This is a genomic window from Sinomicrobium endophyticum, from assembly GCF_052983315.1.
Genome location: NZ_JBRKIS010000071.1, coordinates 1 through 46,147, shown reverse-complemented (window position 1 = coordinate 46,147; position 46,147 = coordinate 1). Strand labels below are relative to the sequence as shown.

The window sequence follows — 46,147 nt, the reverse complement described above, 5'->3', positions numbered from 1 at the left end:
CGCAGGGTGGTTACATCATTCGCGAGAGCCAGAGGGCCATACCCCAGAATAAGGATATATAGCCAGCCAGGTAAATACATACGTGTTGCCATGGGTTCAGTTTTAGGGAATGTGTGGTAAAAGCGCTGTCCAGCAGCCGTCTGAAGCTGCGATACAGTTGTGCGGCCAACAGGCCGGCCAGCAGGTGGCAGGCGGCTACGCCCAGCAGTACCAGCAGCAGCAGGCTCAGGGTGCCGGCATCTACCGTGGCTGCGGTGCTGTCCGCCAGCCGCAGCAGCGGACCGGCATACAGGAAGGCCGATAACAGCAGGAGTATAAGGACGGCTTGTTTCATCCATCTTCGCAGGTGCCGGTATCGCGGCCCCTGGGCCTGGTCGTGCAGGAAATCGACATAGTCGTCTTCCCACGTTACTTTCCGCAGCCGGAACGGTTCCGGATGCGGGGGTTTTTGGGTGTTGCTTTGTGTGTTCATCTTTTTTTGTTTTTTAAGGTTAATTTTTGGAGTCCTGGAGTTGGGGAGTTTGGGAGTCTTGGAGTGTGGGAGTATTAGAGGGTGTTACTCACAACTACCCAACTCATCAACTCCCCCGACCTGACCTTCACCATGCAAAGCTCCCGGTGAAATGTTAAGGTTTATACCCATACGGGTGGTAATTACCATAAACTTTAACATTTATACGTTTTGAGGGTATTAATAAGGTTTTGAAGCATCATTCCCTGGAATAAACCGGCAAACAGCGCTAAATTTCACGGGAAATACAGCGATTTTCTTCTTACGGATTTCTTTAGGAGTTCTTAGGAAAAAACTTATAAGGACACACCCCCGGCCCCTCTCAAGAGGGGAGCTTTAGTGCTCTTAAAAGAGATTAAGGCTTTGGTTGGTGAGTTTTAATGTAAAGAATATTATATTTTCTCCCCTTGAGGGGAGATGCCGAAGGCAGAGGGGTGACAGCCTGGTTGCCGGAATGACTCCATCTTTGCGAAACTCTGTGAGATCTCTGTGTGTCTTTGTGAAATAGCTATTACACAAAGTTGCACAGAGCATTCACAAAGAACCGCAGAGAAAAATACATCTTTGGTACGCCGGGTCCTTCGACTTTAGTTTGTCCTGAATTTATCGAAGGGCTCAGGACAGGCTAAAGTACAATGTCATTTCGTTCAGCAGATTTATTCATTTTTGATAACTTTCCCAATCTAAAGGGAGGAGCTCTTTTTTAAGGCTCCCCTCTTGTGATGAACCTGCCTGCCGGACAGGCTGGGAGGGGTGGACCGCTTTGCGGGACGGGGAGTTTTGACCAGCCCCAACTTTGGCGTATATACCCAAACATTTGCGCTGATACCAATGGTCCGGGGCTTCCCCCCCTTCGCTGCGCTCGGGTACCTCCCTCCTTCTTCGGCGGACAAGATTTATCTCAAGGGAGGAGCTTTTTGGTTTTTTCTTCCCTCTTTTACCCGTTATAACTCCACCAAGCTCCTCTTCTTCATCCCGATAATCCTGAAGCTTTCGGGATTATCGGGAGACGTGTACTTGTTGTGGTTTTAAGGGTTGGGGGGCCACACCGGGTATATTTGCCCCGAAGCTATAAAGCGTCATCCTGGTCCATCTTTTGGGTGAGATAAAAGATGAGTTCTTCCAGGAACCTTGCCCGTTGTCCTTTGCGGGCCTTGATCGAAGCATAGGTTTTATACACCTGTGGCAATCGGATATCCAAAAAAGTTTCAAACGCAGCGGTTATATCTGCAATATCAGCCTGTCCGTGGTTAAATACTTTTCCGCTATACAGGGCATAGATGAGCTCTACCAGGTCTGCTTTGGTCCCGGTCCAGGCCAGGGGATACCGGCCACGGCCATTTAAAAAAGGGGCCGGGGAACGTTGTAGCATGGCTTTTTTAACAAATTCCACCACCCGCTCCATAGCACCTACCCGGGCCCACAACAAATCGTGTGAAGTGGAAAAACCCGGGTCCCGGTAGCCTTGGAATGGAAAGGGAAAATATGCCCCGGAAGTTCTTGTAAAGTATTGGCTGTCCAGGTGCGTGTATCCCTGCTCCATATAATAGATGAATTCCCGGTGCTTTTGGAAGAACTTGTCGGTTTTTTGGAGTTGTTTTTTGTAGAACTGTTTTTGAAGGTCTTTACCTGTCCTGGGTTTGCGCAGCTGGTATGTACCGATTTCCGTAAAGTAGATCAGCCAGCTTAAAGGATGGACTTTGACTTCTTTGAAAAAGTAAATTTCATCGGCCCGGGTATGGAATCCTTCTTTCTTTACGGTTTCCTGTAGCCGGCATAAGGTTTTACGACACAAAAGCACCCCCCGGCGAATTTCGGGCATGGCATGGTGAAACGTCTTTATATCTCGTAGTTCCCGGTTAAAATTAGCAATAACAGCTTCATATACCATATCTTCAGGGTATCTCTGTTATAAATAAGGAGAATGTGGCGGTTAAGTACAGGTTGGGGCCCGGATTATAAATTGTATCCTCCATAGCATTATCCCCGGTTACCCCGGGGGTTATGATCTGTGTTAAACCGGACCCGAAACCGGTCCGAGGGGGGTAGTAACGTTTTCCGAATTTAAAAAAAATTACCGGATGCTATTTCTATGGCCATAGTTAAAATCCTTATAGAACAAAAAACACATGCATTATTGACAAGTTTCGGATGGATTGTCTTAAAATTTTAACATTTAAATCATTGTAAATGTTAAAATCACAGACAAGAGCCTGTTTTTTTTGTAGTTTTTATTCCATTACATCTATAAACCATGTATGTATCCGAAAATCATATTGAAAATGAATATACTTCGTACCGGATGGAAGGCGGCATTCTTTTCCACGTCTATAAGCCGAACACTATTATAGATTTACCCGCCGCCAGGATCATCACGGCAGACCGTATAGAATTTCAGCACCATACCGCATACCCTATTCTTTGTGATATACGCGGCGTTGTTGAGACGGACAAGGCCGGAAGGGATTATATTGCCAGAAGAGGTTTTGTCCTGGCCAAAGCCGTTGCCTTTTTGGTCCATAGACCGATAGGTATGGAACTCATGGAATATTTCCTGGAAATCCATAAACCCCGTCCCGATGTCCCCTATCTTCTGTTTACCGAAGAAAGCCGCGCTATTGACTTCCTGAAACCCTACACCGTATAAGCTTCGCTTTAAAAGATATTCCGTATACTAACCAATACTATCCCACATCATGAACACAGAAGATATTAATGAGAAAAGGATCAGAAGCATATTCCGTATGCTGGTTGCCATGTCTAAGGGAAATTTTTCCTATAAAATCAAAAGAACGGGCTGTAATGATAACCTGGAAGCCCTGATCATGTGCTTTAATATGACGGTGGAACAACTCCGGGAAACCTTGCAGCATTACAGTTATATCAACCCCCATGACTCCTACCGGCACCTGGTGCAGATGAGTTTTGTACTGGACCATCAATACCGGATCCGGTGGTTTAACGCCCCGGTGGCGAATATCCTCGGTTATGAAGAAAAAACGTTTCACCAAAAGCCTTTTAAAGATTTACTCTCCGCCGAGTCCCTGGAGACCTGGGAAGCGGCAAAAGACAAGTTAAGTCCATGGCAGCAATACGCCGTACAACTGGTTTTTTCCACCCGGCAACAGTTCCTGGTCCCTGCCTTTTGTACCATTTCCAGGCTTAGGGATAGTGAGGGAAATCCTTCGGGTATCCTGGTCACTTCTACCGAGACCGTGCTACAGGAAGACCTGTTGGACCGTACTTCTTTAAAAAACGTCGGCACGCCACACCACAACCCGGATACATTTCATGGGAAGCCCGATATACACCTGCTCCAGAAAGTATACGACCATATCCTCCATAACCCGGAAAAACCGCTACCCTCCCTGAGGCAGCTGGCCCATGATTTCGGAACCAACGAATACAAGCTGAAACAGGGGTTTAAACAGGTCTTCCAAAAGACCATCTTCCAGTTTCATCACGGGGAAAGACTCCAAAAAGCCCGGTTGCTGGTAGAACATTCCGGCATCCCCCTAACGGTAGTTGCTAAAATGGCCGGCTTTAAAGACTATCCTAACTTTTCCAAGGCGTTCAAAAAGAAATTCGGCCACTCCCCGAAGCAGCTGCAAAAGGAACTTTTACAAAAGAAGCCAAAGAAAAAATAAACCGCTCCGGACTGCAAGCCGGGGGGTAGAAAGTGGAAATAGACGTGTTATAGTAACCGGGTTAACAGGTGATTAAGTTATGTAGATGTATCCGTCCGGGCCACTCCTCAGCGGGGAAATACACTATTGCAAATGAGATGAAAACGTTGTTTATCGTTAAAATCCGTAACATAATTTGACGATTTTCGTCTTTTATATATAGAACTCGTCTTGAGTGCATCATGTCATTAAAAATAGGAAAAAAGGACATCATTATTTTATCAGGATTTATACTTCTGAAATTTTTGTTACACTATTTCTTAATAGCTCCTGAATATGATTTACAACGCGATGAATATCTTCATTTGGATCAGGCCAACCATTTGGCTTTCGGATTTGCTTCCGTTCCCCCTCTTATATCCTGGATTTCATTTCTCATTAAACTTCTCGGTAACAGCATATTTTGGATTAAATTTTTCCTTGTTTTATTCGGAGCGTTAACCATCGTTGTGGTATGGGCAACCATATCGGAGCTTAAAGGTAATTTGTATGCCAAAATACTGGGGGCTACCTGTATACTGTTTTCCGTATTGCTAAGATTAAACACACTTTATCAGCCTAATTCGTTTGATGTATTATGCTGGACTACAACTTTTTTCTTTTTAATAAAATACATCAACACAGACCATAGCAAATGGATATACTATACGGCTATTGTTTTTGCCTTAGGCTTTCTCAATAAATACAATATCATCTTTTTAGCATTGGGTATAGCGCCTGCCTTAATGATTACAAAAAGCAGACGCTTGTTTCTCAGAAAGGAAATCTACCTGGCCATAGTACTGGCATTGCTGATTGTAAGTCCGAATCTGATATGGCAATACCAAAACGGTTTCCCTGTATTTCATCACTTAAATGCATTGGCCGATTCACAACTTGTACATGTGCCGAGAACATTATTTCTGAAAAACCAGCTTTTGTTTTTTACAGGCTCCATTGTTGTCATGATCAGCGCTCTTTATGGGCTCCTGTTTTCCAGTTACTTTAAAAAGTTTCGGTTCTTATTCTGGGCGTTTCTATTCATATTAACCCTATTTACGTATCTGAAAGCAAAGGACTATTATGCTATTGGACTATACCCTGTTTACATTGCCATAGGCTCTGTTTATGTATTTCGAATTCCGGACCATACGTTCGGAAAAATTATTAAACCCATACTGTTTATAGTGCCGGTATTGGTATTCATTTTAAGTTTTAATGTAGCATTCCCAAATAAAACACCAGAATATATTATCCGCAACCAGGATACGTATAAAGCCCTGGGGTTGCTTCGATGGGAAGATGGTAAAGACCATGAAATTCCTCAAGATTTTGCAGATATGCTGGGGTGGAAAGAATTAGCCACTAAGGTGGATAAGGCCTATTTGATTTTAAATGACCCGGAACGAACTTTGGTGCTTTGTGATAATTACGGGCAAGCCGGGGCTATTAACTTTTATTTTGAAAACGGGATAAAAGCCGTTTCATTTGATGCCGATTATGTAAATTGGTTCGATCTACAAAAAGATTATACCCATCTCATACGGGTAAAAAACGGATGGGAACGAGAGCATGAACTTATGGAAACAAGTCCTTACTTTGAACATTCCATAATTTCAGATTCCGTTACCAATAAATATGCCCGGGAATTCGGTACAACAATTTTTATTTTTCAGGAATCTAAGGTCGATATAAACCAGAGGATTGAAGCAGAATTAAATCGGATAAAGAATCATAACTAACTTTTGTAAATTTTTTTCCGGCAACAGGATTCAGATAGCGCCCTCAATAACTTAATAATCCTTGAGTTCGTTAATAAGTTAATAGGTTGATGGTTATTTAGGCGGTGACCCAATAAACTTAATAACTCAGTAACTCCATAACCCAATAACTAAACAACCAATTACACTTCATGTAAGGTTTTACCTCAAAAAAATAATCCCGATGTGACAAGCCCGTTCCCGGAAGTAACAAAAATTATTACGGAACTTTATACTGTTTAAAATCAAAGGATTGTAAGCGGTATGAAATGGTATAAAAAACATAAAGGGATTATTATAGACATCATTTGCCTGTTGTTTATGATCCTCTTTGTTTATGCAGCAGCAAGCAAATGGCTGGAATTCGAAAAATTCCAGGCGCAGCTGGGGCAGTCGCCTTTGCTTACCACCCTGGCCGACGGGGTGGTATGGGCGGTACCGGCCGCGGAGCTCCTCATTTCGCTTTTGCTCTTTGTGCCTCGGTTCCGGCTCGCGGCCCTCTATGCCTCGTTGAGCCTGATGACCCTCTTTACGGCCTATATCGTGGCCGTCCTTTACTTTTCGCCCTATGTGCCCTGCTCCTGCGGGGGTATCCTGGAAAAGCTGGGATGGACGGAACACCTGGTGTTTAACCTGGTCTTCGTAGCCCTGGCCATTGCAGCGATATTGCTTTACACCAAACCCGATAAAATGAAAACTGCCCAGGTATAATATATGTATTGCGCAATACATACGGGGGAAGCCGAAAACCCGGAAGACAGAGTAGGCGTAAATCTAAATTTTTGAATCATGAAATATTCCAGAAATCTGATGATGGCTGCAGCCTTTGTAATTGCTGCCGGAGGTGCCTTTGCTTCGAGTATCCTTGCTCCCGCACAGGATGCCTGGAGGGAATCGGCAACTACTCCATGCCAGGCTGCTACGAAGCCTGCCGTATGTACTTCTACGAATCCTAATAATCCGATTTGTAATGAAGTAGAAAACGGAGAAAATTTCACTTATTACCAGGATAGTGGATGTTCTGCCGCATGGCACAGGCCTCAGCCTGATTAAACAGGGAGGATTGGTGAGCATTCACCAATCCTTTTTTTGGGCCTTAATCCTTTGGGTCCCTGATCACGATAACCTTCATTTTCTTCTTTCCTTTCTCCAGTATTAATCCTCTTTCCCGAAGCGCTTTTCTATATCCTTTAAAATCGCCCAAAAACCCTTCCAAAGAAATGTCAATGTTCCCGGTAATCCCGGTTTCATCAATAAATGGTGGTTGTAACTGATTGCTGCCCCATAAATCTATGATTAAGTGATGTACGGGCCGATTAACCAATTTTAAGCCGGAATCGCTTCTATCTCTTTCAGGCTTTCCGCCTTGGGTCTGTAATTCCCGTTTGATCTTTTCCGAAGCTAATGTCAATTTCTAGCACGGCATGGGCCGGGTTTCTACCTGTACATCATATCCGAAATAGTTTTTCAGGTCCCTGCGCATTATTTGTTGTACGTATAACGGGTCACGGCTTTTGTTTTCTGGCACCTTTAGTCGGTAGCAATACACCCCCTTTTCTGCTTCCCTGTCAAATTCGAATGCCGAGGAGTCCGTAACCTCCAGCACAGGTCTTGCCCAAAACTTTCCGTAGCTGGTATTCTTCCTGTCATAGGGTACAGACCGAACCGTATCGGTATAGGCCAACCTGTATAAACCTTCTACAGACACATTATCCATCCGAAAACCACTGTGTTTCTCAACCAGGGAGGGCACAAAACTGGATGGAAAAGCCGTATTGTATATAGCCCTGTTTACGCCTGTCAGTTCTGATCTGTACAGGACCCCGGTCGTTTCCGTATCCTCATTTTCCGCGGCGGACTCTTCTTGTCGTGCCATGTTTTCTTCCTCTTCCCGATTCGGTTTTTTGAAGAGTTTTAATTCTTTCCCGGCTATAAAATCCTGTATATTCTCCGCTTTTACCTGTGCTCCCGAGGTAATAGCTTTGACCACACCTTCTCCGTCTATCCATACCACATGAGGCACGGTTGTTACCCCGAACTTATCAAACAGTTCGGCCGTATAACTTACGGGTAAATTGAGTTTATACCTTTTCCGAAATCTCTCATACACTTCCCGGACTCCCTTATTTTTGCCATCTTCCCGGCTTACCAGCATAAACCGAACCTGGTCTCCGAACTGCTCTTGTAACCAGTTCACTTTTGGGAAACTCGCTATACAGGACCTGCAGGACCTGGTCCAGAAATCCAGGATCAAGGGTTTTCCCTTAAAATCTTCGAGGGAAGCTTGCTCTTTATGGTAATAGGTTATACTCTCAAGCGTAAAGGGAGGGCACGGTTTTCCTATTTCGGGATAACCATCCCCTTCGTTTTTCAGCCTGTCTGTGACCTCAGCCTGTTCACGGCCCTGCTTACATCCCAGCAGGATGAAGGCCAGGCCAAATACAATACTTATCCGGTATGCGATACATCTGATATTGGTCATTGAAATTACGTTTTTCGGGTGATTGTTATTCATAATTCATATCCGGGATTTGGTTCCATATTGGGATTGTTCTGAATTTCGGCATGTGGAACAGGGTACAATACATCGGTGGGCTGCCATCCCGGTTTTACTGTTCCCAGTACCGTACCGGCCCTTCCCGTACGTTTGAGGTCGAACCAGCGATGCCCCCATTCGGCAAAGAATTCCACGCGTTTTTCCCGGAACACGGCATCCAGCATTTCTGCCTGTGTAGCTGCCGTAGTATTGGCCAGACCGGCCCGGTTGCGGATAACGTTCAGATCTTTCCCGGCCCCGGAAATATTACCCTGCCGTGCCCTGGCTTCTGCACGGACCAGGTATAACTCGGCCAGCCGGAAAACCATATAGTATTCGGAAAGTTCACTCCCTGTTCTTACCTTGTATTTGTAGGGATAATAATAGGTGCTGTTCCCTGAGATAATACTCCCTGTCCATCGCGTTTTCCGGATATCTCCGGGTTCAAAGGCATCTATGACCCGGTGGCTCAGGGCAGAATTGGCGGGGGCCGCCGTGAGTATAAAACTGTATCCTTCTACCGTGTTCCTGTTGCCTGTAACGGGCCTTAGCTGCCAGATAGCCTCTGTGGAATTGGCCAGAAATACCTTGTCCGGGTCTTCTTCCAATTCATATATCCCGTGAAGGGCTATGACTTCAGTTGTCATGGTTTCGGCATTAAGCCAATCGCCCGAATATAGGTAAACCCGGGCAAGCAGCGCTGTAGCGGTATGACGATTAGGGCGAATCCTTTCCCCGGTAACATAAGCAGCTTCCAGTAATTCCCGCGCCTGTTCCAGGTCGGCTATAAGCAACGGGTAAACTTCTGCTTCGGGTAATCTCGAAGCCAAGGAATTTTCGCGGTAGTCCGTAGTGGTTATATAAGGTACTCCACCAAACCAGTTAACGAGGTAAAAATGACAAAAAGCCCGTATAAAAAGGGCTTCTCCCCTTAACTGCCGCCTGATTACCGGGGAAATCTCGTCAGCGTTTTCCAGCCCCTCCAGTACGGCATTGGCATGATAAATATAATTATACGGCTCGCTCCATAAATTCCCCACAAAATTGTTGGTCGGGGACAGTGCATTTTCATAAAATTCGACCTGGGACATATCGGTCGAAAAATTGTCCAGTTCATCGGCCGATAACCCGCCCCATAAGGTTGTCCTGTAATTGGCAAAGCCTCCGAAACCACTCATCATACGACTGTAGATCCCGGTAACAGCAGCCGTAGCCGTTTCATCCGTAGTGTATACCCGGGTTCCTATGAGTTCTGTCTTCGGCGCGCCTGTTTCGGTAAAGTTTTCACAGCAAAACACTATTCCGGCAATTGGCAAGAAGTAAAGCCAGTGTTTTATTCTTTTCAGCATGTATAATTTCATCTCTTGTCGATTTATAAAGTGAGTTGTACGCCGGCAGTAAGCATTTGCAGCGGAGGAAGTCTCATACTGGTACTGTACTCGGGGTCTAAACCCGAGTAGCCGGTGATGGTGAGCAGGTTTTGACCTTGTACATACACCCGGGCTTTCATCCCGGACAGGTAACGAGTAGGGACAGAATACGACAGGGACACGGTTTTTAAACGTATAAAGGAGGCATCCCCTATGGTGTTGTCCCCGTAAAACAGGCTTTGGTTAAAGGCAATAGTTTGTGCTGAAGAAGCACTTTGAGTAAATGGCTGCACATTAGAAACATCGTCGGGCTGCTGCCAACGCTCCATAACCTCAACCGGCTGATTGCCGGATGTACCCGGAACGGAACGGGTAGCAAACAAGGAGGTATTCCCCGTTTGCCGGACAAACTGGAAAAAGACATCCAGCTGAAGGCCCTTATAAGAAAGGCTATTATGCACGCCCCCGAAAAAATCCTGTTCTATGGCTTTAATGGCCTGCAGATCGTCGGGGTAGGACACGCGGCCATCCCCGTTTACATCCTCAAAGCGGTATATTCCGGTCTGCGGTTCGATACCGGTATACCGGAAAGTTTTCCGGATATTCAGCGATTTCCCTATGGCATAAGTGTTGGTATAGCCCGAATTTTCCAGGCCCGGATATTCGAGTAACTTATTACGGGGTATGGTGATATTGACCGAAGTGTCCCAGATGAAGTCTTCCGAGCGGATATTCTGCGTATGAAGCGCTATTTCTATACCGGTATTCTGTACAAGAGCGGGTAAATTGGCCTGTATGGAGGAAAAACCGGTCACCGGGGGTAGCGACAGCCCAACCAGCTGGTTGGACGAGCGGTTACGGAACCAGGCCGTACTGAGCGTAACACGATTGCGGGCCAAACCGAGCTCCAGCGCTACTTCCAGTTTTTTATTGACCTCCCAGCCATACCCGGGATTGAACAGGCGGGTGGGGTATAACCCGGCATGGTCCTGATAAGGGACTGTTGAGGAATAGGTATCGAGATAACCGTAGTCCCCGATCTGGTCATTCCCCGATGTGCCGTAACTGGCCCTGAGCTTGCCAAAACTGAGCAGGGAATTTTTTAAAAACCGTTCTTCCGAAAATATCCAGGCCATACCTACGGCCCCGAAACCGGCAAATCGCTTTCCCGGTCCGAACCTGCTGGAACCGTCTCGCCGCCCGGTAAGATTGAGGATATACCGGGAATCCCAGTTAAAATTCACCCGTCCGAAAACAGCATGGTAGTTATACTCGGAATACCCGGAATTGGACCGGATGGTTCCGGCAGACGCCACATCCTCCAACAGGGCATCGCTCGAAAAACCGGAAGCATACACATACAGACTTTCGTTTTTTGTTTGCTGAAAAGTGCTTCCGGCCAAAATACGGAGCTCTCCCCGGCCTATGGTTTTGGCATATTCCAGCCGCGGTTCGACAATCCAGGTTTTGGTATTCTTATTTCCAAAAGTGGAATTGGCCTCTTCATAAGACAGGGAAAGCGGGTGAATGGAGCTCCAAGGGGTAACCTGAACATCTTTGGCCCGGATACTGGTATATCCCATCCCCACTTTTGCCCGAAGCCCCGGAAGGAATTCATAATCCAACCCCACATTGCCTATGAGATTGTCCGTACCGGTAGTGTATGTCCTTCGCAGAATACTATAAGGATTATTAAACGAACCGCCTTCCGGCCCCCAGTTCAGGTTACCGTTGTTATCGTAGACCGGTGGCGCCACCGGGGGAAGAAATATAAAAGAGGTGATATCCCGGGACATCAGATTATTATCTTCTGCCGCATAGTTTACAGAAACCTCCGCCCGAAACCTGTTATCTTCCGAACGGTGTGTAAGGTTTAAAAATCCGGAGAGTTTCCGATAGCCAAAATCCCCGGGAAAAACGGTAGTCTCCTTACGGTATCCTCCTCCGAAACGAAAAGAGGTCTGTGTATTGCCCCCGGAAACCGCTCCCCGGAGATCCGTGAGGTAAGATGTTCCTCCTACCAGTTTTTTTTGCCAGTCGGTATACCGGGAGGTATCCCAAAGCAAGAGGTCGCGGGCATTTGCCGGTGTTGGTTCTACCCCGTCATTGGCAAAGGCTTCGCGGCGCATTTGCAGGTACTGCCCGGTATCTAACAAGTCCATAAAACGGCCCACGCTGCCCGTTCCGGATTGTATATTCAAATCCAGGGAAGCTTTTCCGGCATTTCCTTTTTTGGTAGTAATGAGCACCACCCCGTTAGCCCCGCGCGAACCGTAAATGGCTGTGGCATCGGCATCTTTTAATACTTCTATACTCGCTATGTTATTTACATCCAGACCGTTCAGGGAATTTCCACCGTTGGTTATAAGGTTACCGAAGGCGGAAGACGGCTCTGAAGGAAACGGCACCCCGTCTACCACATACAACGGGGCATTACCCCCGGCAATACTGTTTCTTCCACGTATTTGTATATTGAAGTCCCCGCCCGGAACTCCGGTGTTCTGCTGTATATACACCCCCGGCATCCGCCCCGGCATCGCCGCCAGCGGGTTGGACACGGGTTGTTTGCCGATGTCCTCCGCACTAATGCGCGAAATACTCCCCGTCCTTTCCCTTTCCTTTACCGTATAATACCCGGCATTGACCGTAACCTCCCCCAGGGCCATGACATCCTCTTGTAATACTACATTTAGCGTAAGCCGCTCCCCTACCCTTTCTTTCCGGGTTTTAAACCCTACGAACGAAAATACCAGGGTATCCTGCGGAATGGCCGTAAGGGTATAGGAACCGTCAAAGCCGGAGATCGTGCCCTGCCCTTTGCCGGACACGATGATGTTGACCCCGCCCAGCGGCTCGCCGTTACTGTCGGTAACCGTCCCGGTTACCTGGTGTTGGTCATCAATTTGTAAGGGGGGTAATGCCATAGCAGGCAACGGTAGGCTAAGTAAAATTAAGGCAATATATGTGGGGCACCAGCAGGACAGGCCCGCTAATGTGGTGATCTTCATAATTTTAATATTTGAGTGTTAGCTAAAAGCCCTGTGGGGTTACAGGTAATTAGGTTGCAGGTTTTCAGATTACAGGTTCCAAGTTGCAGGTTCCAAGTTGCAGGTTCCGGGTTTTTTTAATTCCTGAAACTGACCGGAGGGGTGGTTCCCGGGCCCTGCTGAAGGGTGGTTCCTGAGCTTGGTCGAAGGGCCAGTGCATCCAGTTTTTGTAAGCACTCCCGGAGTTCCCCGGTAAGGGTATCATGGGTTTTCCGTAACTGCCGGAAGGTTTCCAGCTCGGCGTTACATTCCTCTTGTAACTGTTCCAATTTTTGGTGTCGTTTTTTCATAATGTTTAGTGTTAATGTGTGGATATTATGTATTAAGAAGAGTACTAAAACACCACCAAAAAGGTGGGCGTGGAACTCAACTTATCGCATTAGAGGTACTGGTATACCCTGTGTACAGATAAGAGAGCCCACGCCCGGGTCGTGAGCAAACTTACTTATCCTCTCGTACACATAAAAATTACCAGTTTTCTAATGCGAGATTCAAAGCAATTGCTTCTAATATTTTCTATTTGAAGAATTGCAAATTTAAAGCTTAATATTCATGCATCAAACTCTTAATAAAAGCAAATATACAAAATAATCTATTTAATGTCAAAAAATTTAAATTGAAATAGATTAAAATATTGATTCAATTTGTTCAATGGAGAAGTTTATCCAAGAACAAAGAAAAAAAATAGGGCTTAGAATTCAGAAGATTATAGATATTCTGGGTTTAAAACCAACCCAATTTGCTGCTTTAACCAAACTTACTCCTAATACGATTACTCATATTTCCTCTGCTAAAGGGTTCAACAGTAATACCATACTCCATATTTCATTTTATACGGGAATGCCTTTAGATGTTTTACTTGACCTCTCTTCAAATAAAATAGACAAAAAAACACTTGTTAAAAATTTCTGGCAGAATGTTGAAACCCATAATCCTTCTGCGTACAATAAATTTAAGGAGAAACGATTTACCATTGTAGAAGCAATAAAAAAGTTAATTGAAGAAGCTTCTTTTTTTGACAAACCTAAAAAAACCGGAGAGGTTCGTGAATATTTAGAAACAGAATATTATAAAAGTGCCAGTAGTGCTACCATTAGTCAAGCATTAAACAATCTTTTTGAAGAAGGATTACTTCGAAGAAAAAAAATTGGCCTCAGGAATTATGCCTACTATAAGTAGGTCTAAAGTCCAAAGTACAATAGACGTTATGTCAAACTTGGAAAACATTTTACAAGAACCTCTTGAGAACTACCAAACAGAAAAATCGAAAAGTTTTGGGGGTAACGAACTTACTCATAAGTTTAGACATGATTATCCTGCTGCTCCTTGTATGAAAGCAAAAAAATGATAAATGAATTTCGTTAACTATTTTGAAGAAATATTTCAATTGGATTCTGGTGATATAACGATAGATCATATCATTGATTTTTTTTCCGAAGAACAGGAAGAAACATCAATTTTAGAATTCAAAACTGGTGAAGTTGAAATCATTAAACTTTATGATGAGATATCCGCTTTTCTAAATACAGAAGGTGGTTTAATAATTGTAGGCAGCCCAAGAGAAAAAGTGAAATCTATTGGCAAAAACAAGATTAAAGTTTGTCAGGGAGACTTGGAATATTCAAAATTCCGAAGTGCCGATTGGTTACAACAAAAAATTGTAACCAATATAACTCCTCCTCCTTTAAATATTGAAATCAAGGAGTTTTTAACCGAAAAGGGCAATGTATTTTTGATAAACGTCCCGCAGTCCTTAAATCCTCCACATCAAAGTTCCTCAAGCGGTAAATATTACATTAGACTAGAAAAAGAAGCTAAACCCGCTCCTCATGGCTTAGTTAAAGCCTTGTTTAATAAAAGAAGGGTACCTCAGTTAGAAGCAGAAATAGAAATTAATAGACGAACTAATTCAATGGATGAAATAATCTGCAGGGTGAGAAATGAGTCTGAGGTTCCTGCGGATAAAGTTTCTTTTTTGCTTGACATCTATAATGTTAATGATGTGGAAAGTGATGAATATTTGTTTAGGTTTTATGACGATGAATTAGGAAAAAAATATTCAACAACGCAGAATACAAATCAGGTACTTGTTCAAGTAATCCATTTTTCCATTCCGGTCTTGGTAAAGCATCGTCGGTCAAATTACCTTGTTATGATTGCTTATTGGTCCAGAGATACAAATTTTGATTGTACCTATCGGACGTATTCTCCAACAAAAAAAGAAATATTATCAGAGGGCCATTTTGAAGACCGAAATACATTGATTGAGGAACTTAAAAAATTAAACTAAGGGAAATACTAAATGTAATCTACCCTAAAATTAACTACGATTATTCATGTAGTTATATAATCTTAGGGACAATGAAAAAACAAATTTTCCTAAATGGCAGATGTACACGATAAAAAGACCCGGAGTTATAATATGAGTCGGATTCGGGGAAAGAATACAAAACCGGAAATAATAGTCCGTAAATATTTATTTTCCAAAGGTTTTCGTTATCGGCTTCATGTTAAAAACCTACCCGGTAAACCGGACCTCGTACTCCCAAAATATAAAACCGCAATCTTTGTAAATGGATGTTTCTGGCACGGGCATGAGGGGTGCCGGTACTTTGTAGTACCAAAAACCAGAACAGAATGGTGGCTGAACAAAATAAACGGAAATAGAGAGCGGGATAAAGAAAACACGGCCAGATTAAGAGACAATGGCTGGCAGGCATTAACTATCTTTGAATGTCAGTTAAAGAAAGATGTAGCTGAACAAACTATTGAAGAAATAGTCGTACTAATAAAAACAAACTCAAAATAAGCCGACATCAAAAATTGATATTGTACCTCCCAATCAATGGAAAATCACTTACATTCAGTTTTATCCACCTCTCATCAAAGCATTATAAAAAAATTAAATCATATTCTAATATATCTTACTCATAAAATAAAAAAGGCTCTTACTCCTCCTGTTTATTATACATTAAAAAGGGATAAACTTGACGCAAAAATCACAAATTATTTTTATTTTTGCAGTAAACAGATCAAATCCAATTTTGATTAAACCTGAAAAATGGCAAGCTTCGGACATTTCATAAAAACTGAAAGGGAAAAACGAGAATGGACACAAACTGAATTCGGGGCAAAAATCGGGATTAATACCAGTGCCATCAGTCGAATTGAGAATGGAAGTCAAAAGTTTAGTAGATCTAAATTAAAAAAGCTTTCTGAATTATTTGAAATTGAATTACAAAAGGTTACTGACCTGTTTTTTGCCGATAAATTTGCCAGAGAAGCGTTTAAGTATAAATGTTCTGATTCTATTTTCTCAGTCGCAGAGGATACCTCCAGGTATTTGAAAAGTATAAATTCCAAACAAGGACAATTCAATTTTGACAATGAGTAAAAAATTTACTGCAATAGACTTATTTTCAGGATGTGGCGGATTTTCTTACGGTTTTCAGCAAGCCGGATTTCATGTCATTTTAGGTGTAGATAATACTGAAATTGCTTTAAAGACTTTTGAAAAAAATCATAATGATTCCAAAGCGTTACTTCTGGACCTGCATGAAGATTCGTCAATTGACAGGATCATAAAAGAATCTAATGGAAAAAATATAGATGTAATAATTGCGGGACCACCTTGTCAGGGATTTTCTTTAACTGGCTCCAGAAAAGAAAATGATGAGCGAAACTCATTATTTTATGCAGTATTCAGATTAGCTGAAAAAATAAATCCAAAAGCAATAATTATTGAAAATGTACCCGGCTTGCTAACACTTTACGGTGGGAAAGCAAAAAAAGAAATTATCGCTCTTTGTAATAAAATGGGTTACAACTGTAACCCTAAACTTCTTTTTGCTCCGGATTATGGAGTGCCACAGATAAGAAAGCGTGTATTCTTTGTGGCATTGAGAAAAGATTTAGGTGTATTTGAATTTCCTGAACCTACACACACTCCCAAAAATTATATTGGTTGCAGAGACGCAATTGGTGATTTACCTGACTTGGTTTCAGATACAGGAAATGAAGAACTTCTATATGACAAGAATCCTTTTAGCAGTTATCAAAAAACAATGCGAAATGGTAATAAAGTATTATACAATCATTTAGGAACAAAACATACGGAGCATGTAATAAATGTCATCTCTCAGGTCCCTGAAGGAGGGAATCATAAAGATCTTCCACAGGGGGTTGGGGACTCAAGAAAATTTAATGAAGCCTGGACCCGATATCACAGTCAGAAACCTTCAAAAACAATAGATACAGGGCATAGAAATCATTTCCATTATAGGTGGAACAGGGTTCCAAGTGTTCGTGAAAATGCCAGATTACAATCCTTTCCCGATAGCTTCGTTTTTCTCGGAAACAAAACACAGCAGTACAGACAAGTTGGGAATGCTGTACCACCCATTTTAGGGGAAGTATTAGGTAAACAACTCTTAAGCTACTTTCAAAATGAAGATTAACGTTATTGACTTATTCGCAGGTTGTGGTGGTTTAACAGATGGGTTTCTACAAACTGGAAAATACAGCACCTTAGCAGCGGTTGACTGGGAGTTTCCAACGGTTGAAACACTTAAAACCCGGCTTGAAAAAAAATGGGGTTATGATTTAGCCAAGAATAATATTCTACATTTTGACATTCAAAGAACAGATGAGTTAATCAATGGATTTAATGATTCGGCCTATGGATCAAGCGTTGGACTTGATAATTTGGTTGGCAACAGCAAAGTTGATTTAATTGTTGGTGGGCCACCTTGTCAGGCTTATTCAATTGCAGGAAGAGTCAGAGATGAAAACAGAATGCAAGACGACTATCGTAATTTCTTATTTGAAAGCTATGTAAAACTTGTTAACCACTATAAACCAAAGGCATTTGTTTTTGAAAATGTTGAAGGAATTTTATCAGCAAAGCCCGGAGGTATTCCAATTGTAAAAAGAATTAAAAAAGCGTTTAATGAAATTGGCTATGAGATTACAGATAATTTAAGAAGCAATGCTCTTTTTGACACGTCTTTTTACAATGTACCCCAAAAAAGAAAAAGAGTTATAATTTTTGGAGTGCCAAAAGATAAAGAAAGTAGAAGTAAAATAAATTCATTCTACTTAAAAATGAAATCTAAAGCCAGTTCTGAACCACTAAATTCAAAATCAGCTTTTGAATATTTGCCAAAAATATTTCCAGACCCAAAAAACCCAAAGCTTTCTCACTCTGTAAAACTTAACGGTGTTCCTCTTCCAAAGAACCACGAGCCACGTATGCACAGTGAAAGAGATATTGATATTTTTAAATTACTCGCAGAAGACATTAAGAGTGGAAGAGAACAATACATATCAAGCAAAGCATTGATAGAATTGTATAAACAGAAAACCGGAAAAGATTCAAACTTTCACAAATATCACGTAATCCGGGAAGATAAACCCAGCAATACCATTCCTGCTCACTTATACAAGGATGGTTTACGTCACATTCACCCAGACCCGAATCAAGCACGCTCTATAACAGTAAGAGAAGCAGCTAGATTACAAACTTTTGACGATGATTTTGAATTTTTAGGTTCAAGAGGTGATCAATACAAAATGATTGGAAATGCAGTACCACCCGCTTTTTCAAAAATTATTGCTGAGATTGTATATAATATTTTAAGTGAAAAATCTGAAAATATAAAAGATATGGTTAATTTAGGGACATACTAATCTAATTAATCAACCATGCCAGATATTACATTATTGACTAAAAATGGGAGAATGCATAAGACAGGAGGTCTGAATTGGGGGTCAAATTTACTAAATCATACAAGACCTTATGATTCATACATTCCAATACATATAGGAACAATTAAAGCTAATCCCGGACTTTTTTATCCTAAACCTGTTGTACAACAGATAGTAAATTTTCATTGGGATGATGGCACAATCATGCAAGGTCTGTTTGAGGGAAATGGTCCTGATGGATACCCCAAACAAATATCTTCTACACCTCATAAAGATATTTTAGGAAGATATTTTAGAAATCGCCTAAATCTACCCGTCAATAGAAGAATTTTTCTTGAAGATTTAATTGCCTATGGGCGCACTACTGTCACAATTGAGAGAATAGATAATTTGAATTATAGATTAGATTTCAGCATTTAATTTCTCATACTCCCATGTTATATACCCAAAACTTAGAAGAGATAATTTTTCACAGACATGAAATTATAGATGCTGATGAGCTAATCGTTCTTTCGGGATATCTTGGTCCAAATCCAGTTGCAAGATTAGAAGAACTCCCTTTTGATTCAAGGGTTATTTATGGAATGTATGGTTCAGAGGGTATTCAAACAAATTTACACAACTCTTTGACCCGGATACAAAATTCTGTTGAAAACCTAAATATTTTTTACTCACAAATACCAATTCACTCAAAGTGTTACACCTGGAGAAGAAACGGACAAATTATTCACGCTCTAATTGGTTCAGCAAATTTCTCAACAAATGGTCTAACAACTCCATATCGTGAAATTCTAGCCGAGACAACTCGTGATACATTCAATCCTCTTAACGATTATATTGCTCATATTTTTAATAATTCTATTTCTTGCCTTGAAATAGGGTTACGCGGAATACAGGAAGTCATAAGAGAGGAGGCTATTTGTAATATGCCATTATTAATGGACAATGGGGAAACTCACAATGCAAGTGGTTTAAATTGGGGGTATATGGCAAATGGACTTCCTTCTCCAAAAAGAGGTATTGACGATGCTTGTATTCCAATAAGCATAACTCATATAAGACAGTTTCCGGATTTATTTCCGCCAAAATTAACAGAAAGAGAACTAGTTGATGTAAGAGGCAGAAGGCAACGGTCAAATGAAGCTATTGAGTTGATTTGGGATGATGGAATTACTATGGAAGGGTTACTTGAAGGAACTAATAATGTTGATGGCGTTCAATATCCTAAACAAATCAGTTCCTTTCCGGCAAAGAATCAAATGGGAGAATATTTAAGGGCAAGAATTGGAGTTCCCTTAGGTCAACCAGTAAGGAGACATCATTTAGAAAGGTATGGAAGGACTGACATCTCAGTTTCCTTAATAGGTGATGGAATTTACAGATGTGACTTTTCTGTCTAAAAAAACCTCACCCAAAGTTCAAACATATTGCAATCCCCCGCCCCGCTCTCCGAAGTGTTATATGTTATGCGAATGCATCTGACTTCGCAGCCTATATTTGTAGCCTTACCTAAAAATGTCATTCCATCAAATCCAGCGTTAGAAATGAATTGGCTTTTGGTAATGAGAACTTTCAATTCCGTTGTGTCGGATAGTACCTGATTTAAAAATTCCAGTTTGAATTCGTCTGTGATTACAATGTTTTCTTTTGTCTCCTTTTTACAGGCCAAAAGAAAAAGTCCAACCGATATGTAGAGAATTATCTTTTTCAAATTGCGAGAACGGCTATGTCTATGAGCAGTAGTGACCTACACGCACTCATTTTTCGGTTTAGCACAGACCTTTAACTCATACATTTTCTTTGGAATAAGCACTAAACCCGCTATTGCTTATATACGATGTTAGCGGTAGTTTTTCCTCGGTTCAATTTGAAATTCAAAGGATTCCAATTTTCGATTTCTGGACGTTTAATATTGTTGCTAAAAAACAAAATTTCTTTTCCATCTCTAATTTCGTAAGCTGTATGCTTAAATTCGAATTCTTTCTTTTTACATTCAGAATATAATTCCCTTATTTGGGGAACATTGTCATAAGAAACAATCCATCTGATATTTTCAATAGCCTTAATTTTCTCACTAACCATTTTGTGATTATCATCTTCGTAGTGATTCATATATAAACTGCTTGCTTTTAAATAGTAAGGTGGATCAAAATAAAAAACCACATTGTTGTTTAGAGATTCATTTTGGATTTTGTCAATTAATTTAATGGCATCCTTTTTATATAGCCTAATGCTTTTTTTCATTTTCGCAATTTTTTTAATCCGTTCTATTAAATCTGATTTATTGAACCTACAATCCATTAAATAATCTCCAGATTGGTCCAAACCGCCAATTACTCCAGCATTAATAATTCCAGAACGATTTGTTCTGTTTAAATAAAATGTTGAAAAACCAAGCGTAAGTAAATCTACTGATTTTTTATTGTTTTGAATTTCTCTTTGCTTTTTCCATTCTTCGATAGTCAACTCCGCATTTTCAATCATTTCGCAGAGTTTATTTGTCTTATTAAGCACTGAATGCCAAAATGCATAAATTGACCTATCTCTATCGTTTATAGTAATTCTTTCAACAAATCCTTCTAAAAGTAAAAATAAGGCAACTGAAGCTCCACCAGAATAGGGTTCAACGTAGTGTCCATTGACATTATTATCAATACAGATTTTAGCAATAAATGCCGAAAGCTTATTTTTTCCTCCTGGATATCTTAATGGCGAATAGTGCATTATATTTCTCTAATATCTAATAATTCTTGAAATAGGGGAAATAAGAAATCCCAAAAGCTATTCAAAAATTGTCTGTTTAAATAGTGTGTGTCGTTACTGTGAATAAAACCATTTAATACGTCAAGAGAATATTGAGCTGTAGGGTCTAATAATCTGCCAACAATATTTTGAGGTTTGCCACTCAATTTATTTGCTTTAACATACTCTAACCTTTTCTTTAAAGGAATATTCCGTAATTCATCTCGATAGCAGCGTTTTAAATCTTCTTCTATACCCTCTGTTTCTATATATTTAAAAATTGCTAAATCGACAAAAACTCTCAATGATGATGAAACTGTATTTTTATAATTTAAAGGTATCCTTTTGAATTCGTTGAAAAGCCCTAAAAGTCTATAACTATCTGTATTTAAACTATAACATTCTAAAACCATTTTGGTACGGTCAGGATTACCTTTAAGTAAACTTATGGGGTCTGGTGCAGGTGGCGACTCTGGTTCAGGTTCGCTCGATGGTGCACCATCCGAACCGTCATTATTTGGTTCTTCATCACTGGATTCATTCCCGTCGTCACTTTCACTTTCATCTTCAACGTCATCTTCTTCGGTCTCAAAAATTACCGTTGGCAACGAAGAGAGAACTTCCTCTAAATCTTCTTTCTTTAGTCTTGTGTTTATTTTGTCGTCCTCTTTATTAACAATTCGCTTTATTAATTCTGTGAAAGCCGCATAAAAACTATCTTCATTTGAAATAATATTGACATCGAGTCCATCATATTCTAAACCCCAATTTTCTTTTACATCCGCAAAACTGAAAAATCGTTCTAAAATTGTAATTGGGAAGCGATAAGAATCGGCCAGTTGAAATTCTTCATCAGTTAGATTATTTTTTACAATATCTAATTTTACAAAATCCTTTATTTTTAAAGTCCTTATAATTCCTTCAATTTCACTCTTGGTCAATTTTGTAACGGACAAAATTCTATCAAGGTCGCCATCGTGTTTTTGGTATAGAGTAACTATCCATCTCTGTTGTTGAACCCTTGACCACCTTCTTTGAAGTGTGGATGAACTGTTTCTTTGATTTATGTACCATTCTGCGTCCTCAAAAGATGGTGCAACATTGACAGGTATTTTTTCAATTGTCGTAATATCTATTTGGGAAGAAGCTTTACGAATGAAACTACGTATTGATTTTGGTGATTTTTTTGGTTCACGCAATAATTTCAATGCTACAACACGACGGTTTCCTTCTGCAACATAGTGTTTCTTATTATATTCATTTTGCCATACTACAACTGGGTCAGCTGGAACAAAACCATCTGCGACTATTGAATTTACAAGTTCAAAAAAATCATTTTTTTCGGCGTTGTCAAAGGTCAAGTCTTCTGCATATTCCTTGAGAGTTAAATGCGTTTCTTCTGGATTTAATCTTGGGTTTTCTGGCCACAATTTTAATTGGTCAACAGAACGTGGTGTTTTTTTTACAAGCCAATCGTAATTTTTATTCATAAAATTGATTTTAATACTGCCAAATTCCAAAATTAATTAATTATTCTGATAAGGTTATGGTTTTTTTAAATTACCGCTAACTCATAAATATATGCAATACTATAACCCATTTCTTGTTTTTCTCAAACGTATACTTATCATAACATATGATTAACACACAAGATGTTACATAAAATTATACCGATACACATTTTGTATTGCCAGGGGCAAACATACGGTTAATGATTTACACTTCATTACGGTAATCCGTATGTTGCCTTTAATTTTTTTTCATTTCTTTGGGTGTGTGACACATTATAAATTATAATTACGGATGTAATCTCTCTAAAAAAAGAAATGCCATACCTGAACCCGCTCTCCGAAATGTCATATGCTATGCGAATGTCTCTGACTTCGCAGACCACTGCACATTCGTGACAGGCCAATACGTTGTGCTCCTCTCTGAGGGGCCGGCCGGCTCTCATTTGAGTACAACGGAAGAATTACTCACGTCCGTGCGAAACCGAAAAATCAGTACCTTAACCCCGTAGTAACTAACGGGATGTATCCGGTATTTGACCAAACGAAACAATGAGACGACTATTAAACAAAGTAATACCGACAAACGACAATAAAAGAAAATGGGTCGCAATTGGTATAACCAGCCTGATTTCCGGGCTTTTTACTGTTTGGGGAATATACGGTTTCCAACAATATGGATTTGCACTATTCATTTTAATACCCGTTTTTATCGGTTTCGGATCGTCTGTTTTATATGGGCTAAAACACAAGCTAACGTACATCCAATCGTACCAAATCGGATTTTTAACCCTCGGGGTTTACCTGCTCGGACTTGTGGTCTTTGCCATTGAAGGCCTTATATGTATTATAATGCTCTTACCTCTCGGACTTCTTCTCACTTGGGCCGGAAGTTCCATCGGTTATGCCCTTTTGAAGAAGATCCCAAACAAAGCTCCGACGACATTAATGATCTTAACAGGGCTTATTCCTATAACAAACTTTGTGGAAAAAGATACTAAACCTGATGTATCGGAAGTCGTTTCATCCATAGAAATTCAAGCCAACATACAAACGGTTTGGAGTAATGTCATTGAGTTTCCGCAATTAGATGATCCAACCGAATTTATATTTAAAACAGGAATCGCATATCCGATAAATGCAAAAATTGACGGAACAGGGATCGGGGCGATAAGACATTGCAATTTTACAACAGGAAGTTTTATAGAACCAATAACCGTTTGGGACCAACCGGAATTATTAAAGTTCGACGTGTTGGAACAACCCGAACCCATGGAAGAATTAAGTTTTTGGAACGTTGTGCACCTCATTTACACGATTATTTTGTCTCCAGGCAAGGACAGTTTAAGCTGACCGAATTACCAAACGGAAATACACTTCTGGAAGGAACTACCTGGTATTATCATAACATCAGGCCTGAATTTTATTGGCGATTATGGAGCAATTACATCGTACATAAAATTCACAACCGGGTTTTAGAGCACATAAAGAAAAATGCAGAACACGAAACCAAATGAAGTTCATATTCCTAAAATACCCCAACTGGTCCTCGTTTGAGCACTGCGGAAACAAGAATCTATCATATAAAAGCATTTGTAACGCTTACCAACAAGCAAAAACACATACAACTGAAAGCTAAACAGACATATTTAAAGGGGAAATCAGTTTTTGTAATTTCCTTGATCGTCATCGGAATTACCATACTGACCGTTTATTTAACCGGAGTAAATTACAACCGGAGTTTGACTTCAAACCTGTATTTATCCTTAGGGATCATTGCAACCACCCTTTTCCTGTTTATGACTTACGGGCTTTATAAAGGAATGGGACTGATTGACAATTTTCCAAAATTCAGGAATTTTAGAAAAGGGGATATTATCGGACATACAGCACCCGCTTTTGACACACCGGGTATTTCTGTCGGGGATGGAATTAGCGGGTTGATCATTTCCATCTTATGTTGGATTGGGGTTACGATACTTTTTATTGTCCTGTTGGTAGTATTAGAAGCTGTATTTTGGTTTTCGATTTTTATAATCCTCGCCATGTTGTATTGGATTTTTTTCAGGGCTTTAAAGTTTGTTTTTAATAAATCAACGGAAACTAAGGGAGACATTGGAATTTCAGCAATTTATTCGCTGACTTATACTATACTCTATACAGGTTGGATTTTTGGAATAGTGTACCTGGCACAAACAATGAAATAAAGCTCGTTGACATCATCGGTTCCATCTTCATGACGTATTTGGGACCACCCCCTATAATCGTATTGTGAGTATTGATGAAAAAATTGATAATAATATTAGCTGTTCTGGTTTCTTTTCATTTTTATCCGGAGTTGCGGATTTAAGGTTGTATCGCGTTCTCTCCCTCCCGCCAGTTCCGCAACCATACCCACAAAATTTAGCAGCTATAACCTATAAGCAGAAGCCATAAATTCCCCGATTTATCAGGGACTACGGTGACAATCCGAAAAAACCAAGAAAAACACATTAAAGCCCTATATAAAACACATTCCAAACCGTTTTGCCCTTTAAATAAACAGTAATTTACTCCCCAACAAAAACCCGGGAAACAATAACTCTCATTACCAACCAAACGTTATAAATATGAAGAAAAAATTACTCATTTTGAGTTCCCTCCTCTGGGGGCTTGCCAATTATGCACAGGACGGCAATGGCACAACCTTCACAGAAGTTCCCCCGTTCACCGGTATATTCGCTACAGACCCGGACCTCTTAAAAGACTATGCCTTCGTACAGGAAAAGGCCAACCAAGGTGACATCCACTCCTTGCTTTTCCTGGGGAATATGCACCTTATGGGGATGGGAGTTGAAGTAAACGAAGACCTTGCCTTTAAATATTATATGAAGGCGGCCCGGCAGGGAAACCTAACAGCCGAATACCATATCGGGAACGCATACATGAAAGGTGCCGGATGCGAGATTGATTTTAGCAAGGCCATGCACTGGTTCAGGTTATCTGCCGAGCACGGCAACGAGCATGCCGCATACGCCATTGGCTACAATTACCTCAAGGGCTTTGGAGTGCCACAAGATTACAAAAAGGCCATCGAATGGTTTGAATCAACCCCTTACGTTATGGCAAAACACTGGTTGGGCAACTGCTACTATTTTGGTTATGGCGTGCCCAGGGACACCCAAAAAGCCGCCCGGTACTACAAAGAGAGCCATACCAAAAACAGCAAGCAGCTTTTAAAGCTCATTGCCCAAAACGCCAAAGAAACCGTAGATACCGCAATTATCAATCAGCTTGAAGAAAAGGACTCCCTGGGAAACACGGGCATTGGCAAGGAGGCCATTGAGGCATTGACCATAACCAGGGCGCAACAGGCCCAAAGCAAGGCCCTAAAACCTAAAAAGCTGAACGGCATATGGAAAGGCAAACTGGTAAGGATGGACTGGTCCGGCAAACAGATCATGCAAATAGTACCGCTAAGTTGTGAATTCTCCGTACAGGACGGCAATGTAAACTACGTATGGGAGATAAACGGCACCACCAATGAGGCCACCGCCATATGGCAGGACAATGCCTTGTACTTTGACGAATTGATCCTGGGCCTGGACCGGCCCCTTAGCGACACCTCGTATGCAACTACCTTATACCTGAAATTGCTATCGGCACAAATGGAGCTTAAGACCATTAACAAAAAGACCTATTTGGTGGGCAACCTGGAAACCTATGACCCGATTGATAGGGAGCCCGGGCCACCTATGCGTATTATTTTAAAGCACACCGAAGAAGGCGATGAGGAGCTCCTTGGCCTGAGCCGGCAAGAACCGCATTTTATCGCGCTGTATCCCAACCCATTTGTAAACGAGGTGCTCATAGCCTATGAGTTGGATACCGAAGCGCAGGTAAGTGTACATGTTTATGACCTTACCGGCAATCCCGTACCTGTAACCCTGGAGCCGGGCGCATGGCAAACCGCTGGCAAGCACCACTACACTTTGGACGGGGCCAATCTTAAAGCAGGGATCTACATAGTGCGGGTAACGATAGGCAACCGGGTATATTCAAGAAAGTTAGTAAAACAATAAGCGGCTCCCATGAAAAAAAGAATAAAACTGTATATTTATATAACTGCCATAATGGGCACCATGGTGGGATATGCACAACAAAAACTGGATTATTCATCGTGCCAGGGGTATGAACTGGGCACCGGCCAATACCATGCTTGTGTACAGGCTATAGATGAAATGAATAAGCTACTGGAAGAACTACGGGCAGCAGAAGCAATAGAAGTGGCCCAGAGTCTGCAAACCACGGGGGTTACACTGTTTGATGTACAGGCACAGATCCAAACGATAGACCTGTCCGTATTACAGGAACAAATACGGGCAAAGCAATCAGAGGCGCTGGCAGCACAGCAAGCCCTGGCCCAGGCAGAACAAGCCCTGACCCAGGCAGAACAAGCTCTGGGCCTGGCAGAACAGGAGTTCAAAAGAGCCCAGGAAACAGCAGCGGCAACCGGGCAAATGCTAGAATTATCCGGGGTGAACATGGCACAGAATGCAGCAGAAGCATACGTGGCAGATGCAGAAATGCATGCCCGGCTTGCCGCCCAACAATATGCAGCTGCCACAGGGCAGGGCGGCACACCCGGTACCGGTACAGATACTTCTACAACAACCTGGTACATGGACAACGATGGTGATGGCTGGCACAGTGCTTCCCGAGAAAGTGCTAGTGCTACCTGCCCGGGCCTGGGTTGGTGCAATAACACCACAAAAGGCCTGGACTGTGACGATACCGACCCCACAAAAACCTACGATTGCAGTGACCCGCAAGCACCTACGGTAACTTGGTTTCTGGACAAAGACGGCGACGGTTATTTTGCCGCAGGGCAGTGGGCAAGCTCTAGCCCAGGACCTGGCTGGACAACCGCTAACCCAAAAGGGCCCGATTGTGATGATACGAGCTTTAACTTGACTACTAATTGTACTGCTTGCGAGAAAGGAAAAATCCCAGATGGAAATGGAGGCTGTAAACCTGACCCATGTTTAAATAGCGATTTAAGACATAAAAAAATTATAGACCCACTGCTATCCCAGATTAATTCCAGAACTCAACCATTTGGCACCCCTAATGGAGTTGCTACTATGGTTAAGTCATTCGAAATCCAAGAAATTGAGAATGGTTATGGTAATATCAATTTAGATCGTTATTCTTTAGACATAAATAATTTGCCTGATGGCTATACTCCCCAACAATTGTTTGAAGAAATAAGAACAAACTTTTATGACTTGATTACAGGAGGAGATTTTTTTTGGGAAAAAGCAGAATTCATGCCCTATGCTGTTCAAGACATAAATTCTTGGAGTTCCTCAAACCCTATAGGATCTGCAATGGATTTTGATACTTTAATGGATACAGCAACAGTAATATGTACAGAATATAGTAATAGTGAAATGTATTGGGTATTTACTACTGTACATAGTGTAGACCACTTAGGACACCCAGTTAGTGGACATAGATGGTTTGGTATAGAAGAAAATGGCAACGGTAGTTATTCTTTTGTTGTTAGGGGAGCCGACAGATTAACTACTTGGGTTGATTCTGCTGCAAATGTAACACTTGGATTAGGTGGAGATTTTGCTTTTGATTTAGCAGACAGGACTTGGAAAAATTTAATGGAAACGATTGAAAAATATATCAACAGTAAACCAGGTGGCGATGCAAAATCTTTTGATAAGAATAAAGAATATGCTAAAAGATATGAGTATAATATAGGAGATTGTTCAGAATAGAAATTATAAGAATTATAAATTTAGATTAAGATGAAAAATATAAAAATAGTAGTTATTTCAATTTTATTTTGTGGTTGTATAACTAAATTAATTGCTGCTAATTCATCAGTAGAAGATGTGATCATGGAACAACAGACAAGTCTTGCAGAACAAATCTATAATAGACTAGTTGTGTCAACTCGAATTGTAAAATTCACAAATCGGTATATCGATTCACAAAAACAGGAAAAACCTCATGTTCCCGATAATATTTGGACTCAAATTAAAAATAGTATAAATTATAGTATCTTTAAAAATGGAGCAATCGAGGTGCTTAATAATAATTTGTCAAACCAACAAATGCAAAATTTAATTAATGATTTTTCTGATAAACCGTCAATTCCAATACCCAACCTAATAAAAAAAGAGTTATATGATTTAATGCCAAACTTTCAAGATACTATTGACCAGAAAATATCTCAAATCTTATCAGATAATGGATATTAAACCTTAATTATGAATAAATGAAACCGACATGATTAAAACATCATTAAAGCACAAATACGCATGATTGTTTTAATTGTCAAACCAGCTAACTTTTAGTTGGAGGTTCCATGTGACCATTGAAAAACAATAAAAAAGAACAGATGAAAGGAGAAAATACAATTAGGATAATTAACCTTGTTGGTATGAACGTGTGTGTTCTGTTTTTTCTACCCTATTACTTAAACTTATTCGGGTATAAAAACGATTATTGGACTGTGGCTATTTTGGGAGTTTATTTATTCCTTTTTTTCTCTGTTTGGATTTTTATTTATTTTATTATAACAGAAGTTAGATATGTTTTAAAACATAAAATTAACTTCTTAAAGCATATAATTAGTAATAAGTTGGTTTTGTGGGGTATATTACCTTTTATAGTTTATTTGATACTTTGGGTGATTGCTAGTTTTAGAAATAACTTATAACCTGTATAAGATCAACATTTTAGACAAGAAAAATCTTACTTATCCACTGATGTGCGATTGTATCACATTCCCTCTCCTTCATACTGTAAAATAAGCGCAGTACAACGGACTATGCAGGAAGAAAAGGCTGTTGGATAAGATCATTGTTTCTCAGTGTTTTGGCTGAACGAAAAGGAATATTAAGAAACCAGTCGCCGAGCAAGTATATAATAAATTACAGGTGTCTAGTAGATTACCCAGGTTCATTGAGAAGTATATTTGAGAGAATCTAAAAATCGTCCCGAAATACCTGAAAATGTATGGAACTCTTCAAAAAAACAGTATAAACTATAAGGCATTTAAAAACTCCGTAATTAATGTTCTAACAACTAATTTTAGCACCGCAGAATTGCAAAAAATGATAGATGATTATCAAAATAGTTCATATATACCTATTTTGCATTTGAAGGTAAGGAATGAAATCCAGTTAGCGCTACAAAACTTTGATAGTTCAATAATCAATCAAATAAATAATGTTTTAACTTCAAATGGTTATCAAAAACTCGATAAATAGGTTAGCTGAAAATATAAGAATTTTAAACATAATTGTTTTTATTCTCTGGCAGTTAGTAAAGTATTTTGAGGAATTGTATATTTTTATAATAATATTAGCGTACTCACATATTGTTGTTCTAATTGCTTTCATTATAGTTGAAATTGTAAATCTATTTTTAAATAAGTATCGTTTGGGTTGGCAATCACTTATTGGTTTTGCGATTGTAATCTTTACTTTATTAAAGATTTACTTAGGCAGGTAAATAATTTGACTAACCCCAGCTCCCCGCTCTACGAAGAGTTCTTTTATAAGACGATGCTCCGCAAATGTTAGGGAAGCTTACGTCTCTATGAAGGCACCCGCTCTCCGAAGTGTCATATGCCATGCGAATGTCTCTGACTTCGCAGCCCTGCTCTACGAAGTGTTGAAGGGCCAACTGGTCCTCATTTGAGCCTGGCGGAAACGAGGGCCTATCGTAAAAAAGCGTTTGTAACACGCCATAAAAGGAGGATTACAAAGGATGGAGAAAATAAGTTCTTGCACTTATGCCTTTTGATCACCGGAAAGAAGGATTATGTATATTTGGGTGTTGTAATACATTAAAATGAAACTGACATTAGAAATATTAACCAAAGCAATTAACGACTACCGAACCGAAGGTATCGAACTAATGAAAAGGTTAGGTGAGAAATTTGGTTATGATATTTCGGTAAAGCAACAGTATGAAGAATTGATTTGGAAAGGAAATCTAAATGTTCCAAGGAAAGGACAACTTTCAGAAAGAGTGGACTACGCTTTTCACGGTGGGGAGTGCCATTTTCATAAAAAGAAAACTCGGCAAAACATAGAAGTGATTTTATCGAATCCCCCTATCTTTGGAAAGTTAGATACCTGGTTTTTAAAGAGGTATTTGGACAGTACTGATGAATACAAAGAATTTAGTAAAGAATTGGACTGGCAAGAGCTTAAGCCACTAATAAATGAGCTATATCGTACTGGAATAATTGAAGAAAGAAAATAAAAAAACCCTGCTCTTCGAAGTCTTGCAGGCCTCGGTCCTCGTTTGAGCCTGGTGGAAGCAAGCCCCGGATGGTATACATTATTTTTACTGCAACACAGGGACTTCCATATAAAAGGCAGTCATTCCAATATAATTGGTGGCAGTATTCAGTTTTTTGGTAAGTATGTTCTCTATGGTGGTCACCGGGGCATCCGGGACGTTAAAGGAACAAATACATCTTACACGTTTGCCATTGTAGTTAAAAATAAGGCCTTCAGTGGGTGTGTCGGGGTATTGTTCCGTTAGATTTTCCTGGATGGTTTGAAGGGTTTGGTTAAATTTTTTGGTATATAGGTTTTGCTTATCTTCTTCGTATTTGTCAATATAGGTAATATCTAAAGGGCCGTTTCTTTTCTGAACAGGTTTTATTATATAGGCATCTTGCATTCTTCCCGATTTCGATTCGGGAGATCTACTATTTACCTGTCTGTATTTTTTATTCTCGCAATCATAATACGGAGAAGCATATACAAGAACGACATCGAAGTTTTTATCCATAAAAAGATACTCCCAAAAAGTTATTTCTTTTATTGGAATTCCTCCGGGAGTATACTCCATCGGAAGATTGTTCAAAGGAAGGTTTTTTAGCTGGTCGTCTTTTTTATTTGGTCCGTAAGAATACAGTTTGTATTCTATATACTTTGCTTTCAAGGTATCCGTATCGATCGTTACGGTATCTATATGGATGTTGTAACCGTATTTCTCTATATACAACCTGTCTGTCTGGCCATTCAAAAATTTTACCCGGTCTAAAACCGAATCCAGATCTTTTTTATTCTTTGGCCACAATTCTCCATAATGATCAAATGAAGACGTAAGAGCTGTACTTACAGATAATTCATTACCGGAATTTTTAAACTGCTTTATGAATTCCCGCAAAGAAGTAAATTGATAATATTGGTATCCTATATAGGATAATAGGGTTATGACCAATAAGGATAATATAACTTTAATGATCTTCATTTCAAACTTGTTTAGTCTCTATACTCATAACCCATTATCTCTTTATAAACTTGCTTAAAAGCCTCGCGGTCCATCTGTATATATATCATGGGCTGATTTACACCAATCGTGGGGCCCGTAAACTTAAATACGTTATATTTTGAATTTCCTTTCCTGATTTCGGTAGATTCTATGTGGCTAAGCGTATTTGGAGAATCTACTCTTGGGTCCAACGGATCGAAACTAACATTTGCAGTAAAAACAATTCCTTCATACTCCAATTTTAGAATCACTCCATTGATAGCGCCTTCTTTGATACCGAAAGCACGCCCTGTCCCATAGTATTGTCCACTTCCCCTGGTACTTAAATCAATAGGCTCGAAATTACGATTTACACTGTCAACCCTCCTTTTTACTGCATCAAAAATTTCCTCTACCAGTTTTTTTAAATCTTCATTTCGTGCACTATAAAACGAATCCTTATCCAAATCCGGAGCACCTATGTATTTACGGTACAACCTGCTTACGCCATTCGACGCACTATTTTGATAGTCTTTCCATACGTCACTTTCTCTACGCCCAATGTAGTCATAACCATGAGGGGTATTTTCTTCTGAAGTAACATCTTCTTTCCAAACGTATCGGCCAGTTTCCTTCTCCTTAGTCCAGTCGAACGGTTCTTCTCCCCTGGTATTTTTAAAGGGCATATCAATTAGTGAATCTTCGCCAGGAATATCGGGGCTTCGTTTTACATGAAAATGAAGATCTATATCCATACCCGTTGTTCGGTGCATCTCTAACCAGCTTTCAATGTCCTTTATGGAGTGTACAGTAAATTCCATAATTCTTTTAGATTTACAAGGGGTAGTATCAGCTCATAAATATAAAGATTTTTCTGATATGAAGTGGGAATTCCCGGGACATTGCCCCAACCGATTCTCGTGTGAGCCTTGCGGAAACGAAAGCTCATTGTATAACGCGTTTACTTCGATAACGCACGAAAAAGGTTATGCTAAAATAGTACTGTTTGCCTCCTCTTCGTATAACCTTAATAGCATATTGGCAATCCGGGAAAAATACAGGTTATATTGTAGTTTCCAAAATTTTGGGAGGGTTATTCACATGTATTTTTTAAATGGAATTTTCCATCTTCGTCAGTCTCCATAATATATCCGTTCTCTAACATATACTTAAAATCTGATCTACCGTGTAAATGCCATAATAAATATCCATATTCACACTTATTCCTAAAATTACCATTTTCAAATTCTTGTTTTACTATAGGAATCAATATTTCGGACATACTATATGGTGCATGAATTAAAAGTATTAATGGATTAAAATCTATATTCTCTCCTCCCAAACCCTTTAATCTTGAAACTGAAGGAAATCCATAGCGGGTAATGATCGAAAGCATTTTTTTCGTTTTAATTGAGTCTATGGGCGAAATTATAGAGCTCCAAATTTCCTTTTGAACATTTCGGGAAAGGGAATCCCTTACTAAAAGAGTATCAATATCGTCAGAATCAGGTATAAACTCTCCATATTCCACATAATTTCTGAGACTCTGATCTAATTCATACATCAATTTTAATTCTTTGATCAAATCATCTGCATTTTGTTTTAATAAAGAATCCTTGTCTGCTTGAGCACTTAATTTGATTAATGATAAAGCGAAAAATAAAAAAGAAAGAAAGAATTTTGAAATTCGCATAATATAAATTTAATTGCAGTAAATATACCTATTATGCTATGAATTTACATACAATTATCGTAAAATACCTAAAAAAATATTACGGAATTGACTTAAAAAAGAGAATTAAAAAGTGTCAATCCATTGAATCAATAAGAAACGTTTTAGAAGAGAACGATTTTACCGTTGAATATTTCACATTAGATAATCCGGTTATAAATGACCCTAATTTGTGGCCTAAATTACCAAATAGATTCATAACCTCTCTACTGAATAATGAAGGTGAGGAAAAAGAATGTATAGCTTCTGTTCTTGAACATAGAATCAAAGTAGAATTATATAGTAAAACCAGATATTATGAACAACAGGAATTTTTAAAACTATGGACCAGAAAAATATTATTATTGAAAACAGAGCGAGATGAAAAAAAACGATTACAAATTTTAAATACGGAAAAACTATATGTAGCTATTATCATTTTAATGTTGATAGGAATACTCCTTTATTCTAGAGATTTCTTTTTGTACCCAATAAATGTGATTCAGATAGCTATATTGTATAGTATTCTACGAACAGGTTCTGGATTAAATAATAGAATTAATATTTGCAGTTCAAACAACAATTGTGGCAAATACAACAGTTTTTATGTCAGTTCAAAATACAAAATAACCGTTGCCGAATTGGGATCTATTTTTTTCGTCGGGTTCTTATTTTTTAACTCAATTTTTACACTAAGCCAATACAATATTAATATTCTTTATTCAATTAATCTTTTAATATATACTCTAATATTCCCCATCATTATTGCCTCTATAGCCTATCAATTTAATCAAAAGGCATTTTGTACAAAATGTTTGATTATATCCTCAACTTATATACTACAATTGATTTATCTATTGTACATAGCAGATTATAAGAGTTTATATTTGAGTTATGTGATGATTTATTACTTCTTATTTTCTTTTTTATTAGCAGCCTTTATTACTATTATACAAAAACAACACCTTACCACATCATCTGAATTAAATCTTTTAAAACTAGAAAACATCAACATATTAAGATCAACTGAATTTAAACCTTCTGGTTATTTAAACAATTCCCAAACTTTAAGTTTTCTTCCCCTAATTTTTAAGGAACTTTTGGTTCTTAAAAGTCTAACTCCAAAATTAGAAATTCTATATGTAACCAACATAGAATGTAATTTTTGCAAACAAATGTCGACTTGGCTTAAATCTGTCATAGAAAAGAATCAAAAAGATGTTAGTTTATTTCTAGTTTTTAAACTAAATGGTAATGAGAATCCTATGTCCATTTTGATAATGAAAAGATTAATGGAAATAATAAGCAATAATCCAACAGAAGGATATAATGCTTATTTTGATCTATTAGTATTAAAAAGTAAACGCGGTTGGTTGAAGAAATACCACCTTCCAAACCAAGAAAAGAATATTGAATATATAACTCATATTAGCCATTTTTTAAACGAACATAGTATTACTTCAACTCCAACTATATTTATTAACAACAAGAAGCTTAAACCAATTTATAGTAGAACAGTTTTCAAAAAAATTTTCGAGAATTATTTAAAATCTACTTAGATTTTCATATTGACATTTACCAAATATCATAAAATATTTAAGCCTATTCAAAGTAATTTATCCCTAAATACACACACATATCGATTGAAAATATAAATGTTAAAACGTACAGTTTTCTACACACACTGTAAGTCTTTTTGCATAAAAAATTTGTTTTTGAACAAAAAAATTATTATTTATGTGGAATAAACCCATAACAACCAAAAGACATTATGATAAGACTTGACGATCTTAAGAAGAAAAGTGTATAATTTAAGCATCATACGAGGGTAAAAACTACTACTTTTAATGCTCGAATTTTACTGATTCTTCTTTAACGTGTCAAAAATGACATCTCTCCCCTACTAAAGAAAAGGAAGAATCTTACTAGTAGTTCCAATCCCTAGCAAGTTTAAGGTATTGAAAAAATTATAACGATTGATTTGCTTTAGTAAATCCTTATAGAATTTCTATGTATAAATATTAGGCATATACTTTTTAATATAATTACGAATTATCGCTGCTCTGAATTATTCAAAAATCATTAAAAGGGGACGTTGAAAACCTATAATAGAGTAAACATTAACTTAATTTTTTTATTATGAAACTAGATGATTTTCAAGAAGGGAAACATGTTACAAAAATTTCCGATTTAAATGCGATTAAAGGAGGAACTTCATCAACAACTATGCAAGAAGTTGGCGTTGCCGCCGAGAAGTGCACTGAAAATGAGAAATGGTCTGATGGAAGTAATGCAGGGACTGTTGAAGTTGATTGTCCTTAATTTTTTGGACTAATTTATTCATAAGTGCCCAATTTTGGGCACTTTTAACTCCTATATTTTGTGATATTATTATTGTCTACTATAGCCGGAGATGCTTCATTTCCTGGAATTATCGATTGGTTGGAATACTATGAAGCTGATTATTATATATTAAATGGAGAAGATATTTTTGTAGGAAGAGAAAAAATAAATGTAGAAATTAAAGAAAATAATATAAAACTAGAATTTGAAAGCTTTGACAGGTCAGAGGTAAATGTTATATTTTCTAGAAGGTGGTTACAGGCTGACGTTTTCAAGCATATTAAACCTAAATATCCGCAGTTCGAAAAAATATTAACGACTGCTTTAAAATCTGAATTTTATTCCCTTAGTAATTTTATCGTAAATCAATTTCCTGATGCTTATTGGATACCTAAAAACAATCGAACATCGGTTAATAAACTCCAAATCCTACAGACAGCAATAGAAGTAGGATTAAAGGTTCCGGAAACTATTATAACAACCTCAAAAAAAACATTGAGCCAATTTTGGAACTTGAATAATAAACTAATTATATCCAAAGCAATAGAAGATTTTTCTGTTTATGATATCCCACCGAACATGATTCTTCAACCAATGTACACCAAGCTGGTATCTGAAGACTATTTAGATCAAGTGGCAGATAGCTTTTTTCCGACCTTATTCCAAGAATATATTGAAAAAGAACATGAATATAGGGTGATATATTTTGAAGGGAAAGTATATGCATCTTTAATTTTATCTCAGGAAAATGATGAAACAGTTATTGATTCAAGGCAGGCTAGTACTTTGGAGAGTTCCCCGCGAATCATGCCCATAGAACTTCCAAAGGAAATTAATTTGAAGGTTAATGAATTTATGAAAAAGATTAATTTAAATATTGGGGCAATTGATCTCCTTTATGGAAAAAATGGGGAATACTATTTTTTAGAAGTCAATCCTGTGGGCCAGTTCGAGGCATACTCTAGGCACTCTAATTATGATATACAGAAAAAAATTGTAGAATTCATGATAAAGAAAGACCATGAAAAAAGAAATTGAATTAATCAATTCTCTTGTTATAAAGGGAATTTTACCTGCGCCATTTTATGATGCGTTAATAATCGAAAGAAAGAAACAGGATAATTATTTTGAAAGGGATAATTATTCAGAAAAGTATAAACAAAGTTTCCTAACTGAACCTCCATTCAGACATATAAGTAAAATATGAATAAACATTTAAATATTTTTTCTTCGGTCAAATATACAATTGGTCAAACGCGTGCCCTCTTATATGATATTGAAAATGGTAAATACTCAACAGTCCCTAATTCATTAATTGAGGTTATAAAAAAATTAAGACTATGGGGCTATTCCAAAACAAAGCAATATTACAATGAGCAAAGTCAAGTATTTGATAAATATATAGGCTTTTTAATTGAAAATGGCTATGCTTATTTTAGTTCATCAAAGCTAAATTTTGAAGATCATTCTACGGAGCTTTATTCAGCATTTGATTTTAATGAAATGATTATTGATTATTCGAAATCCTCAACTTATAATTTAACCTATACTTTAAAAAGAACAATTAAAATGTATAGGATTAGATGTTTCCAAATAAGATTTTTTTCTTTTTATTCCGAAAAATTTATACGGAAAGTTCTTGATGCCTTCGAAGGATCTATAGTCAGGAGTGTTGAATTGTACGCTAAAGTAGACAAAACGATGCCCATTGAAAGATGGGATGCTTTATACAGAGAATATCCCAGATTAAATAAAGTGTATTTACATGGCATAAAATATCATTCTGAAAAATACGATGCAAATAAAAATATTGAAATTATTTCTGAAAGGGAGGTAAGTAAAAAGAATTGTGGAGTGATCTCTGAAAGCTTTTTTACTGTTAATTTACAGAACACAACAATTGGAAAAACTCATAATTCATGTCTGTACAAAAAAATAGCCATAGATGAAGACGGTTTCTTTAAGAATTGCCCATCTCAAGGAGAAGTTTATGGAAGAATAGACGAGTTATTGGCACATGAGAAATTGCTGTTAAAAGAAGATTATACAAAGCTATGGAACATAAATAAAGACAAAATAAATGAATGTAAAATATGTGAATTTAGAGATATTTGTATAGATTGTAGAGCATATATCGAAAACCCAAAAGATATTTATAGCAAACCCTTAAAATGTGGTTATAACCCACATACCAATCAGTGGAATGATTGGAAGCAAATGAAAACTAAAATTCCCGCTATTACTTTTTATGATTTTTAAAAGGTGTAGTAACTGTCATTTAGTCTACGTTTGAAAACCTCTGAAAAATAACTCCCACTCCTTTTTAGCCATCTGGATTTCGAAGTACCGTGTAGCCTTACCCAGTCTAAGACACTGCTCAATTGAATTAGTCAAGATTTAATCTGGCAGTTACGAGTAAAAAAGCAATTTTAAAACCAGATTAAATATCAACGCATACACATGGGGTGCGTGTGGTCGCTCTTCCAACACATTGGGTAATGGATTTAAGTTACTTTTTCGTTCTTTTGTCAAAATTTATTTTAGACTTTTAATGATACCATTTATGCAAAAAAACTACTATTCACCTAAAAAGTTTTGTTTACTTCCTTCCTTAGGTAAAACCGTCAGCCTGGCTATTTTTACAGTATTGATCTCCAACGCGGCTATTGCTCAAACTGCCAAAGGCCAATACATCCGGGCATCTATAGGATATGGCATATCTGCACCTTATGACGATGTAGATACGTACGGGTCCGGTTTTTATGCACAGGGAGAATACTTGTTTAACCTGAGGACATGGTTTAGCCTAAGGCCATATGCCGGGGTAATATTCACCAAAACAAGGAAAGACGACAGTGCGCAACGAGAACCGGATGACAAGATAACTTCCAATGCATTTCTTATTGGTGGCAAGGCACGGGTTACGGCCCCGCTCTCCGAAGTATTACGGATTCCACGAATGTCCCCGCTCTCCGAAGTGTTATATGTTATACGAATGTCTCTGACTTCGCAGCCTATATTAAGGGCATAAAAACTAATATGCCATACTCAAAGCCCCGGTTGAGGAATTGTATAAAAAATCGTAACCTGCCATTATATTATTGATATTTTCCTATATTTATAGACGTATTGATGACTTTTTAATAAAGTAGCAATGCATTTTTAGGGAAGCCTACAACTTCCCCTCTACTTTTGCCTGGAATGAGATTCTTTTTGGGCAGATTTCTTATGGCTTTGTTGGATAAAATGGTTGGGTTTACGAGATTCCGTATTTAAGTTTATTTACTGATTATTTTCTTTGCATAATAGCATAGACTGCAAATCAATTTTGTAAACCGAATTGCACGTGAAGATTTATTTGATGGAATTTGTGCACCTATATAGACAATTATAAAAAACAATGAAATACTTCAAATCAGATAAAGATTGGGAATACAATTCACAACTTTCAAAAGTTGACAATAAATGGTTATTTTATGGAGAAGGATATAGACAAGCGTGTGAGTTAATTGAAAATCAAATTCTTAAAATAGACAGAAGCGACCAGGATTTTTTAATCTATCCTTACTGCTATCTCATGAGACATTATATAGAAATAAGACTCAAAGAAATAATAAGCGAAGGAAATAAATTATGTCCCGCTTCCATTGATACTAAAGGAGGTCATAATCTTTCATTTTTATGGGATAAATCGCAGGAGACCTTAAAAAATGTGTGGCAAGACCAGTACAAAGATGCTCCCAAAGAGGTTTTTGATTTTATTACAGAGTTACATTCAATAGATGTAAAATCGGATAATTTCAGATACCCAATTGATAAGAATGGAAAAGATACACTAGATAATATTAATCAAATTAATTTTAAAAAGCTTTCAGAAGCATTTCGAAATGTGAAATATTATTTAGACGGGATAACAGATGAGCTCTCTATTGCCAAAGAAAATAACTACCTGCTCTTCGAAATGTTGCAGGCGAATGTCTCTGATTGTACTGCTTCCGAACTCCCAGGAAATAATAAAACGTTTAAGCAAATTGCCAAGGTTTTGGAATCCGGACAGACAAAACATTATAACCCAACAAAAGAACCCAATAACCATTAGAAAAACTGGCCGAACGGAGGTACGTTATAGAAAGGTTATAATACTATCATTTATAAAAACAGGCTACTACGGGCCAAACTGTATATTTTAATTTTGGAAAAATGACTGTTTTAACAGAAAATCAGGTCAATGAACTTTGCTCTTTTATTGAAAAACGGATTGAAAATGCCAGGTGTGATCATTCCTTGAAGAACACTCTGGAATGGGCTGAAAAAAATAGTATTAACATAGATAACCTGATAGATATATTGGAATCAAATGGCGGGTTTTGTGATTGTGAAGTCATAATGAACCTCCCTGAAAATTGTGATATAGAAATAGAAGAACAAGCTAAAACGACAGATTCGGGGAATCCTTTTAAAATACCGTTGGGTTATGAACAAATAGCAGATAAAATATATACAAAAGCTATTTTTTCCAGTTCAAATTACGATTACAACAATCATACGGAAAACGGGGAATTATTAATTCCGGCACCTTATGGGTTCAAACCCCGAAAAAGAATCAGGAAAAGTGTTCATTTCTTTAATGGAACTCAATCGGAATTACCAACTGAAATTGGATTTGTTAAAGAAATTGAACCTACCGATGCAAAAGAATTCGCTAAAAAAATAAGGGATTTGAAGTTGGGGGCATTAGCTAAATTTTCCGAAAGGGAAGCGGACTATTATTTATCCAGGATTGATAAAATTGATATAGGAAAACCAATGGGAGCGTATTTTATGGAAAAAACAGGAATTGGTGGTACAAAAATGGAGTTGAGGATCCATAAGGTGATACTTCGAAAATAAGAACTATGCCTAATGAGCATATAGGTTGCGCATCGTTGACAGAAAGCTATAAAATGACATCCAGAAAATATATTAGATTAGGGAAAATAACAATGATGATCTCGTTCATCCTCGGAACCCTGATTTTTGGATTTTATTTCCTGACCTCAAATGATAAACTATTATTTATTGGGTATGGATTTATTATAATTGCCGGATTTTTCAATTTAACTGTTTTACTTGCAATTTTATACAGATCAAAATCTGACTTGCCGAACGGGAAAAAACTTCGAAAAACCGGTAGGCTAATGCTGGTTAACATCCCCGTAATGTTCATTTATATTTGGGTTGCAATGATCTTAATTGGAAATATGAGAGTTACTTTTACCAATGCAACTCAAAATACATTGACCGATATTAATATTGTTGGCTGCGAAACGGAACATATTTCTGAATTAAGACCAGGTGAAAGTAAAACGGTATGGATTGGAATAACAGGAGATTGCTCCATAACGTTGGAATATTTGGAACTTGGAACACAAAAAAAAGAAATTGTAGCAGAATACGTAACAAGTGGAATGGGACAAAAAATGAATCATAAAATTGACGGAAAAAATAAAGATATACTCTGAAGAAAACAGTTGCACAACACCGACCATGAAAAAATAATTATTAAAGCCCAACTGGTTCTCGTTTGAGCCCGGCGGAAAACGAGGGCGCTCCTACTTCGGCAAGTGCTCAGCACAGGTCTATGAGGGGCATTCAACACAATGTTCCGGACCATTAGCCTCATTTTTTGTAACTTCACCACTACCGTACGATTATACTCGCCACCGAAATAATGAACAAGAAAAATTATAAATTCAAAGCCGAACAAATAAAAGAATTGATTCCAGGATTAGGAGGATGTTTTGCAACTGACAAAATCACTGTTGATGGTCTTAGAGTAGGATACATGTACCGGGAGGAACCGGACTTTGAAAATGATAGCGGATGGAGGTTTTTTTCAGGAACTGAAAGCCAGGAATATGTAGATGACTTTAATAACACCGGAATTTATGAAGTTAACACCATTGCGAATTATGATACAGCTATAATTCCATATCTTAATTTTCCGGTTGGAACGGAATTGGAACGGAAAAATGACTCGGACGAATTCGTAATCGTATCGGAATAAAAATAAAGCCTACACGCAACGGGAACAACGGTTTATAGGAAAAAATATTTGTAACGAGGCATAAAAGAGTATTTTAGGGAAGGCTACACTATAAGCTTCAATTTTGAGGCACAGCGACATTATTGTTTATGCCTTTGAGAGGTTTTGTATATTTGAGTATTGTACAATATTTTGAAAAAAGTAATCGACATATTACTTATATCCTTACTGCTCTCGTGTTCTGAAAAGAGAAGAATAGAACATAGTAGGGATTTGAATTACTTGGGTGAAATTGTTCAGACATATATGTTTGAATGTACCGATGCAAACCAATTAGAAGTCCATACCAAGGCGAAATTTAATCCGACTGATACCACAATGACTTTTTATATTGGGAAATCTAAATCGGACTTTTTTCAAAAATGGAATATTCCGTTAAACCAAATCTCCTTGAAACTGGACACCATTAATTCAACCATGGCAGTACCAAGTTTAAAAATAAGAGGAATTGAAAACAGGTCAGTGATTCAATACACTGGTTCAGAAAATAAAATATCTAAAAAGACCAAATCATTCAACATTTACCTGTTTGATTGGTGCGACAAGAAAAAACAAGATAATTTTATTCGTGCTTTTAAAAGAATGATTGAATTGGCTAAACTCCAAGAATAGACCTTCTACCCCCCCGCTGGTGCGCGATTGTATCGCGTTCTCTCCCCTCTCGCTAGTTCCACAACCGTACCACAAAATTTAGTAGCTTTAACCTATGAGCCGAAACTACAAATTCCACAATCCGGAAGGCCTGTATTTTGTAAGTTTTGCCATAGTGGAGTGGCTGGACGTTTTCACAAGAAACCAATACAAGAACATATTGCCCGATAGCCTGTCTTTTTGCCAAAAGCAAAAAGGAGTGTTAAGAAAGGCTTGGATACCACACGATACAATCGTACGGTAGCAGAATAGTTCCAATGGTACGTTTTTTTTGCTAAATTAGATGCAAGAAAACTGCCGCAGCCCATAGTTGCAACCGTAGCCATTAATGCCGAAATGAATCTAAACTATAAACTAACCCTCTCGGATTTTTTAGAATATCAGCTTTATGCTTCTTCAAAATCTGACACACATAAAAAAAGACATAGAAATAGTAGAGTTATAGTACCAATTCTATTTTTACTGTATGGGCTTTACTTGACAAAGAAAGACCAAAACCACATCGGAATTTTAGTTTTTGGAATTACAGCAATTTCATGGTTTGTCTTCTTCCCCTTTTACTCCAAATGGAGGTACAAAAGACATTTTGAAAAGCACGTTGAGGAAAATTATAAAAATCGGATTAACACCCCTGTGGAAATTGACTTTGATGAAAATTCAGTATACACCAAAGACTTTACATCTGAAAGCAAAATAAACGGAACCGAACTCAAAGAATTAATAGAAACGAGAAACCATTTCTTTATAAAATTGACAACTGATTTAGCTCTTATTGTCCCAAAACACTTTATAGAAAACCAAACGGAATTCAAAAAAATTGTGACTGAATTAGGAGCTAAATATGTTGACGAACTGAATTGGAAATGGAAATAACAATAAAGAGTACTACTAATGGTAACAGCACCCTGCTCTACGAAGTGTTGAAGGGCCAACTGGTCCTCATTTGAGCCTGGCGGAAACGAGGGCCTTAGCCCAAAACAGTTTTATCCGTATCTTTAATGCTTCCATAAATTATTTTATGGGCTAACAGGTAAAAACCCAACCCAATGGACAGCATCAAGGAAATCTCCACAATGGGAGGTTTTATCCAAGATTAGTTTGATAGGGCTACTCCCAGTTTTCTAATCTCCAATTATCCTCCAAATTTTCTATCAATAAAGTATCATTCCATACACCCCAAGGGGATAATTTTTTTTGTTCGCTGTTCAATACTTCAACCGATTTCCGTTCCCAAGTCTCAGAATCTACAATTTGCCATCCACTACCAAACATATGCTCGGTTCTATAATATCGGGGACAAGAAAAATCTTCTGGTAATGGAACATTTTCAATAAATTCTACAATCTCATTTTTGTATGCAGCAATTAATGGGAAATCAACATAATAGAATTTTTCAGAAATCACAACTTCAGCTATTTCTGGTTTCTGTCTATATAAATCACTAAAAACCTTAATTTTTTCTACCTCCGAAGTATCTTTTGGCAACTTCACACATTGTAAATATCCTTTGCCTTTAGACGTTTTTATCTCAAAAACATCTCCTAATTCCAACTTCTTCCTTATCATTACAACTATCTTATTTAATTCCAGATATTTACCATAATTCATACCCGCTCTTCGAAGTGTTGTAGGCTCTGCGAACGTCTCCGACTTCGCAGCTTATTACACGTTAATGACAGGCCCACCAGGATTTTCCAACTGCGAAATCCAGCCGTTTAAAGATTGTTTTTTCAAGTTTGTTCGCCCGGAAAAGCTGAATTATAGCCAATGTTCTGCGCCGTTTTTATTCTACCCAATCCCCAAATTTATTTTTCTTTTTCCATTTTCCATCGACTAATGCAAGAATTAGAGTTTGTCCGCCTGCGCCTTGCTCAAGCATTAGATACGCTAGATTTTTGTCCTTGTTAAAAATTGGCTTATTGAATTTTAAAATTCCATAATTTTCGGTCCCTTCGCTAATACTGTCAATTATTGCACTGTAAGGCTCGTTATTCTCTAATTTTGATTTTAAGTCGAAAACATTAAATCCATATTTCTCCAGTCGATTCAGGTCCAGATGGATATTGTCCGAAACCTGTTTTCGAATAAACATGGTGTCTGATACTTTTAAAGAATCAGATATAAATTTCCAGTGACTAATCGTCTTTTTGGAGTTTTTAGGGTCAACGGGTAAAAGGGGTGGCGTCATTCCACCAAATCCAGCATTAGAAATGAGTTGGCTTTTGGTAAGGAGAACTTTCAATTCCGTTGTGTCGGATAGTACCTGATTTAAAAATTCCAGTTTGAATTCGTCTGTAATTACAATGTTTTCTTTTGTCTCCTTTTTACAGGCCAAAAGAAAAAGTCCAAACGATATGTAGAGAATTATCTTTTTCAAATTGCGTAGAATGTGTTTGTATAAGATTAGTTGCGTGTTTTAAGCACCTAATTTAACAAATAGAACCCGAATAGAAAATCCTGGCGGATTTTAACGCCATCTCCATAACATACCGCTACCGAAGGTCTCCGTTTCAACATGGGCTTCATTGTTCGTCCTGCAAACGCAACGAAGCCTTAGCTGTTGGCTATAGTATTTTTATTATTAAACTAATTAATCTTTAGAAATTAACTTAGGGTCAATTGGAAAAATTTCATCATTTTCTAGCATCAAAAAATTTGGATTTAAGTCTTCAGGACAAGTAATCGCTAATTTGACTTTTTTTGTTTGTTTTGCTTTCAATTTTTTCTTGTTTTTTCTATATATCCAAGTTATTGTTCCAGCAGCTAAAGCTAGGTCAACATTATATTTAATTTTATTGTTTATGTCTATAAGATAGAAATTATTGAAATCAATTAATTGTTTTTTATCTGAGGTGTTTTCAAAAGTCAGGTAGACCATAAAGTATTTAAATCCTTTTTTTGTATAATAATGCCCACTTCCAGTATAAATTTTAGACCATTTTTCAACCTTATCAATATGAAAGTTTAAGTCAACATTATATTTAAATTTTTCTTGTGAAAAAGAACTTTTAATACTTAAAAAAGTAATTAAAATAAATACTGAAAGGATTTTGCTTTTTAAAATCATATATTCTAATTTATGCTCATTGATTTATATTAAACAGGACCTTTATATTGTTGCCAGCGGTTTTGTATGAGATTAGTTGCGTGGTTTAAACAAACTAATTTAACAAATACAAACCGAATAGCTCCCGTTTGAGCACAATATGGAAAAAATATCCATAAAAAATCTACTA

47 protein-coding genes are annotated in these 46,147 nt (G+C 38.2%); 32 read left to right on the top strand and 15 right to left on the bottom strand.

The window, feature by feature from the left end; genetic code table 11:
• Nucleotides 1-10: 10 nt before the first annotated feature.
• Nucleotides 11-472: a hypothetical protein gene (locus ACVBDU_RS24030; protein WP_447182214.1), complete on the bottom strand. Its 462-nt coding sequence runs from the start codon at nucleotides 470-472 to the stop codon at nucleotides 11-13.
• A gap of 1,108 nt (nucleotides 473-1,580) precedes the next feature.
• On the bottom strand, nucleotides 1,581-2,402 hold the full coding sequence (locus ACVBDU_RS24025) for an RteC domain-containing protein (protein ID WP_447182213.1): 822 nt from the start codon (nucleotides 2,400-2,402) through the stop codon (nucleotides 1,581-1,583).
• Nucleotides 2,403-2,765: 363 nt separating this feature from the next.
• Between ACVBDU_RS24025 and ACVBDU_RS24020 the strand changes: the two genes are divergently transcribed.
• From ACVBDU_RS24020 to ACVBDU_RS24000, 5 genes are all read left to right on the top strand, one after another.
• Nucleotides 2,766-3,158, top strand: a complete 393-nt coding sequence (locus ACVBDU_RS24020; RefSeq protein WP_447182212.1) for a DUF7793 family protein — start codon at nucleotides 2,766-2,768, stop codon at nucleotides 3,156-3,158.
• Nucleotides 3,159-3,207: 49 nt separating this feature from the next.
• Complete coding sequence (locus tag ACVBDU_RS24015) at nucleotides 3,208-4,158, top strand: helix-turn-helix domain-containing protein (protein WP_447182211.1); 951 nt, start codon at nucleotides 3,208-3,210, stop codon at nucleotides 4,156-4,158.
• Nucleotides 4,159-4,379: 221 nt separating this feature from the next.
• The gene (locus ACVBDU_RS24010) at nucleotides 4,380-5,918 is read left to right on the top strand and encodes a glycosyltransferase family 39 protein (RefSeq protein ID WP_447182210.1); all 1,539 of its coding nucleotides are present in this window, start codon (nucleotides 4,380-4,382) and stop codon (nucleotides 5,916-5,918) included.
• Between the two features lie 282 nt (nucleotides 5,919-6,200).
• Complete coding sequence (locus ACVBDU_RS24005; protein ID WP_447182209.1) at nucleotides 6,201-6,647, top strand: MauE/DoxX family redox-associated membrane protein; 447 nt, start codon at nucleotides 6,201-6,203, stop codon at nucleotides 6,645-6,647.
• 78 nt (nucleotides 6,648-6,725) lie between these two features.
• Nucleotides 6,726-6,989: a hypothetical protein gene (locus ACVBDU_RS24000; RefSeq protein WP_447182208.1), complete on the top strand. Its 264-nt coding sequence runs from the start codon at nucleotides 6,726-6,728 to the stop codon at nucleotides 6,987-6,989.
• A gap of 43 nt (nucleotides 6,990-7,032) precedes the next feature.
• On the opposite strand, the gene ACVBDU_RS23995 is transcribed toward ACVBDU_RS24000, so the two are convergent.
• The 5 genes from ACVBDU_RS23995 to ACVBDU_RS23975 form a co-directional block, all read right to left on the bottom strand.
• Complete coding sequence (locus tag ACVBDU_RS23995; RefSeq protein WP_447182207.1) at nucleotides 7,033-7,347, bottom strand: hypothetical protein; 315 nt, start codon at nucleotides 7,345-7,347, stop codon at nucleotides 7,033-7,035.
• A 3-nt stretch (nucleotides 7,348-7,350) separates the two neighbouring features.
• On the bottom strand, nucleotides 7,351-8,418 hold the full coding sequence (locus tag ACVBDU_RS23990; protein ID WP_447182206.1) for a TlpA family protein disulfide reductase: 1,068 nt from the start codon (nucleotides 8,416-8,418) through the stop codon (nucleotides 7,351-7,353).
• Nucleotides 8,419-8,447: 29 nt separating this feature from the next.
• Nucleotides 8,448-9,833, bottom strand: coding sequence for a RagB/SusD family nutrient uptake outer membrane protein (locus ACVBDU_RS23985; RefSeq protein ID WP_447182205.1), 1,386 nt, complete (start codon nucleotides 9,831-9,833; stop codon nucleotides 8,448-8,450).
• 11 nt (nucleotides 9,834-9,844) lie between these two features.
• Nucleotides 9,845-12,850, bottom strand: coding sequence for a SusC/RagA family TonB-linked outer membrane protein (locus ACVBDU_RS23980; protein ID WP_447182204.1), 3,006 nt, complete (start codon nucleotides 12,848-12,850; stop codon nucleotides 9,845-9,847).
• A 116-nt stretch (nucleotides 12,851-12,966) separates the two neighbouring features.
• The gene (locus ACVBDU_RS23975; RefSeq protein ID WP_447182203.1) at nucleotides 12,967-13,179 is read right to left on the bottom strand and encodes a hypothetical protein; all 213 of its coding nucleotides are present in this window, start codon (nucleotides 13,177-13,179) and stop codon (nucleotides 12,967-12,969) included.
• A gap of 361 nt (nucleotides 13,180-13,540) precedes the next feature.
• Here ACVBDU_RS23975 and ACVBDU_RS23970 point away from each other — a divergent pair, with 361 nt between their 5' ends.
• The 8 genes from ACVBDU_RS23970 to ACVBDU_RS23935 all read left to right on the top strand — a co-directional run bounded on the left by ACVBDU_RS23970 (nucleotide 13,541) and on the right by ACVBDU_RS23935 (nucleotide 19,995).
• Nucleotides 13,541-14,068 (top strand): hypothetical protein, encoded by a 528-nt coding sequence (locus ACVBDU_RS23970; protein WP_447182202.1) that lies wholly within the window; start codon nucleotides 13,541-13,543, stop codon nucleotides 14,066-14,068.
• 172 nt (nucleotides 14,069-14,240) lie between these two features.
• Nucleotides 14,241-15,179 (top strand): AlbA family DNA-binding domain-containing protein, encoded by a 939-nt coding sequence (locus tag ACVBDU_RS23965; RefSeq protein ID WP_447182201.1) that lies wholly within the window; start codon nucleotides 14,241-14,243, stop codon nucleotides 15,177-15,179.
• A gap of 93 nt (nucleotides 15,180-15,272) precedes the next feature.
• Complete coding sequence (locus tag ACVBDU_RS23960; RefSeq protein WP_447182200.1) at nucleotides 15,273-15,698, top strand: very short patch repair endonuclease; 426 nt, start codon at nucleotides 15,273-15,275, stop codon at nucleotides 15,696-15,698.
• A 252-nt stretch (nucleotides 15,699-15,950) separates the two neighbouring features.
• Entirely contained in the window at nucleotides 15,951-16,283 is a 333-nt protein-coding gene (locus ACVBDU_RS23955) for a helix-turn-helix domain-containing protein (RefSeq protein ID WP_447182199.1), read from the top strand.
• Nucleotides 16,276-17,346, top strand: a complete 1,071-nt coding sequence (locus tag ACVBDU_RS23950) for a DNA cytosine methyltransferase (RefSeq protein WP_447182198.1) — start codon at nucleotides 16,276-16,278, stop codon at nucleotides 17,344-17,346. The genes ACVBDU_RS23955 and ACVBDU_RS23950 overlap by 8 nt, the downstream gene beginning before the upstream one ends.
• Nucleotides 17,336-18,577, top strand: a complete 1,242-nt coding sequence (locus ACVBDU_RS23945; protein ID WP_447182197.1) for a DNA cytosine methyltransferase — start codon at nucleotides 17,336-17,338, stop codon at nucleotides 18,575-18,577. Before ACVBDU_RS23950 ends, ACVBDU_RS23945 begins: the two co-directional genes overlap by 11 nt.
• Before the next feature lie 15 nt (nucleotides 18,578-18,592).
• Nucleotides 18,593-19,015, top strand: a complete 423-nt coding sequence (locus ACVBDU_RS23940; RefSeq protein WP_447182196.1) for a phospholipase D-like domain-containing protein — start codon at nucleotides 18,593-18,595, stop codon at nucleotides 19,013-19,015.
• 14 nt (nucleotides 19,016-19,029) lie between these two features.
• On the top strand, nucleotides 19,030-19,995 hold the full coding sequence (locus ACVBDU_RS23935; protein ID WP_447182195.1) for a restriction endonuclease PLD domain-containing protein: 966 nt from the start codon (nucleotides 19,030-19,032) through the stop codon (nucleotides 19,993-19,995).
• A gap of 421 nt (nucleotides 19,996-20,416) precedes the next feature.
• Here the strand turns inward: ACVBDU_RS23935 and ACVBDU_RS23930 are convergent, their stop codons facing one another.
• The gene (locus tag ACVBDU_RS23930; protein ID WP_447182194.1) at nucleotides 20,417-21,319 is read right to left on the bottom strand and encodes a DNA adenine methylase; all 903 of its coding nucleotides are present in this window, start codon (nucleotides 21,317-21,319) and stop codon (nucleotides 20,417-20,419) included.
• Nucleotides 21,319-22,827 (bottom strand): hypothetical protein, encoded by a 1,509-nt coding sequence (locus ACVBDU_RS23925; RefSeq protein WP_447182193.1) that lies wholly within the window; start codon nucleotides 22,825-22,827, stop codon nucleotides 21,319-21,321. The genes ACVBDU_RS23930 and ACVBDU_RS23925 overlap by 1 nt, the downstream gene beginning before the upstream one ends.
• Before the next feature lie 870 nt (nucleotides 22,828-23,697).
• Here ACVBDU_RS23925 and ACVBDU_RS23920 point away from each other — a divergent pair.
• The 6 genes from ACVBDU_RS23920 to ACVBDU_RS23895 all read left to right on the top strand — a co-directional run bounded on the left by ACVBDU_RS23920 (nucleotide 23,698) and on the right by ACVBDU_RS23895 (nucleotide 31,119).
• Nucleotides 23,698-24,198, top strand: a complete 501-nt coding sequence (locus ACVBDU_RS23920; RefSeq protein ID WP_447182192.1) for an SRPBCC family protein — start codon at nucleotides 23,698-23,700, stop codon at nucleotides 24,196-24,198.
• 389 nt (nucleotides 24,199-24,587) lie between these two features.
• The gene (locus ACVBDU_RS23915) at nucleotides 24,588-25,052 is read left to right on the top strand and encodes a hypothetical protein (protein ID WP_447182191.1); all 465 of its coding nucleotides are present in this window, start codon (nucleotides 24,588-24,590) and stop codon (nucleotides 25,050-25,052) included.
• Nucleotides 25,053-25,454: 402 nt separating this feature from the next.
• On the top strand, nucleotides 25,455-26,906 hold the full coding sequence (locus ACVBDU_RS23910) for a T9SS type A sorting domain-containing protein (protein ID WP_447182190.1): 1,452 nt from the start codon (nucleotides 25,455-25,457) through the stop codon (nucleotides 26,904-26,906).
• A 9-nt stretch (nucleotides 26,907-26,915) separates the two neighbouring features.
• Complete coding sequence (locus ACVBDU_RS23905) at nucleotides 26,916-28,616, top strand: hypothetical protein (RefSeq protein WP_447182189.1); 1,701 nt, start codon at nucleotides 26,916-26,918, stop codon at nucleotides 28,614-28,616.
• A 30-nt stretch (nucleotides 28,617-28,646) separates the two neighbouring features.
• The gene (locus tag ACVBDU_RS23900; RefSeq protein WP_447182188.1) at nucleotides 28,647-29,102 is read left to right on the top strand and encodes a hypothetical protein; all 456 of its coding nucleotides are present in this window, start codon (nucleotides 28,647-28,649) and stop codon (nucleotides 29,100-29,102) included.
• Nucleotides 29,103-30,702: 1,600 nt separating this feature from the next.
• Complete coding sequence (locus ACVBDU_RS23895; RefSeq protein ID WP_447182187.1) at nucleotides 30,703-31,119, top strand: DUF6896 domain-containing protein; 417 nt, start codon at nucleotides 30,703-30,705, stop codon at nucleotides 31,117-31,119.
• 84 nt (nucleotides 31,120-31,203) lie between these two features.
• Here the strand turns inward: ACVBDU_RS23895 and ACVBDU_RS23890 are convergent, their stop codons facing one another.
• From ACVBDU_RS23890 to ACVBDU_RS23880, 3 genes are all read right to left on the bottom strand, one after another.
• Nucleotides 31,204-32,121, bottom strand: coding sequence for a hypothetical protein (locus tag ACVBDU_RS23890; RefSeq protein ID WP_447182186.1), 918 nt, complete (start codon nucleotides 32,119-32,121; stop codon nucleotides 31,204-31,206).
• A gap of 11 nt (nucleotides 32,122-32,132) precedes the next feature.
• Nucleotides 32,133-32,942 (bottom strand): hypothetical protein, encoded by an 810-nt coding sequence (locus ACVBDU_RS23885; protein WP_447182185.1) that lies wholly within the window; start codon nucleotides 32,940-32,942, stop codon nucleotides 32,133-32,135.
• A 272-nt stretch (nucleotides 32,943-33,214) separates the two neighbouring features.
• Nucleotides 33,215-33,814 carry a hypothetical protein gene (locus tag ACVBDU_RS23880; protein WP_447182184.1) on the bottom strand — a complete coding sequence of 200 codons (600 nt, stop codon included), beginning with the start codon at nucleotides 33,812-33,814 and terminating at the stop codon, nucleotides 33,215-33,217.
• A 38-nt stretch (nucleotides 33,815-33,852) separates the two neighbouring features.
• Between ACVBDU_RS23880 and ACVBDU_RS23875 the strand changes: the two genes are divergently transcribed.
• From ACVBDU_RS23875 to ACVBDU_RS23815, 13 genes are all read left to right on the top strand, one after another.
• Nucleotides 33,853-35,391, top strand: coding sequence for a hypothetical protein (locus ACVBDU_RS23875; RefSeq protein ID WP_447182183.1), 1,539 nt, complete (start codon nucleotides 33,853-33,855; stop codon nucleotides 35,389-35,391).
• 580 nt (nucleotides 35,392-35,971) lie between these two features.
• Nucleotides 35,972-36,154 carry a hypothetical protein gene (locus ACVBDU_RS23870; protein WP_447182182.1) on the top strand — a complete coding sequence of 61 codons (183 nt, stop codon included), beginning with the start codon at nucleotides 35,972-35,974 and terminating at the stop codon, nucleotides 36,152-36,154.
• A 60-nt stretch (nucleotides 36,155-36,214) separates the two neighbouring features.
• The gene (locus ACVBDU_RS23865; RefSeq protein ID WP_447182181.1) at nucleotides 36,215-37,213 is read left to right on the top strand and encodes an ATP-grasp domain-containing protein; all 999 of its coding nucleotides are present in this window, start codon (nucleotides 36,215-36,217) and stop codon (nucleotides 37,211-37,213) included.
• Nucleotides 37,197-37,382 (top strand): hypothetical protein, encoded by a 186-nt coding sequence (locus ACVBDU_RS23860; protein WP_447182180.1) that lies wholly within the window; start codon nucleotides 37,197-37,199, stop codon nucleotides 37,380-37,382. Before ACVBDU_RS23865 ends, ACVBDU_RS23860 begins: the two co-directional genes overlap by 17 nt.
• The gene (gene gwsS, locus ACVBDU_RS23855; protein ID WP_447182179.1) at nucleotides 37,379-38,434 is read left to right on the top strand and encodes a grasp-with-spasm system SPASM domain peptide maturase; all 1,056 of its coding nucleotides are present in this window, start codon (nucleotides 37,379-37,381) and stop codon (nucleotides 38,432-38,434) included. The genes ACVBDU_RS23860 and gwsS overlap by 4 nt, the downstream gene beginning before the upstream one ends.
• 304 nt (nucleotides 38,435-38,738) lie before the next feature.
• A complete protein-coding gene (locus ACVBDU_RS23850) occupies nucleotides 38,739-39,206 on the top strand; it encodes a hypothetical protein (protein ID WP_447182178.1) in 468 nt (155 codons plus the stop codon).
• 369 nt (nucleotides 39,207-39,575) lie between these two features.
• Nucleotides 39,576-40,274 carry a DUF7003 family protein gene (locus ACVBDU_RS23845; RefSeq protein ID WP_447182177.1) on the top strand — a complete coding sequence of 233 codons (699 nt, stop codon included), beginning with the start codon at nucleotides 39,576-39,578 and terminating at the stop codon, nucleotides 40,272-40,274.
• Nucleotides 40,275-40,375: 101 nt separating this feature from the next.
• On the top strand, nucleotides 40,376-41,065 hold the full coding sequence (locus tag ACVBDU_RS23840; RefSeq protein WP_447182176.1) for a DUF2695 domain-containing protein: 690 nt from the start codon (nucleotides 40,376-40,378) through the stop codon (nucleotides 41,063-41,065).
• Nucleotides 41,066-41,118: 53 nt separating this feature from the next.
• Complete coding sequence (locus ACVBDU_RS23835) at nucleotides 41,119-41,676, top strand: hypothetical protein (protein ID WP_447182175.1); 558 nt, start codon at nucleotides 41,119-41,121, stop codon at nucleotides 41,674-41,676.
• Between the two features lie 209 nt (nucleotides 41,677-41,885).
• Entirely contained in the window at nucleotides 41,886-42,221 is a 336-nt protein-coding gene (locus tag ACVBDU_RS23830; RefSeq protein ID WP_447182174.1) for a DUF2185 domain-containing protein, read from the top strand.
• Between the two features lie 171 nt (nucleotides 42,222-42,392).
• Complete coding sequence (locus ACVBDU_RS23825; protein ID WP_447182173.1) at nucleotides 42,393-42,872, top strand: hypothetical protein; 480 nt, start codon at nucleotides 42,393-42,395, stop codon at nucleotides 42,870-42,872.
• A gap of 94 nt (nucleotides 42,873-42,966) precedes the next feature.
• Entirely contained in the window at nucleotides 42,967-43,155 is a 189-nt protein-coding gene (locus ACVBDU_RS23820; RefSeq protein ID WP_447182172.1) for a hypothetical protein, read from the top strand.
• 92 nt (nucleotides 43,156-43,247) lie between these two features.
• Complete coding sequence (locus ACVBDU_RS23815; RefSeq protein ID WP_447182171.1) at nucleotides 43,248-43,784, top strand: YcxB family protein; 537 nt, start codon at nucleotides 43,248-43,250, stop codon at nucleotides 43,782-43,784.
• Nucleotides 43,785-44,018: 234 nt separating this feature from the next.
• On the opposite strand, the gene ACVBDU_RS23810 is transcribed toward ACVBDU_RS23815, so the two are convergent.
• The 3 genes from ACVBDU_RS23810 to ACVBDU_RS23800 form a co-directional block, all read right to left on the bottom strand.
• The gene (locus ACVBDU_RS23810) at nucleotides 44,019-44,477 is read right to left on the bottom strand and encodes a hypothetical protein (RefSeq protein WP_447182170.1); all 459 of its coding nucleotides are present in this window, start codon (nucleotides 44,475-44,477) and stop codon (nucleotides 44,019-44,021) included.
• A 217-nt stretch (nucleotides 44,478-44,694) separates the two neighbouring features.
• Nucleotides 44,695-45,288: a hypothetical protein gene (locus tag ACVBDU_RS23805; RefSeq protein ID WP_447182169.1), complete on the bottom strand. Its 594-nt coding sequence runs from the start codon at nucleotides 45,286-45,288 to the stop codon at nucleotides 44,695-44,697.
• 213 nt (nucleotides 45,289-45,501) lie between these two features.
• Nucleotides 45,502-45,978: a hypothetical protein gene (locus ACVBDU_RS23800; RefSeq protein WP_447182014.1), complete on the bottom strand. Its 477-nt coding sequence runs from the start codon at nucleotides 45,976-45,978 to the stop codon at nucleotides 45,502-45,504.
• Nucleotides 45,979-46,147 lie beyond the last annotated feature (169 nt).

Coding starts and splice junctions, on each gene's coding strand:
- ACVBDU_RS23945 (WP_447182197.1), top strand. CDS start 17,336: ATGAAGATTAACGTTATTGACTTATTCGCAGGTTGTGGTGGTTTAACA.
- ACVBDU_RS24015 (WP_447182211.1), top strand. CDS start 3,208: ATGAACACAGAAGATATTAATGAGAAAAGGATCAGAAGCATATTCCGT.
- ACVBDU_RS24020 (WP_447182212.1), top strand. CDS start 2,766: ATGTATGTATCCGAAAATCATATTGAAAATGAATATACTTCGTACCGG.
- ACVBDU_RS23990 (WP_447182206.1), bottom strand. CDS start 8,418: ATGACCAATATCAGATGTATCGCATACCGGATAAGTATTGTATTTGGC.
- ACVBDU_RS23910 (WP_447182190.1), top strand. CDS start 25,455: ATGAAGAAAAAATTACTCATTTTGAGTTCCCTCCTCTGGGGGCTTGCC.
- ACVBDU_RS23950 (WP_447182198.1), top strand. CDS start 16,276: ATGAGTAAAAAATTTACTGCAATAGACTTATTTTCAGGATGTGGCGGA.
- ACVBDU_RS23880 (WP_447182184.1), bottom strand. CDS start 33,814: ATGCGAATTTCAAAATTCTTTCTTTCTTTTTTATTTTTCGCTTTATCA.
- ACVBDU_RS23970 (WP_447182202.1), top strand. CDS start 13,541: ATGGAGAAGTTTATCCAAGAACAAAGAAAAAAAATAGGGCTTAGAATT.
- ACVBDU_RS24010 (WP_447182210.1), top strand. CDS start 4,380: ATGTCATTAAAAATAGGAAAAAAGGACATCATTATTTTATCAGGATTT.
- ACVBDU_RS23905 (WP_447182189.1), top strand. CDS start 26,916: ATGAAAAAAAGAATAAAACTGTATATTTATATAACTGCCATAATGGGC.
- ACVBDU_RS23925 (WP_447182193.1), bottom strand. CDS start 22,827: ATGAATAAAAATTACGATTGGCTTGTAAAAAAAACACCACGTTCTGTT.
- ACVBDU_RS23985 (WP_447182205.1), bottom strand. CDS start 9,833: ATGAAATTATACATGCTGAAAAGAATAAAACACTGGCTTTACTTCTTG.
- ACVBDU_RS23960 (WP_447182200.1), top strand. CDS start 15,273: ATGGCAGATGTACACGATAAAAAGACCCGGAGTTATAATATGAGTCGG.
- ACVBDU_RS23890 (WP_447182186.1), bottom strand. CDS start 32,121: ATGAAGATCATTAAAGTTATATTATCCTTATTGGTCATAACCCTATTA.
- ACVBDU_RS23835 (WP_447182175.1), top strand. CDS start 41,119: ATGACATCCAGAAAATATATTAGATTAGGGAAAATAACAATGATGATC.
- ACVBDU_RS23965 (WP_447182201.1), top strand. CDS start 14,241: ATGAATTTCGTTAACTATTTTGAAGAAATATTTCAATTGGATTCTGGT.
- ACVBDU_RS23885 (WP_447182185.1), bottom strand. CDS start 32,942: ATGGAATTTACTGTACACTCCATAAAGGACATTGAAAGCTGGTTAGAG.
- ACVBDU_RS23930 (WP_447182194.1), bottom strand. CDS start 21,319: ATGCACTATTCGCCATTAAGATATCCAGGAGGAAAAAATAAGCTTTCG.
- ACVBDU_RS23895 (WP_447182187.1), top strand. CDS start 30,703: ATGAAACTGACATTAGAAATATTAACCAAAGCAATTAACGACTACCGA.
- ACVBDU_RS23850 (WP_447182178.1), top strand. CDS start 38,739: ATGCAAAAAAACTACTATTCACCTAAAAAGTTTTGTTTACTTCCTTCC.
- ACVBDU_RS23840 (WP_447182176.1), top strand. CDS start 40,376: ATGACTGTTTTAACAGAAAATCAGGTCAATGAACTTTGCTCTTTTATT.
- ACVBDU_RS23955 (WP_447182199.1), top strand. CDS start 15,951: ATGGCAAGCTTCGGACATTTCATAAAAACTGAAAGGGAAAAACGAGAA.
- ACVBDU_RS24030 (WP_447182214.1), bottom strand. CDS start 472: ATGAACACACAAAGCAACACCCAAAAACCCCCGCATCCGGAACCGTTC.
- ACVBDU_RS24005 (WP_447182209.1), top strand. CDS start 6,201: ATGAAATGGTATAAAAAACATAAAGGGATTATTATAGACATCATTTGC.
- ACVBDU_RS23810 (WP_447182170.1), bottom strand. CDS start 44,477: ATGATAAGGAAGAAGTTGGAATTAGGAGATGTTTTTGAGATAAAAACG.
- ACVBDU_RS23845 (WP_447182177.1), top strand. CDS start 39,576: ATGAAATACTTCAAATCAGATAAAGATTGGGAATACAATTCACAACTT.
- ACVBDU_RS23875 (WP_447182183.1), top strand. CDS start 33,853: ATGAATTTACATACAATTATCGTAAAATACCTAAAAAAATATTACGGA.
- gwsS (WP_447182179.1), top strand. CDS start 37,379: ATGAATAAACATTTAAATATTTTTTCTTCGGTCAAATATACAATTGGT.
- ACVBDU_RS23820 (WP_447182172.1), top strand. CDS start 42,967: ATGAGCCGAAACTACAAATTCCACAATCCGGAAGGCCTGTATTTTGTA.
- ACVBDU_RS23860 (WP_447182180.1), top strand. CDS start 37,197: ATGAAAAAAGAAATTGAATTAATCAATTCTCTTGTTATAAAGGGAATT.
- ACVBDU_RS23975 (WP_447182203.1), bottom strand. CDS start 13,179: ATGAAAAAACGACACCAAAAATTGGAACAGTTACAAGAGGAATGTAAC.
- ACVBDU_RS23815 (WP_447182171.1), top strand. CDS start 43,248: ATGAATCTAAACTATAAACTAACCCTCTCGGATTTTTTAGAATATCAG.
- ACVBDU_RS23900 (WP_447182188.1), top strand. CDS start 28,647: ATGAAAAATATAAAAATAGTAGTTATTTCAATTTTATTTTGTGGTTGT.
- ACVBDU_RS23940 (WP_447182196.1), top strand. CDS start 18,593: ATGCCAGATATTACATTATTGACTAAAAATGGGAGAATGCATAAGACA.
- ACVBDU_RS24000 (WP_447182208.1), top strand. CDS start 6,726: ATGAAATATTCCAGAAATCTGATGATGGCTGCAGCCTTTGTAATTGCT.
- ACVBDU_RS23980 (WP_447182204.1), bottom strand. CDS start 12,850: ATGAAGATCACCACATTAGCGGGCCTGTCCTGCTGGTGCCCCACATAT.
- ACVBDU_RS24025 (WP_447182213.1), bottom strand. CDS start 2,402: ATGGTATATGAAGCTGTTATTGCTAATTTTAACCGGGAACTACGAGAT.
- ACVBDU_RS23870 (WP_447182182.1), top strand. CDS start 35,972: ATGAAACTAGATGATTTTCAAGAAGGGAAACATGTTACAAAAATTTCC.
- ACVBDU_RS23935 (WP_447182195.1), top strand. CDS start 19,030: ATGTTATATACCCAAAACTTAGAAGAGATAATTTTTCACAGACATGAA.
- ACVBDU_RS23830 (WP_447182174.1), top strand. CDS start 41,886: ATGAACAAGAAAAATTATAAATTCAAAGCCGAACAAATAAAAGAATTG.
- ACVBDU_RS23920 (WP_447182192.1), top strand. CDS start 23,698: ATGCTCTTACCTCTCGGACTTCTTCTCACTTGGGCCGGAAGTTCCATC.
- ACVBDU_RS23800 (WP_447182014.1), bottom strand. CDS start 45,978: ATGATTTTAAAAAGCAAAATCCTTTCAGTATTTATTTTAATTACTTTT.